The organism is Streptococcus sp. VT 162 (assembly GCA_000688775.2).
GTDB lineage: Bacteria > Bacillota > Bacilli > Lactobacillales > Streptococcaceae > Streptococcus.
Genome location: CP007628.2, coordinates 1,326,446 through 1,384,116 on the forward strand (window position 1 = coordinate 1,326,446; position 57,671 = coordinate 1,384,116).

Consider the following 57,671-nt stretch of genomic DNA (forward strand, 5'->3'; position numbering starts at 1 on the left):
ATATCATCTTCACGAATCTCCACTTCGATGGTATCATCCAACTCAGGCATAACCTCTACGGATGTAAAGGAAGTATGGCGGCGTTTGGCAGAGTCAAATGGCGAAATACGGACTAAACGGTGAACACCCATTTCTGATTTAAGTAGGCCGTATGCATTGGGTCCTTCAAAAGACAAGGTCACAGACTTGATACCTGCTTCATCACCAGCCTGGTAATCCAAGACTTCTACTTTAAAGCCTTTGGCATTTCCATAACGAGTATACATACGAAGCAACATATCGCCCCAGTCCTGTGCCTCAGTACCACCAGATCCTGGATGGATTTCCAAGATTGCATTATTATGGTCATAAGGTTCTGACAAGAGAAGGGTCATCTCGTAGCTGGTCATCATCTTATCCAGTTCTGTCAACTGTTCGACCAGTTCATCATGGACTGACTCGTCTTCTGCTAAAAAGTCCAATAAAATCTCAACTTCATCCTGCAACTCTTCCATTTTACGGAAGGTGTTGTAGGTGTTTTTTAATTCATTTAATTCTTGCGACGTTTTTTGGGCCGCGATATTATCGTTCCAAAAATCAGGTTCTGTCATCTTGTTTTCCAAGATGGCAATCTCTTCCTCTAAACCTTCGAGGTCAAAGAGACCCCCTAAAGGAAGCTAATTTTTCACGATTTGCGTCAATTTTTTGACGAATTTCTGAAATGTCCATAGATACTCCTTTTCATATCGTTTTATTATACCATAATCTCTCATTTCTTTCCATATTTTGCTTTTCACCGCTTTTGATGGCAGAAGAAAAGAGGCTCTAAAGCCTCTTGTTTAAAGGACTTTAGCAGAGGTATGAGTAATCTCCTCCACTTGAATTCCTTCTTTTTCAAACTTTTCCTTTAATGAAGTCAAATCGATTTTTCCATCAATTTGAACTTCGATGACGACCTTGCCATCCTTACGTGGGATGTTAACAGTATGGGAAATATTTAAATCCTCTTCTACAATTAGAGCTACAATTTTTCCCAGTACTCCGACTTCATTTTCTGTAATGAAACGAACGCGAATTCCCTCTTCTCCGTATCCAGCGATTTCTAAGAAAGCCTGAAAAACATCACGATCTGTAATGACACCGTAGACCTGATGATTGTCTACGACTGGTAATATCCCAATTTTATTTTTTAGCATCAGGTAGGTCGCATCTTCTAGACTAGCATAGCCAGAAACCGTCACGACATCTCGAATCATTACATCTTTTACTTTGGTTTTATTCAGAAGATAATTCATCTCATAGATAGAGAGACTGGTTGCTTTAGATGGGCTGGCTTCCGCAATGGTTCCTTCTGTTACCAATCCGACTAATTGATCGTTTTCGATAACAGGTAAACGGTGCAAACCTTGCTCGCGCATCAAATCTGCTGCGTGTGCTACAGTCGTATCTGGACTGATATAAACTACCTTACGGGTCATGAAATCTTTAACTGCCATGAGACTTCTCCTTCTATATTGCTACTTTTATTATACACTTTCTTAGAAAATCTATCAAACGCTTTCATCTCTTTTTCAAGATTTTGAATAATCTGAGAAGTTTGCATAAAATGCCAGTGTAAGTTAAAAGGGAACCGAAGTCCCCTTTCTTCTTAAATCGTAATAGTGTCTCGATCTTTTATCATATAACGTTTCAGAGGGCTAAGACTAGCTAGCCAGTATAGTAAACCACCGAATAGCGCAGTAAATCCGCTACCAGTTGTGATTAAAAAGATTGGACTTTGAATTTGTGCAGTTACAGGATTGTAGACAAAAAGTACCGCTACCAATAAGGAGATAAATACGCAAGACAAGCCAACTAAGTTAAATCCTTTAGTAAATTCGTAGGCGTCATGCCCTTCAAGGAAATAGGCTGAACGCAAGTCGAGTTTTCGTTTTCTTAAGATAAAATAGTCGACAACAATCATACCAATAATTGGCCCCTGAATATAGGCGGCTAGGGAGATGAAGGATCCGAAATACTCTTCTACTCCTCCCCAGATAGTGAGTAGACTCACATAAACCATGGCAATCCAAACCATTAGTTTATAGCTTACTTTTGGCATCCCGCTTTTGACAATCATACAGTTCACGTACGATCCAGTCCCCTGGGTTCCAATATTGGCAAAGGCTACTAGTAGTAGACTTAAGAGAGCAAAGGCTGGGGTGCTTAGAGTTGATAGCATAGTTGTTGGATCACTTTCATAAACACCTGTTTTGACAAACATGGCTAGAGCCATGACTCCACCAGTCGCAACGAAGAATGGAGCCACAACTCCGTATGATAAGGCTGTAGCCCAATAACCACTGCGTTCTGATTTTGCTAAACGTGGTAAAACCAATGCCTGTGTAGACCAAGAGAAAGCAAAGGCAACATTTCCTTCTCCAGAGAGCATGAAGCGTTCTAATGGCGTCAAATCTCCTTGGGTGGCTGGTTGGATGTTCATAATATCCGTTATAGGAACGGCGACAAAGCAGATTCCAACGATGATGAGACCGACAATCAATAAGGCGATAACCAAGAAGCGATTGGTCCATTTAATCACTTCCGGGCCTCCAAGAGCAATGAGAGTCCCAAGAAGAACACAGAGGGTACCAAGAATAGGTGCCCATATTCCCTTGTCCAAACCAAGACCAAAATTATTTGCCAAATGAATCATGGAACTGGCAAAAAGATTGGCCGCAACAGCATACCATCCAAAGTTAGCCAAGCTAATAATGGTTGATAACAAGGCTACACCTCTTTTTCCCAGAACAGCTCTCAACCAAATCCACAAATCAATTCCATACTTAACTGCAAACAAAATAGGGAGACATTCAATAAAGACCCAGATAATGTTAAAGCTAAAAATATTTACCAACATTTGATTAAAGGTCAAATATTGAGCTACATAAGCCCCTTGGGTATAACACCAAGTAGCAATGGCAAAACCACTTGTCGATAGAAAGAGATCCCAGAAAGAATACTGACGATCCTTATTGGTCATGGGAACAATTCCTGTTATGGTTTCTTGTTGGATATAGTCATTCATTTTAGACATGTTATTGAATTCCTCCCGTCATTGCTAAGATAATCAAAACAAGGTTGATTAGGACTATGGAGATGATTAAAATGAAATCACTTTTTAGGAAGGGTTGAACAAACTCGTAGTTTGGTGACTCCATTTCTTCCAATCTTCTCTTTGTTTCAGCTGCTACTAATTCTTCAATTTCGGATGTCGTTTTCATCTTAGTTTTCCTCCAAATACAAGTCAAGGGCCAGTTGTCCATATTGTTTGGTATAGCGATACCAGATGTAAAGAAATTCACCAACTGGTTTTCCGACACTCTCCTGGAACAAAGCCCACAAGAACCAGTAATATGAGGTCACTGCTACATAAGCCAAATAGTGACGTTTGGTTTTCTTATCTGGTACTTCTTGTAGATACAGTTCCAGTACTTTTTCAGCATCCTCTACGGTATAATTGGAACACGCGATAAAGGTGCCCAAATCTCCTGCTGGATCTCCCATTCCAGAATATTCCCAATCAATCAAGCTCATTTCGCCTGCTTCATTTAACAAAAAATTAGGACTATAGGAATCTCCATGACAAAGGACAACCTGTTTCGAATCATTCTGTAAATTGTTTTTGAGAATTGAGACAGTTTTATCCAATTCCTCGAGACCATCAAACTCAAATCGATTTCTAGCCTTCAATTTTTCTCTAAAATCATCAATCCCTTCAAATTGGTCAAAGGAATGTCCCGTTTTTTCTCCAGATTGGTGTAACCGTCTCAAGAGGTCCATTGCTTGTGCCACATCATCCCAATTATCATAATCCAGTTGCTTAGCATTAGGAATAAATTCTGAAATTTTCCAGCCCTCATCCTTGTTCATAGCTACAAAGGTACGGTCAATCTTTAATTTTGCAGCAATTTCCATAGAAGCTGCTTCACTAGCTCGGTCGATATAATTTTCTGTTCCCCTACCCGGATGACGGTAAACATATCTTTTCCCTAGACAGTCAAATGAAAATGATGTGTTGGTTAATCCATCTTTTAGTGGTTTGATATTGACAATATCTGAAGCCACACACTTTAATGTCTTACAGATATTATCAATAATGGCCGAATCTGCATTTACCAAATAACGTTCATCAAATTGACGTAGTTCATCTAGTGAATCAAATTCTTTAACAATATCCGCTGAATAGTGGCGCGCTTCTAAAAGGAGTTCTTTGACATGGCGACCATAGTAATCCTCCCAAAGCTGTTCCCGATAAGGTTCGTGTTTAAACTCGGTTTCTAAAACTTCCTTGAATTTCTCGCTGAATGCGCGGTCGAAATAAACGTGTCCCACCATGGCCCAAGTATTTTCTCCACCAATCTGGATATCAATAATCGTGTGATTCGAATCCTCTATAGCACAATATTCGTCCGTTTGACCTTCTGCAAATATCGTCGAGTAGTAACCTCTATAAATATATTGCTCAAAAGGATTTTCCACAAAATAATTATCTGATGAACAAATATACGTGTTGGAAAGTTGATCTTTAACCAACATAAGAGACGAACAGTTATTGTATTTGTAGTAATCATTATTCACTACAATTTTTACACCAAACTTCTCTGCAAGATAGAACATTTTTTCTTGAAGATAGCCTACAATAACGGTTATATCTTCTATTCCTGCTTCTTGCAGCTGTCTGATTTCCCTCTCTATCAAGCGTTCACCCTTGACTTGAAGTAATCCTTTGGGAATCTCATAAGACAAAGGAGCAAAACGACTACTCATGCCAGCAGCCATTATAATGGCATTTTTTACTCGATAGGGTTCTAAAACTTTCTGGCCTAGTTCAGTTAAGTGAAGTTCCTCATCAACCCACTTCTCTTCTTTCAGTTTTTTCAATAATGTGTTAACTGTCCCTAAAGATAGGTCTAACTCTTCAGCTAACTGTCTCTGAGTAAAGGTCTTTTCTTTATGTATCAACATAAAACGCAAAAGTTTAAATTGTTTTTCTGTTAGCATTCTTAGTCCTCCTGTTCAATTTTTTCTTACTCATATTATAATATGAACAAAAAGGACTGTCAATTCAAATAGGGAAACAATGAGTAAAAATTAAGGCCTTCTTCCCTTTCCTCAAAAACATATAAATAAAAGAGCTCCTTATTCTGGAGCCCTGAAATATTTTATATTTTTGATAAGTAGTCGTATTAGGTGTCGCTTGGCTGCAATCCTTATCCGCCGACTAAAAAGGTCTCCCAGACTATAGAGGGATTACGTGCGCAATCTCCATCCACAACCTAAACTAGTCTCTCAGACTAGAGGAGAATTGCTTATGCAATCCTTATCCTCCGACTAAAAAGGTCCCCCGGACTATAGAGAGATTGCTTGCGCAATCCTTATCTACCGACTAAAAAGGTCCCCGGGACCTTTTTAGCCACCTAGATATGCTTTTCTGACTTCATCTGATGCTGCGAGTTCTTTTCCTGTTCCTGATAGGACGATCTTGCCTGTTTCAAGTACATAACCTCGGTCAGAGATAGCAAGGGCCTTGTTAGCGTTCTGTTCAATTAGGAGAACCGTTGTTCCTTGCTTCTGAATATCTTGAATGATATCGAAAATTTCTTGGATAAAGATCGGGGCAAGTCCCATTGACGGCTCATCCAAGAGAAGGAGCTTAGGTGTAGACATGAGAGCGCGTCCCATAGCCAGCATCTGCTGTTCACCACCTGAAAGAGTTGCCGCATCTTGGTTTTTACGCTCTTCAAGACGTGGGAAGCGTGAGAAAACTTTTTTCAAGTTAGCTTGATTTTCTTCACGATTTTTCTTTAAAAAGGCTCCCATTTCTAAGTTTTCCATAACAGTCAAACCTGGGAAAACATGGCGTCCCTCAGGGACTTGTGAAAGGCCACCTGCCACGATTTTTTGTGCAGGCAACTTTTGAATTTCTTTTCCCAAAAACTCAATTTTACCAGCACTTGGACGAACCAAACCTGAAAGGGTACGAAGAATGGTTGTTTTACCGGCACCATTGGCACCGATAAGGGAAACAACTTCACCTTCATTAACCTCGAAACTTACATCACGAACTGCTTGGATCATACCGTAATGCACAGAGAGGTTTTCAACTTTTAACATAGACATCAGGCTTCACCTCCTAGATAAGCTTCGATAACGCGTTTGTTGTTCTTGATCTCATCCGGAGTCCCATGAGCAATCAAACGACCATATTCAAGAACATAGATACGCTCAGTGACTTCCATAACCAAATTCATGTCATGTTCAATCAGCATGATGGTAATTTTAAATTCATCTTTGATACGACGGATCAATTCTGTCAATTCAGCTGTTTCTTGTGGATTCATACCAGCTGCAGGTTCGTCCAAAAAGAGAATCTTGGGTTCGGTTGCCAGAGCACGAACGATTTCTAATCGACGTTGTTGACCATAGGCCAGATTCTTCGCAAGAGTATCTGCGTCACCATCCAAATCAAAGATCTTCAACAAGTCCAGAGCTTTGCTTTTTAATTCTTCCTCATTCTTATAAAAAGCTGGTAGACGTAGAAAGCTCGCAAGGACATGTTGTTTATGATGATTGCTAAATGCAATCAAAACATTTTCCAAAACTGTCAAGTCCTTGAACAAACGAATATTTTGGAAAGTACGACTGAGACCAAGTGAAGCAATCTTATAGGGAGTTTTCCCATTTAGGAGGTGACCATCTAGTGTCACAGTACCTTCGCTTGGTTCATAAACACCGGTCAAGAGATTGAAAAGGGTCGTTTTACCAGCCCCGTTTGGTCCAATCAGACCAACCAATTCTCCCTCATTCAATTCAAGAGTGACATCTCCAACAGCTGTTAGACCGCCAAAATGTTTGGTTAACTGTTTAACTTCAAGTAGTGCCATTAGTTTTGTCCCTCCCTCTTCGATTTTTTAAAGAAACGTGATAGACTCAATTCCCATGTCCCAAGAAGTCCACCTGGTCTGAAAATCATGACCAATACAAGAGCCAAAGCGTAGATGATCATACGTACGCTTGCTACATCCTGAAGGAGCATATTTAAAATTCCTAAAACAATCGCTGAAACGATGGTACCAGTAATCGATCCAAGTCCACCAAATACAACGATAATCAACACATTGATGGAATTAATAAAGGTGTAATCTTTTGGAACAACAGATCCGATAAAACCAGCCTGAAGTGAACCAGCAATACTTGCTGTAATAGCACCAAAGACAAAAGCGATAATCTTGATCTTTGTAGTGTTTACCCCAACGGATTCTGCAGCAATCTCATCCTCACGAACAGATAGAGTAGAGCGTCCAATTGGACTACGTAAGAAGTTGAGAGTGGCAATAGTTGTGATCACCACAAATAGATAAACCATTTGCCAGTTGGTAAAGTTTGGAATACCCAAGATACCAGCAGCACCGTTGGTCAAACTTCCACCATTAATGATAAAGATACGAATGATTTCTGAAACACCTAGTGTCGCAACAGCCAGGTAGTCACCCTTCAAACGGAGTGTTGGAATCCCAACGAACAAAGCGACTGCACCAGAAATCAAAGCGCCCAAGACCATCGCTCCAAAGAAAGCACCATAGGTTGGTGATTTTGAACCAATAATCGCTGCTGCATAAGCCCCAATCGCCATAAAACCTGCATGACCAAGTGAGAATTGTCCTGAAAAACCAACGATTAAGTTCAAGCCTACTGCAAGGATGATATTAATCCCAATTTGTTCTAAAATTTGGACATGGAATAGATTGAGAACACCAGCAGAAACCAGTACACTAATCAATCCATAACCCGCTAACAGAAGGAATAACCAGAGAATATTTACTTTAAGATTTGTCTTCATTGTTTACACCTTCTCTTTCACATTCTTACCAAGGATACCTGCAGGTCGAACAATCAGAATCAAAAGCAAGATTCCATATACGATAGCATCACGGAAATCAGACATACCGAAGGCAGTAGCAAATGTTTCCAACAAGCCAATCACAAATCCCCCTAGAGCTGCACCAGGAATAATCCCGATACCACCGAGTACGGCCGCAACGAATGATTTTAGACCTGGAGTCACACCCATCAAAGGTTCAAGAGAGTTATAGTAAAGGGCAATGAGGACACCTGCCGCACCAGCAAGGGCTGAACCCAAAGCAAAGGTAAAGCTGATTGTACGATTTACATTAATTCCCATCAATTGAGCTGCGTCGCTATCAACTGATACCGCACGCATAGCTTTCCCCATTTTTGTTTTTTGGACGATCAATTGCAATAAAACCATCAAAAATATAGAAACTGCTAAAATCATCAATTGAACATTTGTCAAGCTAATTGGTCCCAAGTCAAAGCGGACTGTTTCAATTGCTTGAGGAAAGGCACGAGTATTGGCACCTACTAAATAAACCATTCCGTATTCCAGTAGGAAAGAGACTCCGATGGCAGTAATCAATACAGCAATACGTGTAGAGTGTCGCAAAGGACGGTAGGCAAGAAACTCAATCACAACACCAAGTAGTGCAGTTCCAGCCATTGAAATAATTAAAGCTAAAAAGAAATCCATTTGGAAAGAATTAATCAAAAAGTAACCAATAAAGGCACCCATCATGTAAATATCGCCATGGGCGAAGTTGATGAGTTTGATAATTCCATAAACCATGGTATAACCCAGAGCTAAAAGTGCATAAACACTACCCAGAATTAGACCATTCACAAGTTGTTGGAGCATAGCATTCACTCTTTTCTATCGTAATTTTTTAGAAAATTTCATTATTTTCACAAGTTCATAAACACCGAAACAGGGAGTGAGTCAAAGGCTCATTCCCCATTTCAATTACTATTCTAATGTTATGGTTTTACAACTTCTGCTTCTTCAACTTTACCATTGTTCATGGTCATCATGTAAGCAGTTTTCACTGTATTGTGGTCAGCATCAAAGCTTGTTTGACCAGTTACACCATCAAAATCTTTGGTTTTAGCAAGGTTGTCCTTGATCTCACTTGAGTTTTTAGCACCTTTTGCAGCATTTGCTACTAGGTAAACTGAGTCATAGGCCAAAGCTGAGAATGTTGAAGGCTCTTCGTTGTATTTAGCACGGTATGCTTCAAGGAAAGCTTTAGCTTTTGCAGAAACATCAACTGTAGTTGAGAATCCAGAGATGAAGTAAATGTTTGATGCTCTTTCAGCAGTTGCTTGTTGAACAAATTCTTCACCGTTAAATCCATCGCCACCAATGATTGGCTTATCAATTCCCATACCACGAGCTTGGTTTACAATTTTACCAGCTTCTGTGTAGTAACCTGGAACAACGATAGCATCAAACTCTTTGTCTTTCATTTTAGTAAGGGCTGCTTGGAAGTCAGTATCACCTGCTACAAACGTTTCATCTGCTACAATCTCACCCTTGTAGGCTTCGCGGAAAGATTTAGCAATACCTTTAGCATAGTCACTAGCGTTGTCAGTATAAAGAACAACCTTCTTAGCATTCAACTTGTTTGTGACATAGTTAGAGATAATCTTCCCTTGGAAGCTATCTTGGAATGTTCCGATAAATAGGTAATCTTGACCTTTAGTCAAACCGTCTTGAGTAGCACTTGGTGAAATCAATGGCACTCCAGCTTTAGTAGCGTTAGCTACAGCTGCAGCAGTTGCACCAGATGTCGCAGGTCCTACAATAGCTGCTACTTTTGATTGGGTAACAAGGTTTGTTGTAACAGAAGCTGCTTCAGCAGTTTCTGACTTGTTGTCTTTGTCCACAACTTCGATTTGTTTTCCATCAATTCCACCTGCAGCGTTGATTTCGTCTACAGCAAGTTGGGCACCCTTTTGTTCAGCTGTACCATAAGCTGCCACAGCACCTGTCTCTTCAAAGTTAAAACCGATTTTAATTGTTTTTTCGTCTACTGGATTTCCAGTTGTGTTTGACGCTCCTGACTTGACCTCTCCACAGGCAGCAAGAAGAGCCACACTAGCAAGAGCCACAAAAGATAGGGCAAATTTTTTCTTCATTTTTAATCTCCTTATAGTTGTTTCAAAAATTGTATGTTAAGAATATACCGAATTATCAGAAAATTGTCAATGTATTTGTTTAACTTTTTAAATGATAACGTTTTCTTCAGTCCGATAGAGATTCCCAACGAAGGGAGTTTCTAGCTCTTGAATATGGCAACGTCTAATTTTCTTGATATATCTTTCCTTACCTAATCTCTCAACCAAGTCATCTAGCTCCCCAGTTGGAACATAGAGCTGCAAGTAACGATGTTTTTTGGAATGGTAACAGATATCACCGTATTCCTGAAGTTTTTTTGCATCTCGGTTATAGTAGAGATAGATGATTAATCCTGATCGATTTGTTTTTTCAAACATGAGGGATCCTCTTTCTAAGAAATCTTCCCCTATTATACCAAAAAAAGCAAACTCCGTCGAGTTTGCTTTCTAGGTTGCTTAGCTTAAAGAATTATTGGCCATGATTTCATCGATAAAGCCATATTCAAGTGTTTCTTGGGCACTCATCCAGTAATCACGTTCTGCATCTGCATGAATTTGCTCGACTGATTTACCAGAGTTATCTGCAAGGATTTGCTCCAAAGTCTTACGAGTTTTGAGCAAGTGCTCTGCAGCGATTGCCATATCTGTCTGTTGGGTACCACCACCTGTACCACCCATTGGTTGGTGAATCATGTACTCTGCATTTGGAAGCATGAAACGTTTGCCTTTTGCGCCACTTGATGCAATGACAGTCCCCATGGATGCAGCCATCCCCATAACGATTGTTTGGACATCTGCCTTGATAAAGTTCATGGTATCAACGATTGCCAAACCAGCTGAAACAGATCCTCCAGGCGTGTTGACATAAAGGTAAATATCTTTTGTGCTGTCTTGGGCATCCAAGAAAAGTAATTGTGCGATAACGGAGTTGGCCATGTTGTCTTCAACTGGACCTGTTAGCATGATGATGCGGTCTTTCAGAAGGCGAGAGTAAATGTCATAGGAACGTTCTCCACGGCTTGTTTGTTCAATAACTACAGGAATCATTCATTTCTCCTTTTAATGTTGAATTTTCTTAGTCTTACGACTCAATACAGAACTATTATATCTTTTTGGTCAAAAAAGGTCAAATTTTTGCTCTATTCTCTAAACAGAAACAAAAACTCAACCTCCTTTCAAGTCAAAAACGAACTTCTAGTTTCACTATTTACTTTGGTATTTTATTTAGTACCGAACAAGCGGTCTCCAGCATCTCCAAGACCTGGAACGATATAACCGTGTTCGTTCAAGCGTTCATCCAAGGCTGCTGTAAAGATCTCTACATCTGGGTGTGCTTCTTGAAGAGCTTTCACTCCTTCTGGAGCAGATACTAGGCAGACAAACTTGATATTTGAAGCGCCACGTTTTTTAAGGGAGTCAACAGCCAAGATAGCTGAACCACCCGTTGCCAACATTGGATCCACTACAAAGATTTGACGTTGGTCAATATCCTCAGGCAATTTCACCAAATATTCAACTGGTTGAAGGGTTTCTTCATCACGGTACATACCGATATGACCAACTTTAGCTGCTGGAACCAAGCTCAAGAGGCCATCCACCATCCCGATACCTGCACGCAAGATTGGGACAATCGCCAATTTTTTACCAGCCAATTGTTTTTGAACGGTCTTTGTGATAGGTGTTTCGATTTCCACGTCTTCAAGTGGAAGATCACGAAGTACTTCATATCCCATCAACATTGCAATCTCATCTACTAGCTCACGAAAAGCTTTTGTAGAAGTGTCTGTACGTCGCAAGATTGACAATTTGTGTTGAATGAGTGGATGATTAATGACTTCAATTTTTCCCATTTTCTGAGTTCCTTCTTTCAATTTATTCTTCTTATTATATCAAAAAACGGTTTAAAAAGCTTTCTAAACCATTTATTTTTATTAATTTCTAAATCAAATCTGCCTCTTGAAGAGCTGTCTGAACAGTCTCTAATGGTAAATGGGTTAACTCGGTGCCTTTTTCTTGATAAAGGTACTGGGCATAGTCATCCATTCGGTACTGGTTGATATAAACCACGCGCTTGCAACCAACTTGTAGCAGTTGTTTGGTGCAGTTCAGACAAGGGAAATGGGTCACATAGGCTGTAAATCCTCTGGGAACCCCTCGCTCAGCCCCTTGGAGAATAGCATTAACCTCGGCGTGAAGGGTTCGAACACAGTGACCTTCAATGACCAGACATTCGTGGTCAATACAGTGTTCCGTTCCTGATACGGAACCATTGTAGCCTGTTGAAATGACTTTATTGTCCTTAACGAGGACAGCTCCCACCTTGGCACGTTTGCAGGTCGAACGATTGGCAATCAGTAAAGCCTGGGCTGCAAAGTACTCATCCCAAGCCAGTCTTTTTTCTGTCATAAGTCTTCTCCTTTTCCTCTATTTTTTGAAAAATGGCAAGCGTAAATCTGCAATCTTTTCAGCCGGAACCTTCATGCCATCCTTGATCCATTTGAGCAGAACCGATACGATGGCAGAACTCCAAAAGGAATGAAGGTAGCTGCTAACGCCTTTTGACTTTCCGTGGTATTTTTCTAGAAATTCCTGCATGGCTTGGACAAAAATCTTTTCCAAATGGTAGTCCAGAGCAAGTTGGATAACTTTGGCTTCTTTCTTGGCTGCGCGGAAAAGGTGTACCCAGACTAGATAAAGGTCTGTTTTAACATCGTAGTGGCTCAACTGTTCCATAATGTTATGGACACTGCGTTTAAAAACACTTTCCAAAATCTCTTCTTTGGAGTCATAGTTACGATAGAAGGCAGCACGAGAGACGCCCGCCCGTTTGACCAGCTCCGAAATGCTGATCTTGGCCAAGTCTTTTTTCTCTAGAAGTTGCAAAAGAGCCGTCTCGATTGCTTCTCTGGTTAAAAAATTGGATTCTTGATTTGATTTTCTGAGATTTTCAAGAGATTTTTCAGATATTTTACGTTCAGACATAACAATTTCTTTCTACTTGTGACAACAGAGAGGTGGTACTTTTGTTTCAAGGGCTTTCATGATATAATTGTAAAAAAAGACAGAACCTTTGTCAATGTATAAGTGACAAAGATGGAGAATTTCTATGACTTGGAAGATTGTAGCTGACTCTGGTTGTGATTATCGTCAACTGGCAACTCCTGCTATTGATACGGAATTTGTTAGTGTTCCTTTAACAATTCAAGTAGCTGATCAGGTCTTTATCGATGATGCCAATCTTAACATTGACCACATGATGGAAACCATGTATGCGACTTCTGAGGCTTCAAAATCAGCTTGTCCTAGCCCTGATGATTACTTGCGTGCATTTGAAGGTGCTAAGCATATCTTTGTCGTTACCATTACTGGTACTCTTTCAGGTAGCCATAATAGTGCTCAGCTCGCTAAGAATATCTATCTGGAAGAACACCCTGACACTCAGATTCATGTGATCGATACATTGTCTGCAGGTGGTGAGGTTGACTTGATTGTCGAAAAAATCAATAGTTTGATTGATCAAGGACTTTCTTATGAGGAAATTGTTGAAGCGATTACAGCCTACCAAGAAAAAACCAAGTTGCTCTTTGTCCTTGCTAAGGTCGATAACTTGGTCAAAAATGGTCGTTTGAGTAAGCTTATCGGTACAGTCGTTGGCCTTCTCAACATCCGTATGGTTGGGGAAGCAAGTGAAACTGGAACTCTAGAACTACTCCAAAAAGCGCGTGGACCAAAAAAATCCCTTCAAGCAGCCTATGAAGAGCTCATCAAGGCTGGCTATGCTGGTGGTCGAATTGTCATGGCTCATCGTTGCAATGAAAAATTCTGTCAGCAATTGTCAGAACGCTTGCTTGAAACCTTCCCACAAGCGGATATCAAAATCATCCCTACGTCTGGTCTCTGCAGTTTCTATGCAGAAGATGGCGGTTTGTTGATGGGATATGAAATTAACTAAGATTATGAGCAACAAGAGATGCCAAGCATCTCTTATTTTTTGTGGTACAATAGAGCTATGAAACATTTTGATACTATTGTCATTGGTGGAGGACCTGCAGGTATGATGGCTACGATTTCCAGTAGCTTTTATGGTCAGAAAACTCTTCTCATCGAAAAAAATCGCAAACTTGGGAAAAAATTAGCTGGAACGGGCGGTGGTCGTTGTAATGTAACCAACAATGGAACCTTAGATGACCTAATGGCAGGCATCCCGGGAAATGGGCGTTTTCTTTACAGTGTCTTCTCTCAGTTTGATAACCACGATATCATCAACTTTTTTACGGAAAATGGTGTTAAACTCAAGGTCGAGGACCACGGACGCGTCTTTCCTGCTAGTGACAAGTCTCGGACCATTATCGAGGCGCTAGAAAAGAAAATCACTGAACTCGGTGGTCAAGTTGCTACTCAAACAGAAATTGTTTCGGTTAAAAAAATAGACGACCAGTTTGTCCTTAAGTCCGCAGACCAAACCTTCACTTGTAATAAACTGATTGTCACAACTGGCGGAAAATCCTATCCTTCTACAGGTTCGACTGGTTTTGGTCATGAGATTGCCCGTCATTTTAAACATACCATTACTGAACTTGAAGCTGCTGAGAGTCCTTTGTTGACTGATTTTCCACACAAAGCGCTTCAGGGGATTTCACTAGACGATGTGACCTTAAGCTATGGCAAACATGTCATCACTCATGATTTGCTTTTTACCCACTTTGGTTTGTCAGGTCCTGCTGCCCTACGCATGTCTAGCTTTGTCAAGGGAGGTGAAGTCCTTTCTTTGGATGTCTTACCTCAACTTTCTGAAAAGGACTTGGTGGCATTTCTAGAAGAAAACCGTGAAAAATCCTTGAAAAATGCCTTAAAAACTTTGCTTCCAGAACGCTTGGCAGAATTTCTTGTGCAAGGCTATCCTGAAAAAGTCAAACAACTGACTGAAAAGGAACGCGAACAACTTCTCCAGTCCATCAAGGCTCTCAAAATCCCTGTAACTGGAAAAATGTCTCTTGCCAAGTCCTTTGTCACCAAAGGCGGTGTCAGTCTCAAGGAAATCAATCCCAAAACCCTCGAAAGTAAGCTAGTCCCTGGCCTCCACTTTGCTGGCGAGGTACTGGATATCAACGCCCACACGGGTGGCTTTAACATCACTTCTGCCCTCTGCACCGGCTGGGTGGCAGGCTCCAATCCAATAAATACCAAATAAGAAAGGAAGTCCTTTGGAACATATTATTTTACTAAGAGGCGTTACTCCTAATGGAAAAAATGCTATCCCGAAAATGTCTTCTTTGGTAGATATTTTGACAGAAGCTGGTTTTCAACACGTTCGAACCTATATTCAAAGTGGGAATATCATTCTTGAGAGTGACTCAGATTTAGAAGAAATACGAGAACGCGTTCATACTTTGATAAAGGAAAAAATTGGGGCCGACTTAAAAATGGTTATCAAGAATAAGAACGATTTTGAAAAGATTGTTCATGAGAATCCATTTAAAGAAGACTATCTTCATGATCGTGTACATGTGATTCTTTATCAAGGACTTATCCAAAGTCTACCACTAGAAAAATTGAAAGCTGACTACGGCGAGGAAGAAATCTGTGTAGGCGATTACTGTCTCTACCTCTATCTTCCTAGAACTGCAAAACAAAAAAAGCTCAATACCAACTATCTTGAAAAATTATTTGGCGTGGTTCTGACCATGCGAAAGTTAAACGTAGTTGAAAAACTATTAACCAAATAGTACTTGAAACCAGAAAAAATCAGCAGAGGTAACTCCGCTGATTTTTATTTTGTCTGTGTCCGAACGTAAGTTGCAATAACATCTGATGTGTATTGAGCTGTTCCAGGTCCAAACTTGTCAATGTTTTCCTTAAACTCTGGGTTGTAGACGTAGCCTTTACCGATATGGCCGAATACTTCAATAGAGCAGTCAAATCCATAAGTTCTAATGGCTTGCAAGAGCTTGGCTGCTTGCTCTTGGTTTTCGGCTGCTGTTGCAGGTAAACCAGCTTGAAGATTTTGTGCCAAAGTTTGAAAGACTTGGTTAAAGGCAGCCGTAGCCTCATCTTCTCTACCACTTTGGCGCTCGAGAGCCTGATCCATGACTTCTTGTCCATACTCTTCTACCGCCTTTTGATGGTATTTTTGATTGTCTTGATAGCTAAATCCAGTGAATTTTTCCTCAATCGTCATTTTTCTTTCTCCTTTTTGTTCTTGAATGGTTTTTTGCAAGGTGGAAATCAAGGTATCCAGATGTTGCCTTTCTTGGGTCAAATAGTCCAACTGCCTGGTCAAATGAGGCAATAAATCTGTCCTTTCTTCCTTTAACAGCTCTGCTATTTTTTCTAAAGAAAAGCCTAGATATTTGTAGTAAAGAATGACTTGAAGGCGTTCCAAATCCTCTTGACTATAAGTTCGATAGCCGTTTTCCGACTTTAACGGAACCAAGAGTCCTATCTTATCGTAGTGGTGCAGGGTCTTGACAGAGACACCCGAAAGCTGCGCAGCTTCTTTGATATGGTACATGATTTCCTCCTTACAAGAATAGTATAACCCCTTCCCTTAGGTCAGAGTCAAGCGTTTTTGCGAAAAATTTTTAACTTTTTGAGAAAGGTGTGAAAACTTGAAAATGGTTTTCTTGACAGACCTTAGAAAACATGATAGGATAGTCAAGTCTATCAATCAAACAGAAGGCTCATAAAGAGCCATTGAGAGAAGGCTATTTGACAACTCAAGTAGCCTTTTCTTATTTTAAAAAAGAGATTGGAGTTTCAACTATGTCAGAAAAATCGCAATGGGGCTCGAAACTAGGCTTTATCTTAGCATCTGCTGGTTCAGCCATCGGACTTGGAGCCGTTTGGAAGTTTCCCTACATGACTGCCGCAAATGGCGGTGGAGGCTTTTTATTGGTCTTTCTCATTTCTACCATTTTAATCGGTTTCCCGCTCTTGCTTGCTGAGTTTGCCCTTGGTCGTAGTGCTGGCGTTTCCGCTATCAAAACCTTTGGAAAACTTGGCAACAATAGCAAATACAATTTTATCGGTTGGATTGGTGCCTTTGCCCTCTTCATCCTTCTCTCCTTCTATAGTGTTATAGGGGGATGGATTTTAGTCTATCTAGGCATTGAGTTTGGGAAATTGTTCCAACTTGGTGGAACGGGTGATTATGCTCAGTTATTTACTTCAATCATTTCAAATCCAGCCATTGCCCTTGGCGCACAAGCTGCCTTTATCTTGTTGAATATCTTTATTGTATCACGTGGGGTTCAAAAAGGGATTGAAAGAGCCTCGAAAGTCATGATGCCCCTGCTCTTTATAATCTTTGTCGTGATCATTGGGCGCTCGCTCAGCTTACCAAATGCCATGGAAGGCGTTCTTTACTTCCTCAAACCAGACTTTTCAAAACTAACCAGCGCTGGTCTCCTCTATGCTCTAGGCCAATCTTTCTTTGCCCTCTCACTAGGGGTCACAGCCATGCTGACCTATGCTTCTTACTTGGACAAGAAAACCAATCTGGTCCAGTCAGGGATTTCCATCGTAGCCATGAACATCTCGGTCTCCATCATGGCGGGACTAGCCATTTTCCCAGCCATGTGTCCCCATCAGGGGGGGACTAGCCATTTTCCCAGCCATGTCAGCCTTCAATATCCAGTCTGAAGGGGGACCAAGCCTGCTGTTTATCGTCTTACCTCAACTCTTTGACAAGATGCCTTTTGGAACTATTTTCTACATTCTTTTCCTCTTGCTCTTCCTCTTTGCAACGGTTACTTCTTCTGTCGTGATGCTGGAGATCAATGTGGGCAATATCACCAATCAGGACAACAGCAAACGTGCTAAATGGAGTGCTATTTTAGGGATCTTGACCTTTATCTTTGGTATTCCTTCAGCCCTTTCTTACGGTGTTATGGCGGATGTCCACATTTTTGGGAAGACCTTCTTTGATGCTATGGATTTCTTAGTTTCCAATCTCCTCATGCCATTTGGAGCCCTCTGCCTTTCTCTCTTTACAGGCTACATCTTTAAGAAGGCTCTTGCTAAGGAGGAACTCCATCTTGATGAAAGAGCATGGAAACAAGGACTTTTCCAAGTCTGGCTCTTCCTTCTTCGTTTCATCATTCCTATTATCATCATTGTGGTTTTTATCGCCCAATTTATGTAATCAAAAAGGACTTGAGTAGTGAACTCAGGCCCTTTCTTTTTATGGATGACTAACAATCAATTCCAAACCTTGCCCTTCTAGGGTCCAAGCTTCAACATCACTTGGTAGGATAAAGTGGCTACCTTTTTGGATTGGATAGTTTTTCCCGTCAACAGTGAGGTGACCTTGACCAGCTAAGACACTAAACAAACTGTAGTCTGCTGTCTTTTCAAAGTCAACTTTTCCAGTAATTTCCCATTTGTAAACCGCAAAGAAATCATTGGATACAAGGAGAGTGGAACGCAAATCATCAGCTTTGACAGTTACTGGACGGCTATTAGCAGGCTCACCAATGTTCAAAACATCGATGGATTTTTCAAGGTGAAGTTCACGCAAGTTGCCCTTGTCATCCTTACGGTCAAAGTCATAGACACGGTAGGTGGTATCGCTAGACTGCTGGGTTTCAAGAATCAAGATACCCGCCCCAATAGCGTGCATGGTACCACTTGGTACATAGAAGAAATCTCCAGCTTTAACTGGTACTTTTGTCAGCAAGGCATCCCAGTTCTTGTCCTCAATTTGCTGGCGGAGTTCTTCTTTTGATTTGGCATTGTGACCGTAGATAATCTCTGAACCTTCATCCGCAGCGATGATGTACCAGCACTCTGTTTTTCCGAGTTCGCCTTCATGTTCTAGACCATAGGCATCGTCTGGGTGAACTTGGACACTGAGCCAGTCATTGGCATCGAGAATTTTGGTCAAGAGTGGAAATACAGGCTCTGGACGATTGCCAAACAATTCACGGTGTTCCGCATACAAGGTAGCTAGGTCTGTTCCCTCGTAGCGACCATTAGCGACCTTTGAAACACCATTTGGGTGTGCTGAGATAGCCCAGTATTCTCCTATTTTTTCACTTGGGATATCGTAGCCAAACTCATCACGTAGCTTGGTTCCACCCCAGATTTTTTCTTGCATAACTGATTGTAAAAATAATGGTTCTGACATCTTCTTCTCCTGTCTGTTTTTCTCACCTCATTATAGCAAAAAGCCAGGTCTAATTGAACTCTTTTTCACATCTTATAAAGTAGGGAGAAGATTTTATAAAAATAGTGAACAAATGTTCTCTACTTAATACTTGCGCCATTGCTGGCAATGACATCCTTGTACCAGTAGAAGGATTTCTTCTTGCTCCGTTTGAGACTTCCTTGACCTGCATTATCACGATCCACATAGATAAAACCATAGCGCTTGTTCATTTCGCCTGTTCCAGCAGAAACCAGATCTATACAACCCCAAGTCGTATAACCAAGCAATTCAACGCCATCTTGGTAAATAGCATCTCGCATAGCCTTGATGTGGGCTTCTAGATAAGCAATCCGATAGTCATCTGCTACATAGCCATTTTCATCTGGCGTGTCCATAGCACCGAGTCCATTTTCTACGATGAACATAGGCTTTTGATAACGATCCCATATGGCATTGAGGGTGATACGAAGCCCCAGTGGGCCAATCTGCCAACCCCATTCAGAGGATTTCAGATAAGGATTTTTGATAGAGGCAAAGACATTTCCAGCGGTCAGATTCGTCACTTCTGGATCCCCTGAGGCCACTCGACTCGCATAGTAAGAGAAGGAAACAAAGTCAACAGTGTGATTCTTTAACAAGTCCAAATCTTCTGTCGACATTTCAATCTTAATTCCCTCACGCTCCCACTGCTTCTTGGCATGATTTGGGTATTCCCCACGCGCTTGGACGTCAATGAAAAAGTAACTCTTACGGTCTTCCTCCATAGCTGCCCAGTAGTCTCTCGGATGGGCAGTGTTAGGATAATATTGCCCTGCTGCCAACATACATCCCACCTTGTTTTCTGGGTCAATTTCGTGGGCAATTTTAGTCGCCATAGCCGAGGCTACCAGCTCATGGTGGGCTGCTTGGTATTTGACTTGCTCTTGATTTTCCCCCTCTTCAAAACAGATCCCAGCTCCTAAAAAGGGGGCATGCAGAATCATATTGATTTCGTTGAAGGTTAGCCAGTACTTGACCAAGCCCTTGTAACGGGTAAAGAGGGTGCGACAAAGATTTGCGTAAAAGTCCAACATACGACGATTGCGCCAACCACCGTACTCCCTAATTAAGTGCATGGGGCAATCGAAATGCGTGATGGTCACCAGTGGTTCAATTCCATACTTGTGACATTCTTTAAACAAATCCTCATAAAAAGCTAGACCAGCTTCATTTGGCTCTGCTTCGTCACCTTGCGGAAAAATCCGAGTCCAAGCAATGGAAAGTCGATAGGTTTTAAATCCCATTTCTGCAAAAAGCGCAATATCTTCCTTGTAATGATGGTACATATCAATGGCTTCCTTTGCTGGGTAAAAATAGCACTCCTCAAACGAAAACATCTTTTTCTGACCTGTAATAATGGCCTCACGGTCTGGACCGATCGGTACCACATCCACATTAGCAAGACCACGACCGTCCTGATTATAAGCACCCTCACATTGATTAGCCGCCGTTGCACCACCCCAGAGAAATCCTTCTGGAAATTGTAGTATTTCTATCATCACTTTACCTCGATTGATTTATTACTTCTATTATACTAAAAAGGAGGCAAAAAGTTTGGAACCCTCTGGATAATAATAGCACTAAACTTACTTTTATATATACGAAAAAAAGACTGAAACTAGTCTTTTTTTTAAATCAAAGCTGTGATAGCCGTTACTAGGCCAAAAACGATACCCGGTGCATTAGCAGCCGCAAGGGGAATATCTCTTTCTTTCTTGAAAAGACCGTAGTAAACCCAGAGACTACAGTTGATGGCTGCAACCAAGGGCTGGATAAAGTTCCCTTTTTGACCAGCCAGGTTGTTCATAATTTGCGGGAAGTAAGAGACGTACATCATAACAGACATGAAGGTCGCTACCCAACCCAAAACTTTCATTTGTTTTTCAGACATTTTCAAAACCTCTTTCATTTTTATGAATCATATTTTATAATCTTTTTTCAAAACAATCAAGTCTTTAAAACTTTTGTTATAAAGATATAAACTATCACAATCTTGTTATAAGAAAGAGGGAACAGAAAAAAGACCGAATTGCTCCGTTCTGTTTACTCAATCAAATATTAGAAAATGAATACTCCTTTTCAATGAATCGATTGATTGATGGTAAATAAGCCGTTAGAAATTATTGACAGTATCGAAATTTTCTAGTAAAATGAATTTTGTTAATACCTAAATGGTGTGTAGTTTTCTATCAACATAGTCAGGAGAAAAGGAACTTATGCTAAAAAAATTTAATGAATTGTCACTGAAAGATAAGGCTTATCTAATTGGCGGTTTGAGCTTATTAGTCATTGTGATCTCATTTGGTCTACTCAATCGTCAAACAGTAACTGTCAGTCTTGTCTTTACACAACTATCTGCTCCCTTGATTTTGGTGATTTTTACTTGTCTAGTAATCGGGATCATTGCTGGTAGTGCTATTGGTATTAGCTATCACCATAACAAGACTCAAGATCTGAGAAGCCGCATTGCTGAAGCAGAAGCGACTATCAATATAAAAGACAGGGAGCTTGTCCAGTACGAGGAACAGGTGCAACAATTAAAACAGGAAGCCAAACAATAAGTGTAGAAATCATAACCACCCGTGAAAACGGGTGGTTTTTTGTCTCGCACCTAACGGAGCGAGACGGACTGAAAGTCGCATAAATACAAAAAAGATCGAATTGCTCCGATCTTTTTAAGTTTCACTCCAAGAATGTTTAGATAAAAAATTTGATAATAGAATTACCTACTTCATACGATAAAAATCAATCACTAGACCAGCAGGCCCTTTAACTAATAAGGACTCTGTTCCCCAATCGGTTACAGTTGGTCCGTTTAAAACCTGGATACCAAGTTCTTTCAACCGTTGGTAATTCTGGTCTACATCCTCAACCTCGATATGAAGAATGATTCCTGACTGAAAATCTTCCAAAGGAATCAAATGATTTTGGGACAACATCAGACAGTGACTGCCAATCGTAAACTGAGCAAAACTGTCATCAACATAATCGGGCTTTTTATCCAAAATACGCTCCAAGTCAGCACAGACTTGGGGAACATCTGAAACGATAATATCTAATTGATTTAAATTCATTTACTATCCTCCAGAAAAAGACCGGATTGCTCCGATCTTTTTAAGTTCCACGAAGGAATTATTTAATTGCGCGTGATTGCAATCCTTCTTCTTCCAAGAAGAGGCGGAATGGTACGAGTTCTTCTGCTTCGTATTTTTCCTTGAAGTCTTTGATTGCTTCTTCTGAGTGAAGTTTTGGATCCAATTCAAGTACTTCTACTGGAAGTGGACGGTGTGGAGTGATGCGAGCATCGATCACAACAGTTTTACCTTCTTTGTTGAGTTTAACAGCTTCTGCAACAACTGCATCGATGTCTTCGATACGGTCAACTGTAAATCCTACAGCACCTTGAGCTTCAGCGATTTTCGCATAGTCAGCATTAGGGAAGTCACAACCAAACAAGTGTTTGTTTGTGTCTTCGTATTTGTCCTTGATGAAGGCATATTTACCATTTGAGAAGACAACGTTGATAACTGGAAGGTCGTATTGAACGTTTGTGATAACGTCTGGGTAGCACATGTTGAATGCACCGTCACCCATGATGTTCCATACTTGGCGATCTGGATTGTCTTTCTTAGCAGCGATACCACCAGGAAGGGCAATACCCATTGTCGCAAAGAGTGGAGATGTACGCCACATGTTCTTAGGTGTCATGTGAAGGTGACGAGTAGATGTTTGAGTAGTGTCACCTACGTCGATTGAGTAGATAGCGTCTTGATCAGCATGTTTGTTGATTGCATTGTAAACTTGATACAATTGCAATTCACCCTCAGTTTTACCTTCGATTTTGTTCATGTAATCACGCCAGTTTTGGTTGTTCTTAACGTTTGCACGCCACCATGGAGTAGATTCTACTGGGTTTACTTTGTCAAGGATTGCTTTCGCTGCTTGACCTGCATCACCAAGGATAGAAGCGTCAAGGGCGTGACGTTTGCCAAGTTTGTAAGGGTCGATATCAACTTGGATGAATTTTTCAGTGTTCTTGAATGCTTCGTAAACTTCAGCAAATGGGAAGTTTGAACCAAGGAAAAGAACTGTGTCTGCTTCGAAGACCACTTCGTTAGCTGGTTTCCAACCAACACGGTAAGCAGAACCTGTCAAACCTTCGTAGTTCCATTCAAAGGCTTCAAAGTTTTTACCAGTTGTGATGATTGGTGCTTTGATTTTACGTGACAATTCAGTAATGACTTCACCAGCTTTAACACCACCGTAACCAGCATAGATAACTGGGCGTTCAGCATTGTTCAAGATTTCAACTGCTTTGTCAATTTCAACTTCGTTCAAAGCAGGAGCGATGAATGAACGTTCGTATGAACCTGAACCGTAGTAAGAGTTTTCGTCGATTTCTTGGAAACCGAAGTTTACTGGGATTTCAACAACAGCTGGACCTTTTTTAGAAACTGCAGCACGGCAAGCTTCGTCGATTACTTTTGGCAATTGCTCAGCGTAAGCGACACGTTTGTTGTAAACAGCGATACCGTTGTACATTGGGTTTTGGTTCAATTCTTGGAAGGCATCCATGTTGAGTTCGTTAACTGGACGTGATCCAAGGATAGCAAGGAATGGAGTGTTATCCATAGCTGCATCGTAAACACCGTTAATCAAGTGAGTCGCACCTGGACCACCTGAACCAACAGCAACCCCGATTGAGCCGCCAAATTTAGCTTGCATGACCGCTGCAAGAGCACCTGTTTCTTCGTGGCGAACTTGCAAGAAACGGATATCTTTGTCTTCAGCCAAAGCGTCCATCAATGAGCTGAGTGTTCCTGATGGGATACCGTAGATTGTGTCTACGCCCCATGTTTTCAATACGTTGAGCATTGCTGCAGATGCAGTAATTTTCCCTTGAGTCATAATGATAACTCTCCTTCAAATATTTTTAAAACTTGATAAATCCGTTTTCATATACTAATTGGAAACGTTTCAGCAAATTTTTACTCTACTACTTTACCACATTTGTTTTGGGTATCCTAAGAATGTGCTCAGAAGTTTTTATTCTCTATTACAGTACAGTTTGAAAACGTTTTTAATATCTGTTTTATAATAAAAAGCGAGCAAGCTCGCTTTTAGTCTATTTTACTAAAGTTTAGCATGAGTGAACTGATTAAAACAGATACTGAACTAAAGGCCATGGCCAATCCTGCAAGTTCTGGATTGAGTACCAAACCAAGAACAGAAAACACTCCTGCTGCAATCGGAATACCAATGAGGTTATAGATAGAAGCCCAGAAAAGATTGAGTAGAATACGATTAAAGGTCTTCTTACTCATATCAAAAGCACGTGCCAATCCTAGTAAATTGTTGGTTGTAAGGACAAGATCTGCTGATTCAATGGCAATATCTGTCCCAGAGCCCATGGCAATTCCGACATCCGCTACACTGAGGGCCGGCGCATCATTGATACCATCTCCAACAAAGGCCAATTTCCCATTCTTTTGAAGCTTGTGAATTTCATGTGCCTTTTCCTCTGGCAAGACATTTGCGATTACTTCTTCGATACCAATTTGTTCTGCAATCGCATGGGCTACTCCAGCATTATCTCCAGTAAGCATGACCGTTCTAAGACCACGTTTTTTCAATTTAGCAATAGCTTCTTTGGCATTTTCCTTAGGGACATCCTGCAAGGCAATTAAGCCTTTTAACTGACCATCCACGGATAGGAAGACAACTGTTTTTGCTTCTTTCTCAAGCAAATCAAATCGTTCTTGATAATCATGTGGAATAGCAAGGTCAGCTAAGAGCTTAGCATTCCCCAGCAAGACTTGCTTACCATTAATAATCCCAGTCACACCTTTTCCATGCAAGGCTTGGAAGTTTTCCACTGGGTGAAGGCTAATTCCTAGTTCAGATGCACGATTAACAATAGCTTGAGCTAGCGGGTGTTGAGATACATCTTCCAGTGAAGCAGCCAAACTTAGCACTTCTCCTTCATCTCCGATAACATCTGTCACTACTGGCTTCCCTTCGGTCAAGGTTCCTGTCTTATCAAAAACAACCGTTTGAACTTTTTGGATTTCCTGTAGAACTGTACCATTTTTGAGAAGAATCCCCATCTTGGCACTTCGTCCTGTTCCAACCATGAGTGCTGTTGGTGTCGCAAGTCCAAGAGCACAAGGGCAGGCAATAATCAAGACTGCAACACCATAGAGAAGCGACGTTACAAAACTTTCACCAAGAAAAACAAACCAGATCCAAAAAGTAAGGAGTCCTAAAATGACAACTGCTGGTACGAAAATTCCAGAAATCTTGTCTGTCAAATCTTGAATAGGAGCACGACTGGTTTGAGCTTTCTTCACAAAGTCTACAATCTGAGCCAACATGGTTTCAGAACCTACTTTTTCAGCTCTAAAAATGATCGTACCACTATTATTGATGGTTGAACCAATGACAGCATCTCCAACTGATTTATCGACTGGAATACTTTCCCCAGTTACCATTGATTCATCAATACTAGTTTCTCCTTCTATTACAGTCCCATCAACGGCAATTTTTTCACCTGGTCGAACGCGAATGAGATCCCCAACTTTGACTTGTTCTAGAGGTATTTGAACATAAACATCATCACGCAAAACCTCTGCTGTTTTTGCTTGTAGGTCTAATAATTTTTCGACTGCCTGCGAAGTATTTTTTCGCATTTTTTCCTCAAAAACTGCTCCCAAAAGAATGAAGAAGAGGATAAATGCAGCACTTTCAAAGTAAACGGGCAGACCAGTGAAGAGGGCAACTAAGCTATAGAAATAGGCCACTAGGGTTCCCAGAGCAACCAAGGTATCCATGTTGGAATTGTGCTTTTTAAAACTAGCCCAGGCGCTTCTGATATATGGAACTCCAGCTACCAGCATAATGGGGGTTGTGGCTAAAAAGGTGCCCCAACGCATGACTTGGTGACTAATTCCTCCTGTAGACATCCCAATCATAAGAATCACAAGAGGCACAGTAAAGATACTAGTAATCCAAAAACGTTGTAAAAGTGATAGAGATTTTCGAGTCTTCTCAACTACGGTATAACTCCCCTTTTGCATCTTCATGCCACATGAAAATTCATGTTGGCCTAACTCTTGAGGTGTAAAACGAATTGTCTTCTCTTCATCCACACCGATTGGTTCTAGAATTCCTTCTTCTTCGAAGAGAATCTCTTTATAACAGTTTGAAGGTGTCACACGATGAAAGGTAATCTCAGCAGGAATCCCTTTTTGCAGTTGAATGTGGTCTGGATGGTAGCCTTTGTCTGCCGTGATACGGATTTTTTGAACACCATTTTCAAGACTTGCTTTTACGATTTCAGTCATATCATTCTCCTATTCTACAATCATCTTACCGTGCATCATATTCATGCCACAAGAGAAACCATACTCTCCAGCCTGTTCAGGTGTGATTTCCACTACATACTCTTCACCCATAGGAAGATCCGCATGCACACCAAAATCTGGAAAGACGATCTGATCTAGGCAGGGTGAAGGGTCCTTGCGGTCAAAGACGATACGGGCTGGCACTGATTTCTTAAGAATAATCAACTCAGGCGTATAGCCCCCTTTGACTTCCACTCGAATCTCTTGGTAGCCGTTTTTTTGCTGGGCCTTTTGTCCAGATTTTTCAGGCTTTTTGAAAAACCAAAACAAGATAAACGCGATAAGGGTAATACAAATAATGGTTACAATACTATTTAACATGACGTCTCCTTTACATACAATTACATTTTACTTCTGTTACTGCGCTAGCTTTTTTCTCAGAAATCACAGCTTCCAATCCTTCCAAGTCAGACAAAGTAAAATCACATTCAGCAATCAAATCAGCCAACAAGTTCTTAATCCTACGAGAACAAACCTTGTCTTTGATATCTTGGACAAGCAAGTCTCGGCTTTGGTCTAGAGTTAAAAGGGCTGAATAAATAAAGGACTTGCCCTCTTTTTTCCGAGTTAAACACTCTTTCTCAACCAGACGAGCCAAAAGAGTCTGAACCGTGGACTTGGACCAGTCAAACCGTTCCGCCAGAACCCTGATCAAATCCGTACTGGTCTGCTCCCCCTGCATCCAAATAATCTTCATGACCTGCCATTCTGCATCTGAAATCTGCATAATCACACCTCCTAAATCTACATTTGTCAATTACAGTTATTAGTATACCGCGAAAATCTACATTTGTCAACTATAATTTTTATTATTTTTTCGAAAAATAGAATTCCAATCATGTAACGAGAGATTTGCAGTCAAATTTTACTATATAAACTATAAAAATATGCTATACTGAAGAAAAAAGAAAACAACCACTAGGGGTGCGTAAAGCTGAGATTAACGACTGTTAGATCCCTTTGACTCAATCTAGGTAATGCTAGCTGATGGAAGTGGAAATGATAATGAGGACTAGCTGGTCTTCTATTGCTTTCCTGAAACAGACTAGCTTGTTCTTAAGAATACAAACTTCAGTTGGTTGGGAGGTTTTAGATGACTTATTTACCCGTTGCTCTAACCATTGCAGGGACTGACCCTAGTGGCGGTGCTGGCATTATGGCTGATTTAAAGTCATTCCAAGCTAGAGATGTCTATGGAATGGCCGTTGTGACCAGTCTTGTCGCTCAAAATACCAGAGGCGTTCAATTAATCGAGCACGTCTCCAACCAAATGCTGGAAGCTCAATTGGATAGTGTCTTTTCGGATATCAAGCCTCAGGCTGTAAAAACAGGGATGTTGGCAACTACTGAGATCATGGAGATCATCCAACCCTATCTTAAAAAGCTGGACTGTCCCTATGTTCTTGACCCTGTTATGGTCGCTACGAGTGGGGACACCCTGATTGATTCTAGTGCCAGAGACTACCTAAAAACAAATCTGCTTCCCCTTGCTACCATTATCACGCCCAATCTTCCTGAGGCAGAAGAGATTGTTGGTTTTTCAATCCATGACCCCGAAGACATGCAGCGTGCTGGTCGCCTGATTATAAAAGAATTTGGTCCTCAGTCCGTTGTTATCAAAGGTGGCCATCTTGAAGGTGGTGCCAAGGATTTCCTCTTTACCAAGGATGAACAATTTGTCTGGGAAAGTCCACGAATTCAAACTTGTCACACCCATGGTACTGGATGTACCTTTGCTGCTGTGATTACGGCTGAACTAGCCAAGGGCAGAAGTCTTTACCAGGCAGTTGATAAGGCCAAGGCCTTTATCACAAAAGCCATCCAAGACGCTCCTCAACTCGGTCATGGTTCTGGCCCAGTCAACCATACAAGCTTTAAAGATTAAGAAAAAACTCTCTAGTTCCTACTTTAAGGGAATTAGAGAGTTTTTGATTAGGAAATCATGTCATCCAGCTTTGTTAAAAAGGCATGTGCTTTTGCCTCAATATCTTCTGCCTGCATCAAATCACGTACGACTGCTACTCCAGCTATACCAGTTTCAGCAAGTTGGTCAATATTCTCTGACGTCAATCCTCCGATAGCAACTACTGGAATGGCGACCGTTTGGCAAATGGTTTTCAAGGTTGAAATCAGGGTGATAGGTGCATTTTCTTTGGTAATTGTCGGGAAAATAGCTCCTGTCCCCAAGTAATCTGCACCCGATGTTTCTGCTTCAAGAGCTCTTTTTACTGTTTTAGCAGTGACACCGAGGATTTTTTCAGGACCCAATACTTGGCGGGCTACCGAAACTGGTAGTTCATCGTCACCAATATGCAAACCTGCAGCATCAACCGCGAGACAGACATCCAAACGATCATCGATAATCAAGGGTACCTGATAGGCGTCTGTTATTTCCTTGACTTGTTTTGCCAGTTGATAATATTGATTGGTTGTGAGATTTTTTTCTCGTAGTTGGATGATGGTAACACCTGAACGGCAGGCTGTCTCCACTTTTTCAAGAAAGCTTTCCAAGGAATCTTGGTAGCGATTGGTTACTAGATACAGTCTAAGTGCTTCTCTATTCATAAACATCTCCTTTGATGGCTTCTAGCCAATTTTCATCTCTTTTTAGGAGAGAGAGTTGGTTGAGAACTTGGTAACGAAAATCTTCCAATCCCATTCCTTGAACAAGTATTCTCTCAGCAGCGATATTGAGATAAGAAACTGCTAGGCAAGAAGCTTCAAATGCAGTCTTTCCTTGGCTGAGAAAAACGGATGTCAAGGCTCCAACTAAGTCTCCTGTCCCTGTTATCCAGTCTAATTCTGCACAGCCATTTCCCAATATTGCAACCTGATTCTCCGAAACAATGAGGTCCTTGGGTCCAGTGACTAAAAATGACATACCAGGATAAAGCTGACACCAGTCTTTCAAGACTTGGAGCAAATCCTCAGTTTCTTGATCTTTAGCACTAGCATCGACCCCAACTCCGTGGTGCTTTAAACCAACAAGACTCCGTATTTCCGACATATTTCCTTTAAGGACTGTGGGCTTGTATTCTAAAAGTTCTCTGACTAGATTCTTACGAATGGATGATGCTGCTAGGCCAACCGCATCTACTACCATTGGTAGAGAAGCTTGATTTGCATAAGAAGCTGCCATACGGATTGCTTTTTCCTTCTCAGCAGACAAATGCCCCAAATTGATGAAGAGAGCCTGGCTTTGTTTGGTAAAATCAAGAACCTCACGGGGATCATCTTCCATAACAGGTTTGCATCCCAGAGCCAAAATGCCATTGGCCAGCATCTCGCAGGAAATCTCATTGGTGATGCAGTGAATCAAGGAACTTGCTACCAGAGGGAAAGGATTTGTAAACGCCTGCATCAGTCTATCCTTTCTCCAAAGAAATATCCCTGCACTTTTTTAAAAAATTCCTGCTTGATTAAAAATCGAAAGGCGAGGAAAGCTATGGCTGTACCGATCAAGGTTGCTCCGAAAAATCGAGGGGTGTAGATAAACCAGCTAAGCTTGGCCGCAGATCCTGTAAAGAGAACCATAACAGGATAGGAAACAATGGAACCGATTATCCCTGTTCCCAAGATTTCTCCTAGAGCAGAATAGTGAAATTTTCGACCATACTTATAAAAGAGACCTGCAAGGAGGGCTCCGAAAGTAGCTCCTGTTAGGGCCAAAGGGGGAATGCCCTGAGTAGACATACGGATAAAGGCTGTGACTGTAGCCATGACCAAGGCATAAACAGGTCCCATCAAGATCCCTGCAAGGATATTGACTACACTGGACATCGGTGCCATTCCTTCAATTCGAAAGATGGGTGTAAGAACTACGTCAAGAGCAATCATCATGGATAAAACAGTTAATTTGTGAACTTGTAGTTGGTGGTTTCTCATTTTCTATTTCTTCTCTTTTTCTAAAGACTGCAAATCACTCGTCCAGGTTTGATGTTGGTAAGCCATCTCCCAAAACTTGGCTTCCATGTGGACACTTCGGTGGAAGGCCTCTAGCATTTTTTGTTTGTCCGTCTCGTTGCTTTCGCGATAGAGTTGATTGACCAGCTCTTCTTCTTCTTTAATCTGCTGTTCTAACTCATCGGTGATATAGGTCTCAATCCACTGTTGATAAAGAGGATTCGGGGATGGTTTGCGATTAAGTGCCTTGCCCAAATCATGGTATAACCAAGGACATGGGAGCAAACTAGCAAAAGCAATGCCCAAGTTTGGCTCTGCAAACTGACGATAAATATGAGAAATGTAATGATAACAGGTTGGAGCGATTGGATGTTGCTCCATTTCCTGGTCGCTGATTCCTAATTCCTTAAAAAATTGTTGGCGGATAAATAATTCCCCTCCACTAGACCCTGAGCATTTTGTTTCAAGAGTCTTTTCATCTCCTCGTTGGAAGTCTTATCAGCCAAGAGGTGATAGGCTTCTGAAAAAGACTTCAGATAGTAGGCATCCTGAATCAGGTAATAGCGAAAGATGGAAGGTTCTAACGTTCCCTCTTGTAACTGTAGAACAAAAGGATGCTGAAAGGAAGCCTGCCAAGCTTCCTTGGATAATTCCATCGCAATATCTGTGAATTCCATAATAACTCCTTTATAAAAATAGACTGGTTTGAAGTAATAAAAAGAACAGCAGGTAGATTAATTTTGTCCTCTGAGAAATATAAAAAGTCCGATAGCGATTCTCCAACTGTGCATGTTCGTCATATCCGTGCGCAGACAAAGCTCTCAGATAAAGATGGCGCCACCTAAAGACCGTCATCAAAACCTTACTGTAAATCAAGGGCGACCAAACATGCAGTTTTTGACCACGCAGTAAGCACGCTTCCTTGAGAGACTTGATTTCTTGCTGAATGAGGGGAAAGGAATTGAATACCACAATCAAGGCATAGGCCCAAGAACGCGATAGCCCCTTTTGAGCCAAGTGCAAGAGAAGCTCTTTTAGGGAAATACTGGAAACAAAGACAAGGCTGATACAAACGGTCACAAAGGCCCTCGTTCCAAGTATCACTGCCTGCGAAGCATCCCCATGTAACTGTACTGCCCAATAGTTGGCGAAGGATGGCAAAATGGCGAGCACAATCATCCAAGCCAACATTTTAAATCGACGGTGGTAGAGCATAAAGAGAATGCAAAATGCGACTACTGAAAGATTAAGAGCAATCGAAGGAATGAAAGATGTTTCCAAGGATAAAATCAGCAAGAAGAGACTGAGTATCGGTGTCTTGGTTGCGACTTTGATCATACTACTTCACCTCCCCTTGAGTATTGATACTCCGAGATGTGAGAGGTTTGCTGATTGTCACGTCTTTCACATGACTGAGACCCTCACTAGTCATCTCAATCCAATAATCAACCACAGAGATCAAGGGATCTAAACGATGGCTAATGATCAAAAAACTTCTTCCTTGATTGCTCTCCTCCACAATCCACTGACAAAAATAATGGCAAGCTCTATCATCCAAACCAGCAAAAGGTTCATCTAGCAAAATCACAGAAGCCTTGCTGGTCAAGATGGTCAATAGCTGAAGAATCTTTTGCTGTCCACCACTTAATTGATAAGGACTCTTATCGAGCGCCTGCTCCAGATCAAAATATCGTAATGCTTGGAGAATCCGCTGATTTCTCACAGTATCTGGAACATCTAATTGCAGTTCCTCTCGCAGACTGACTCGGATAAACTGCTTCTCAGCTTCCTGAACAACACCCGTCAGATCACGATACAAACTCTTTTTCTTTTTCAGGACTTTCCCCTTCCAACTAATGCACCCCTTATACTTTTGAAATTGAAGAATAGAGCGAAAGAGGGTTGATTTCCCGACACCATTGTCACCTAAGATACAGGAAATTCCTTGGTAAAATGTGAAATCCGCAATCGAAAAGAGGGGGCGATTTCCCAGCTCACAAGTCACACGGTCCATATGGAATAGTTCTGGGTTAGAAGCAACTTCCTTTGAAGAAACCTGTGTCATCTCAGAGGTAGGGATTTTATTTATTTCCCATAGTTGCCCGTCTCTCAGCTCCACCATATGGTCAATGTAGGCTCCATAGTCTGATAAATCATGGTCGCACAGGATGACTGTCTTCCCATTAGAGGACAACTCTTTTAGAATCTCTAGGATCTCTAGCCTACTTTTTCGATCAATGGAAGCAAAGGGTTCATCCAAGAGATAGACCCTAGGGTTCATAGCAAAAAGAACAGCCAGTGCAGCTTTTTGCTTTTCCCCACCTGATAAGTGATGGATGGGACGGTTCAAGATTGCCTTGCAGCGACATTGCCGGACCACCTCAGCTATTTTAGCATCAATTTCCTGAACGGGATGCCCAATATTTTCCAAGGTAAAAATCAGCTCTTCAAACAAGTTCTCCATGGTAAATTGATGATTGGGATTTTGAAAGAGAATGCCAACCGTCTGGACACGTTCGACGATAGAAAGCTGACTGACCTGACTCCCATCTATCAGGACTTGACCACTATAGGGAAGAGAACTGACTTGAGCAATAATTTGAAAGAGACTGGATTTTCCTGAACCACTGCTCCCAACTAACAAGGTAAAAGCTTGCTCATGAAAAGTAAAATCAATCGGTTCCGAAAAGATTGGTGACTGAATTCCTCTTAATTCCAGCCCCATCTACGCCTTTCCTCCAGCTGCAAACTGATGGTAGAGTTTGACAATGGCACGAACCAAGATGGTACAGAAGAAAAAGACTGAAATAAAACGCACCAAAAGCAAGGAAAGGACAAAAGGAAGAGAAAAGGCATAGTAACCTAATTTAATGTATTCATAGACAAAGCTAAAAAGCGTAATCCCAATACTATTAGCAGTTAGAGAGAGCCAACTTTCATAGCGATTCTTGGTCACAAGAAAGCCAAATTCACTTCCCAAGCCTTGAACCAAGCCAGACAATAGGGCGCCTAGGCCGAATTGGCTACCATAAAGAACTTCAGCAAGCGCAGCAAGCACTTCTCCAATCGTTGCACTTCCGACTCTTGGAACAAAGATAGCCGCAATGGGCGCAGCCATACACCAGAGACCAAAGAGGATTTCATTGGCAAAGGCCTGCAAACCAAGAGGGGCCAAGATTAGGGTGAGAATATCAAACAGATAGCCTGAACCCACAAAAACGCCACCAAAAAAGATAGACAAGAAAGCAAGCAAGATAACATCTTTTAACTGCCATTTTTTCAACATAAAAAACTCCTTTTTTAAAGAAAAGTGGGGCATTCAAGGAGAGATACCAAAAAGCTTACCGTCAAACTTATCCTCTTTTGATAAACAAAAAAACTCCAATTACAAACGAGAATTAGAGTTTAGCTTACAAGATTAGACAGTTCTTTTCGACATACGAAAAAAATACTGGACCAGTATAACAGAATTTGAAAGCCCTAGCAAGAACTTTGACTGGAAAATATATTTATATAGTTTGTTTGTTCATTCTTTTGATCTACATAAAAGTATTGAATCTGTCCTATAATTCATAACCAATATCAAAAAAAGCTAATTCCAAAGCAACTGCTTGATTCCAGCGTTCCTGAAGTTCTGTCAAATCTTCTCGATTTTTCCCGACACGATTAAGTTCATCAACTAGAAATTGAACCCACTCTGCAAAGAAAGGACCTCTGTGGAGATTAACCCATTCTAAATGAATATAGGCTTCAGGTAGAACCAAATCTTTAGAACCCCAGTCTAAATAAAGACCTTCTGCAATGACCAGCATGACCAAAAGATGAGCATAGTCTGATGAAGTCACAGCAGAATACATTAGCTCCTGAAACGCTTTTGTTACAGGGTGCAAGTTCACTTCTAGATAGTCATTCTCTGCTACTTTTAACTCTTTGAAAGCCTTTTGGAAATAACCATCCTCATCTGCTTCAAGAAAGCCTAATTGCTTGGCAAAACGAAGTTTGGATTCAAGCTGGTCTGCGTGAGCTACACAGGCACCCAGCATGGATAAGAAGGCATCAAAGAAATGATAATCTTGAATCAGGTAGTCTTTTAAGACCTTATTCTCAATTGTCCCCGCAAAAAGTTCCTTAACAAAACGATGATTGATTGCAGCCTGCCAATCCTTCTGACTGCTTTTTAATAATTCTCCAACGGTCAAACCTGGCTGAAATGCATAGTCTTGTGTTTCCATATTTATTTTTCCTCTCTTTACTCGTTCGTAATCAATAAAACACCAAGAGATACCAAGCAAAATCGTAATTACACTTGATACTTTTAAAGAACATCTAGGGCATTTGCAGAGAGCTACCTAAACAAGCCTATCCTCTTTTGATAAACAAAAAACTCCAATTACAAACGAGAATTAGAGTTTCCCTTACAAGATTAGACAGTTCTTTTCGACATACGAAAAAAATACTGGACCAGTATAACAGAATTTGAAAGCCCTAGCAAGATATTTGACTGAAAAATATATTTATATAGTCTCCTTTCCTCTTTGCTATGATTTGTTAACCTTTCTCAACACGAGAAAAACCTCCACATAAAGTGAAGGCCGTCTTCTTTATCAATACAATTTCAAGTCACGAGGGTCAACTGGGAAGGTTGGATTGTATGGGTTGTGACGGAGTTTGAAGTGTTTGACATCTTCAATAGTCTGAGTTCCAGATAATTGCATGACTGTCTTCAATTCTGCATTCAAGTGCTCAAAGACTTGACGCACACCAACACTACCGCCGAGAGCCAAGCCATAAATAACAGGGCGCCCAATAGCTACCAAGTCTGCTCCTGAAGCCAAGGCTTTAAAGACGTGCTGACCACGACGAACACCAGAGTCAAAGACAATTGGCACACGTTTATCAACTGCTTCAGCCACTTCTTGAAGTGAGTCAAAGGCAGCTGGTCCACCGTCGATTTGGCGGCCACCGTGGTTGGTTACCCAGATACCAGAAGCACCTGCGGCAAGCGAACGTTCAACGTCCTCACGGCATTGAGGCCCTTTCACATAGACAGGAAGACCTGAGTAAGCAGCGATAAATTCTACATCGCGTGGAGACAAGCGTTGTTTAGCTGATTTGTAAACAAAGTCCATTGATTTTCCAGCACCTTCTGGCAGGTATTCCTCAACAATCGGCATGCCAACTGGGAAGACAAAACCATTGCGCTTATCAACCTCACGATTGCCTCCTACAGTTGCATCCGCCGTCAAGACAATCGCTTTGTAGCCTTCAGCCTTCACACGGTCCATGATATGGCGGTTAATTCCATCATCCTTACTAAAGTAAAATTGGAACCAATGAGGTGTTCCTTGAAGAGCTTCCGTAATTTCTGGAAGGTCAACGGTAGAGTAGGAACTAGTTGTATAGAGAGAACCAAATTCATGCACACCACGCGCAGTAGCTACTTCCCCCTGCTCATTTGCTAATTTATGAGCCGCAACAGGCGCCATAATAATTGGTGAAGATAATTTTTCACCTGCAAATTCAATCTCTGTACTTGGATTTTCAACATCACAAAGCGTATGAGGAACAATCAGTTTGTGGTTAAAGGCACGGATGTTCTCGCGTAGAGTGAAAGTATCCTCTGCTCCACTAGCGATATAACCAAAGGCAGCTTTAGGAATGACTTGTTGCGCCATTGGCTCCAAATCATAGGTGTTAATAAAATCTACAGGTCCTTCTGCATTGCTTGTTTTATATGACATAAAGTGTCCTCCTTGTTAAGTAAGCGTTTACTTTTTCTTACATAAACTATCTTACCTCTTTTTCAGAATCCTTTCAAAAATTTTGTCTGGAAATTTCAAATCACAGACATGATAAATATTTTCTATCATTGTGATAAAAAATTCATATTATCCAAACATGTCCTTTAGTGCTACAATAGCTATATTATTCCTAGATGGGAGGTTCTATTTTGGATTGGTCCATTGTTGAACAATATTTACCGCTCTATCAAAAGGCATTCTTTCTGACCTTACATATCGCAGTTTGGGGAATTTTGGGTTCTTTTCTTGTAGGTCTAATTGTTAGTGTCATTCGTCATTATCGCGTTCCTATCTTTTCACAGTTAGCAACAGCCTACATCGAATTGTCACGAAACACGCCCCTTTTGATTCAGCTCTTCTTCCTCTATTTCGGGCTTCCCCGAATAGGAATTGTTCTTTCTTCAGAAGTCTGTGCAACAGTCGGACTCATCTTTTTAGGTGGCTCCTACATGGCTGAATCTTTCAGAAGCGGACTGGAAGCAGTTAGTCAAACCCAGCACGAGATTGGTCTAGCCATCGGTCTAACGCCTTTACAGGTCTTTCGCTATGTGGTTCTTCCGCAAGCGACTGCGGTAGCCCTACCGTCCTTTAGTGCCAATGTCATTTTCCTCATCAAAGAAACCTCCGTTTTCTCTGCGGTAGCCTTAGCCGATCTCATGTACGTAGCCAAGGACTTGATTGGACTCTATTATGAGACAGACATTGCACTGGCCATGTTGGTAGTTGCTTACCTGATCATGCTTCTACCCATCTCTCTAGTCTTTAGCTGGATAGAAAGGAGGCTCCGCCATGCAGGATTCGGGAATGCAAGTACTCTTTCAGGGAAATAATCTCCTGCGAATCTTACAAGGATTGGGTATCACGATTGGAATTTCCATTCTCTCTGTCCTTCTATCAATAATTTTCGGAACAGTCATGGGAATCATCATGACCTCCCATTCTAGAGTTATTCGTTTTTTAACACGCTTTTATCTGGAATTTATCCGTATCATGCCCCAGCTGGTACTACTTTTCATCGTTTATTTCGGCTTGGCTCGAAACTTTAATATCAACATCTCAGGCGAGACTTCTGCTATTATCGTTTTTACACTCTGGGGAACAGCTGAAATGGGGGACTTGGTACGTGGGGCCATTACTTCCCTCCCTATACATCAGTTTGAAAGCGGACAGGCTCTTGGCTTGACCAACTTCCAACTTTACTATCACATTATCATTCCACAGGTCTTGAGAAGACTACTACCACAAGCCATCAATCTTGTCACTCGTATGATCAAAACGACTTCCTTAGTTGTCTTGATTGGGGTTGTGGAAGTTACCAAGGTTGGACAACAAATCATTGACAGCAATCGCTTGACAATCCCAACCGCTTCCTTTTGGATTTATGGAACCATTCTGGTCCTGTATTTCGCAGTCTGTTTTCCTATTTCCAAACTATCCACTCACTTAGAAAAACATTGGAGGAACTAAATGTCTGAAACTATTTTAGAAATCAAGGACCTAAAAAAATCCTTTGGAGACAATCCCATCCTCCAAGGCCTTTCTCTGGATATCAAAAAGGGGGAAGTCGTTGTCATTCTAGGACCATCTGGTTGCGGAAAAAGCACTCTCCTTCGTTGCCTCAATGGCTTAGAAACCATACAAGGTGGAGATATTCTTCTGGATGGCCAGTCTATTGTTGGCAATCAGAAAAACTTTCACCTGGTTCGTCAAAAGATTGGCATGGTCTTTCAAAGTTATGAACTCTTTCCTCACCTAGATGTCCTTCAAAACCTTATCCTAGGCCCTATCAAAGCTCAGGGACGAGATAAGAAAGAAGTAACGGAGGAAGCTTTACAACTACTGGAACGTGTGGGTTTGCTCGATAAAAAAGACAGTTTTGCTCGTCAATTATCTGGTGGACAGAAACAACGTGTGGCGATTGTCCGTGCCCTTCTCATGCATCCAGAAATTATCCTCTTTGACGAAGTGACGGCTTCACTGGATCCCGAAATGGTGCGTGAGGTTCTGGAACTCATCAATGACTTGGCTCAAGAAGGGCGCACCATGATTCTGGTAACCCACGAAATGCAGTTTGCCCAAGCTATTGCAGACCGCATTATCTTTCTCGACCAAGGGAAAATCGCTGAAGAAGGAACGGCTCAGGAATTCTTCACCAATCCACAAACCAAACGAGCACAGGAATTTTTAAACGTATTTGACTTTAGCCAGTTTGGCTCATATCTATAAAGGAGATTTTTATGAAACTACTCAAACCAATTCTAACTGTTTTTGCTCTAGCATTTGCTCTTATATTTGTCACAGCTTGTAGCTCAGGTGGAAGCTCTGATGCTTCATCAGGAAAAACAACCGCCAAGGCCCGCACTATCGACGAAATCAAAAAAAGCGGTGAGTTACGAATCGCCGTATTTGGAGACAAAAAACCGTTTGGTTATGTTGACAACGACGGTTCTTACCAAGGATACGATATTGAACTCGGGAACCAACTGGCACAAGACCTTGGTGTAAAGGTTAAATACGTCTCTGTTGATGCTGCCAACCGTGCGGAATACTTGATTTCAAACAAGGTGGATATCACCCTTGCCAACTTCACAGTTACTGACGAACGTAAGAAACAAGTTGACTTTGCCCTTCCTTACATGAAAGTTTCCCTCGGTGTTGTGTCACCAAAAGATAAAGTCATCAAAGACGTCAAAGAATTAGAAGGCAAAACCTTGATTGTTACGAAAGGAACGACTGCTGAAACTTATTTTGAGAAAAATCACCCAGAAGTAAAACTCCAAAAATACGACCAATATAGCGACGCCTACCAAGCCCTTCTTGACGGACGTGGTGATGCCTTCTCTACTGACAATACGGAAGTCCTAGCGTGGGCTCTCGAAAATAAAGGATTTGAAGTAGGAATTACTTCCCTCGGTGACCCAGATACCATCGCACCAGCAGTTCAAAAGGGGAATCAAGAACTTCTTGACTACATCAACCAAGAAATTGAAAAACTTGGTAAAGAAAACTTCTTCCACAAGGCTTATGAAAAAACACTTCACCCAACCTACGGTGATGCTGCTAATGCAGATGATCTAGTTGTTGAAGGTGGAAAAGTCGACTAATACTTTCCAAAAATCATGACCACCCGTCTAACGGGTGGTTTGTCCCAGGGCCTAGTTTCCTAGTTTGCTCTTTGATTTTCATTGAGTATTAGGCATTTTGCCAATTTTCTTGGTCTTCTTTAAAGCGTTTTAGGAGGTCGAGTCCTTCTGGCGTGATGTAACCTTCTTCTTGGGCTAGGTGGATTAGTTCACTGTAGTTAGAAAGCGTCACCAATTTCACACCAGCATCTGCAAAGTTCTTATCTGCTTTCGGCAATTGATAGCTGAAAATCGCTACGACACCAAGGACATCGGCTCCTTCCCGTTTAGCAGCTGCTACGGCTTCAAGAACAGACCCACCCGTTGAAATGAGGTCTTCAACCACTACCATCTTTTGCCCCTGAGCTACGCGGCCTTCGATTTGGTTACCAGCTCCGTGGTCTTTTGGTTTGCTGCGGATGTAGGCAAAAGGCAAGTTCATCTTGTCAGCGATGATAGCTCCGTGTGGAATTCCTGCTGTCGCAGTTCCTGCAATCACTTCTACTTCTGGAAATTCTGCTTTAATAGCTTCCACAAAACCATTTTCAATCAAGGTACGAGTTTCTGGATAGGCAAGCGTCACACGGTTGTCCGTATAAATCGGCGATTTGATGCCAGATGCCCAAGTAAAAGGCTCCTCTGGTTTGAGGTAAACGGCTTGGATTTTCAAGAGGTGGCTAGCGATATCTTTAGCAAGTGTCATAGTATTCTCCTTTTGTTTTTATAATCTATTTCTTTCATTTCAGTCTTGGTTCCGGTTCCATTCATCCTTGATGGCATGATAAGCTGCAACAGGATCCTCAGCTTGGGTAATGGGACGTCCCACTACGATATAGTCACTACCGATTTGATAAGCATCCGCTGGCGTCATGACGCGTTTTTGGTCTCCAACCGCAGCTCCCACCGGACGAATTCCCGGTGTCAGACAGATGAAATCTGGATTGGTGGCCTGCTTGATGAGTTGCACTTCCTGAGCCGAGCAAACGACACCATTCAAGCCCGCTTCAGCTGTCTTCTTGGCATAGTGAATCACAGACTCTTGCAGGCTGGTTTGGATATTTTGAAAGTCTCTCATTTGTTCTTCAGAAGTTGAAGTCAATTGAGTGACAGCAATCAATTTTGCTTCTTTTCCAAGACCTTCACGCGCAGCCTTCATCATCTCCACACCACCTGCAGCATGAACATTGGTCATGTCCACACCAAGCTGAGACAAGACCTTCATGGCAGATTTGACTGTATTGGGAATGTCATGTAGCTTGAGGTCCAGAAAGATACTATGCCCCAGTGATTTCAAATAACGGACAACTTCCGGACCTTCCGCATAATAAAGCTCCATCCCTACTTTTAGATAAAGACTTTCTTCTGCTGGGAAAAGAGATAAAAATTTCTTGACCGCCTCAAAACTAGGAAAATCAAGAGCAATAACTGGACGATGTTCACGCATACTTTTCTCCTTTTACCTTTACGAACAAGAGAGTATGGTCAAAAATAAACCACGAAAAAAGGAACCTGCCAACAGCAAGGTTCCACGAAAAATGGGTAGACTCCACCCTTTCACCGTCTAACCTTAGCTGCCTCTCTGGACTGCTTTAAAGGTTTTTTTCTATTCTATTATTTATAGTAGGACTTGTCAAGCAAAAACTCGAAACTGGATTTCTATACCATTCAAAACCAAGAGGAAAAGTTAGTCTAACGACTCTGTGATTGCTGGCTCGTTTGGCTTTGATTTCCCTGTTCTTCTTGTTTTTTCTTTTCTTCTTCCTGTTTTTTCTTCTCAGCTTCCTTGGCCTCTTGTTTGGCTTTTTCCTCAGCCTCTTCTATCAGTTTATCCGCTATAGTATAGCTGTATACTCCAGCTTCCATATCGACTACACTTGGTTCTGACAATTGTGGCTTGATTTTGCTGTAATAAGGCAATTTCTTGCTCAATTCTGATAGGGGAACCAAAATCTCATCTGTATCCAGCATGGTAATTTTTAAAAGATCTGCTGTTGCCTTGCTCGGCGCTAATTCGATTTTCTGGATTTGACTCTTGATATCCTCACTGATGGTAGACAATCCTGTTATCAGCTCTTTCACCTGCTGCTCATCGTTAAAGGTAACTGTCAGATAAGTCTCAGGTAAGTTTAAGCGATCAACAGGAGTTGACTCTACTGTACCACTAGACAGAATAGGATAATGTTCTTCACCAGACACATAATAACCAACAATATCGAATTCCTTGACCTCAATCGTAAAGTTAGTCGGAAATTGATAGTTAATCTTCGCTGATTCTATCCAATGATTGGACTTGATTCGCTCAGCGTATGTTTCCTTATCCAACAATAGAGCTAAAGTATAGTCGCTATCTTGAATCCCAGAAGCCTGTTTGATGTCATCCGCCTGGGTGTTACTATTTCCCTTAACCTCGATATTTTTGATGGTCGAAAGTGGAGTCAACAAATAGACTGAAAGAAGGAGGATCAGGAAACTGGGTACCAAGATACTCACAGCTCGCCAAATATGAACAGGCGCAATTTTAGGTTTGGCTGGTTTCTCTGGTTTTTTGGGTTTTTCTTTTTTCTTCTTTTCTTTTTCTTCTTTGACTTTAGGGGCATCCTTTTGAGATTTTTCTTCTTTTTCGGATGGTTCCTTGCTTATACTTGAGACTTCCTCGTCTGACTCACTCGATGATTTCTTGGATTCCTCCAGTAGTTTCGAGTTGGCTTCCTTTCGAGCTTGTTTTTTCTTTTCCTTCTCTTCAGCTAGGGCAGCTTCTTCCTCAGCCTTCTTCTTCAGGTATTCCTGGTTTCGTTTCTGCCATTCAGACAATTCTTGCTTCTGGTTTGATTCTTTTTTCTTATCCTTTGACATTGATATTCCTTATGCTAGGTCTTTTCTTAGTAGATCGTAAAAATCTGCAAGAGATTTCAATTCAGTCGAAGCTTTCATGCTAGCTTGGTACTGATCCTTGTGACTAAGCAAGTGACTGAGTTTTTCCTCCAAACTTTCCAAGGTCAAGTCACTTTCTTGAAGTTCTTCTGCATAGCCTTTCTTAACAAAGTAAGCCGCATTTTCAATCTGGTCTCCTCGACTTGCTTCACGACCCAATGGTACAATGAGATGGAGTTTCGCCATGGCCAAGAGCTCGAAAATCGTATTGGCACCACCACGCGTTACCACCACATCTGCCATCTCCATCAAGGGTTGATAGAGATCTGTCACATAATCAACACGAAAGAGACTTTGACTCAACTCATTGAGGTTTGAATCTCCAGTGAGATTGATAATATTGTAGCGCTCTGTCAGCTCTTGCTTATGATCTGTCACTAATTGATTAAATACACGAGCTCCTGCAGATCCACCGACAAATAATACGGTTGGCAATTTAGGATTAAAGTGAGTTTGGATATCCACCAACTCGTCTGGTTCTGGTGTCTCTTGGCCTGTTACCTTGGTCACTGCCCCCACATGCTCGACTTTAGACAAACTTGAAGCCTGCTCAAAGGTTGAATACATCTTGGTCGCAAATTTATAGGCGATTCTATTGGCCAAGCCCATAGAAAGGTCCGATTCATGAATAAAGACAGGCACTCCTGACACTCGCGCTGCGATAACCGGCGGTACAGAGACAAATCCTCCCTTAGAAAAAAGAGCCTGTGGACGCAGTCGTAACATGATAAAGAGGGATTGGACAATTCCCCAACCAACTTTAAACACGTCCAGCATATTTTGCCAAGAGAAATAGCGACGCAACTTCCCAGTCGCAATGGAATGGAAGGTCACATCCAAGCCTGACTTGAGGATTTCTTGGTGTTCGATTCCGTGTTTATCACCAATATAGTGAACTTCCCAGCCGTCTTCGATGAACTTGGGCATTAACAAAAGGTTGAGGGTGACATGTCCAACCGTCCCCCCACCTGTAAAGACAATTTTTTTCATATTATTCCTTTAAATCCGCTACTGTGTCGATGAAAAGATCTCCACGTACTTCAAAGTTAGCATACATATCCCAGCTAGCATTGGCAGGACTGAGGAGAACCACATCTCCTTGAGTCGCAAGCTCATAAGCCTTGCGGGTCGCATCAGCAATATCTGTCGCATCTACATAAGTCACACCAGCCTTCTCTGCTGCCCGTTTGACACGTTCTGCAGATTGACCGAGGATAACCATCTTCTTGAGCCCAGTAATATCTGGCACCAATTCGTCAAACTCATTGCCGCGGTCCAAACCACCTGCGATTAAGATAACCTTACTATTGTCAAATCCTGACAAGGCTTTTTGAGTAGCCAAGATATTGGTTGACTTGCTATCGTTATAGAATTTGACCCCCTTGATTTCATCCACAAACTGAAGACGGTGCTTGACACCTCCAAAGGCTGAAAGAGTTTCCCTGATGGTTTGGTTGTCTACACCACGAAGCTTGGCTACAGCAATGGTCGCAAGGGCATTTTCTACATTGTGGCTACCTGGAACACCGATTTCATTAGCTGCCATGACCACTTCCCCACGGAAGTAGAGTTGACCATCTTCCAGATAAGCTCCATCAACCTTTTCCAATGTTGAAAATGGAACAACAGTGGCTTGTGTTTTGGTAGCCAATTCTTTTGCCAAGTCTTGGTTAAAGTTCAATACAAGGAAATCAGCTTCTGTCATCTTGTTCTGGATATTCCACTTAGCTGCCACATACTCTTCAAAAGAACCATGATAGTCGATATGAGTCGGCATAAGGTTGGTAATAACCGCAATCTCAGGATGGAATTCTTGAACACCCATCAGTTGGAAAGAAGAAAGTTCCATGACAAGTGTGTCCTTGGCTGTCGCAGTTTGAGCCACTTGACTAGCAGGATAGCCGATATTTCCTGACAAAAGACCATGTTGGCCGGCAGCAGTTAAAACTTCCCCAATCATCGTCGTTGTGGTTGTTTTCCCATTTGAACCTGTGATACCGATAATTGGCGCTTCCGAAATCAAATAAGCCAATTCCACCTCAGTCAAGACTGGAATCCCCTTTGCCAATGCCTTTTCAATCATGGGATTGCTATACGGGATACCTGGATTTTTCACCATCAGAGCGAAATCTTCATCCAAGAGTTCCAAAGGATGCCCACCAGTGACAACCTTGATTCCCTCTTCCAGCAAGCTTTGAGCAGCAGGATTTTCCTCAAAAGGCTTGCCGTCATTTACTGTCACAATGGCACCCAGCTTGTCCAACAAACGGGCCGCAGACTCACCAGACTTAGCCAATCCTAAAACAAGGACTTTCTTATTTTTAAATTTATCGATTACTTTCATGTCTCAAACTCCATTTCTACTCCTACTATTTTACCATTTTTATGGAAATAAAAAAGCCACAAAGTGTATTTGTGACTCTTTCTTCTAACTTAATATTCTTTTATCATCTATGTGATAAATCGGTAACTCGAATAACTTGGTCCACTTGTTCCCAAATCAGAGGATTGTGGGTCGCAATAATAATAGTTCGTTTCGGATTTTTTAAAGATTCTAGGATAGAAAGTAATTCCTCAGAGTTTTTGGGGTCTAGTGAAGCGGTTGGTTCATCTGCGAGAATCAAAGGTGGATCCTTTAAAATTATCTTCGCTAGTGCAACACGTTGTGCTTCTCCTCCTGATAATTCAAAGATAGGTTGCTTTAAATCTAAATAAGAGAGGTTAACACGGTTTAGAGCTTGTTTCATCAAAGAGATTTTCTCTTTTTCTTTCAACTTATTACCAACTAAACCCAGATTGAGATTCTCTTTGACGGTTTGACTTTCAATTAAGCCAAAATCTTGAAATAAGTATCCTAAGTAATCTCTAAAGAAAACAGAAGGCTTGATGTCCTTAAGAGAAGTGCCATCATAGATAATTTCTCCATTGTCATACGGCTCTAATCGTCCAATCATATTCAAGAGGGTTGTCTTACCACAGCCACTTGTACCGATTAAGGCATAAATTTTCCCACCTTCAAATTGAAGATTAGTATCTGAAAATAGCTGACGGCTTCCAAATTTTTTAGATATATTCTTTAGTTCAATCATCCTATTTTCCTTTCATAATGGTCATAGAAACACGAGATTCTTTCTGTGCTTGACGGTATAGAGTCAGTATAGCACTAACGAGGAAGATCGATAAAGTTACCAATCCAATCACCACATCTCGACTACGCCAAATAAAGAGACTCGCACCGAATACAAAACTAGCAAATTGACTAATCATATACTGAGCGTGCGTTTCAAAAAATCGCAAACCAGAAATTCGTTTAATCAAAATCTCACGACGGAATTGTTCAAAATAAAGAAGATTCACAGAATAAAAGAGAAGCAAAGAACTCGCGATTCCAATAATAGCTCCTAAAATAAGGGTTAGAGTTTGTGTTTGAACCTCATAGTAACGTGCGAGGTAAACACTTCGTCCCTCCTTGAGGTAGGATACTTGATCATAAATTTCTGCATTTTTCAAGAGTTTAATCCCATCTTCATATCCTTTGACAAAGATATTCTTACCAGCATTGATAGACCAACTAGATAAGGATGTAAAACTATCACCTGTAGAAGTCGGCGTGAATACCACTAAAATCGGATCCGTCAAATACTGAGTGGATACGGGGTTCTCACCGTTATTATAAACAAATCGCTTTTCTCCCATTGAAAGATAACTAACGTGCGCTTTCATCTCATAATCCAAAGGAGCACTTGCCTCCTCACCAGATTTTCCATAATAACTCATGCTTTCTTCAAAGATTTTTTTTAGTTCTGCTTCTTGAGAGCGCAAATGTTCTGGGAGCAAGAGGACAAACTCACCTTTTTGGAGATGGGCTAACTTCTGTTTGGTCTCAGCATCTACCACGACCTTTTCCTTCTCCAAATAACTAGGACTAACATAGAGCGTATTAGCATCTGGACTATAGGTATCCAGTGTCTCTCCCTGTTCATTTTTTCCTTTTGGATTGGCAAAATGGAGCAGATTATCCTTTACATAAAGAGCTTGTTCTTCTTCGATTGCTTCCTTGGCAAAGGCATACCACTTGCTCTGATTTTCTGTATCTTCTACTCTATCACCTAAGCCAAAAGAAATTTGATAATAATCTGCTCGGTCTTCCCAAGCTTGCTTGGATAGTTGGAGTTCCTGTAAACGCTGGTAAGAAGTCAAGCCAGTCTTGACTGCATAACCTACTGTAAAGACAGCAACCAACTGACATAACAAGGTCAAGGTCATCAAGCGTTTGAGGGGCAAACGTCCTTTTAACACAGGAACTAAAGCCTTGTAGCTCAAGCTCATCAAGTAGAGCAGGCTCAGTACTAGCGAAATTCCCAATAAAAAGAGAAGATAAAGCCCCACTCCGATACTAAAGGCTGCTAAAAGAACGGGATAAAAGAGCCCTTGTCCGAGGAGGACAGCACCTCCCACTATAAGGGATCCCGCCCCAGCTAAGCAAAGCCACTTGACATCATCGTATAAGGCACTTCCTATGATGGACAAGAGGGTCTGTCCTGAAAAGAGCTGGATCCCTGCAGCCCGCATCTCCTTAATCCGAGTGATAATCACCATGGCAAAGAAAGCTAATCCAAATATAGCTAAACTAATCAACAACAACGGATTTAAAGCAATCCAAAAAGCTAGACGATACGGAGGAGTTTTGCGGTCTGCAATCGCTTTATAACCTAAATCATCTAATTTTGCAGCTAATTTTTCCTTGGTCAATGAACCAGATAAGAGAAGGTAACTATTGAGAGGATCGCTCCGTTCTCGGCTTTCTTGGCTAGCCGCTTGAAACTCTTTTGGCAAGCCTCCCTGACCATAAGTCGCATAGGTGAAGTTGGTCCTTCCATCCTTACTCGGCTCTACTATCCGTCTGGCAATCAAACTCTGCTCTGAGTTTACAAAATTCTCCAACTCTCGCTCAAACTCCTCACGAGTCGGCTCTTGTGCCCCCTTTTTAACACTTAGCAGGGTAACGGAGTCATAACTAGTATAGAGATACTGAGGGGCACGTAAGATAATAATCCAAATGAAGAAGCAACTGAGAAAAATAGTAGACAAGCAAATAAATAGTTTCTTCATAGTAGACTCCTTGTGGTGAAAATTGATTTCAGGAGGTAAGATTTCAGAGTATGAAATCGGTTTCTATTTATCGCAAATATATCACCATTATGATAAATTGTCAATAGATTTTAACAAAATATAATTATATTTTTTTGGACTAACTTTTTAAACTTCTATAACAATATAGAGCTCTTAAAATGTGGAAAAAAACTCACTTGAACAAAATATTTTTAGGTTTATTCCTTTTTGCAAGAAACGGAATCTTAGACTTTCCGTTGTGATAAAAATGCCTGAAAACAATAGATTTCAGGCATTCGGAAACTTTGAGACTATAGGCTCAAAGTTTAGGTATGGAATTTCGAAGAAAGTCGCTACCGCCCGTAATCACCTAAGGAAAGTCTTAAAAATCTTATTTTAAATTGAAAAAGAGAGCCGTAGCTCTCTTTTTATTTATCTTCTTCTGCTCTTTTTTACTGGCATGAGCGTAATGTCTCTCAAGCTAAAGTAGGCTAGAGCCAGCATGGCTATTGTGACAAAGAATTCTGTCGGTAATTGGAATATTTGCAAGATGGACAACATCAGCAAAATCAAGAGTGCAACAACTACAAAGACCAAGATAACGATGTTGACTGTTCCTTTGATACTTTGGGGTGTCGCAAATACATAGAGTAGTAATAAGAGTATCCCTATGATTAAATAGACCATCTTTATCTCTTTCTAGCTCTTATTCAGCTGATTTTTTCTTTTTGTTGGCTTTCTCGCGCTCTGCCTTGTTGAGGATTTGTTTACGCAAACGGATTGACTTAGGCGTTACTTCCATGTACTCATCGTCGTTCAGGAACTCAAGAGACTCTTCAAGTGTCAAGATACGAGGTGTCTTGATAACCGCTGTTTGGTCCTTAGTAGCTGAACGGACGTTGGTCATTTGTTTGGCCTTAGTGATGTTAACTGTCAAGTCGTTTTCACGAGAGTTCTCACCAATAATCATTCCTTCGTAAACCTCAGTACCTGGGTTGACAAAGATTGTACCACGTTCTTCGATAGACATGATTGAGTAAGTTGTAGCCTTACCAGCATCGATGGAAACAAGGGCACCACGGTGACGTCCCCCAATTTCCCCTGGGATCAATGGCAAGTATTGGTCGAAGGTATGGTTCATGATACCGTAACCACGAGTCATTGACAAGAACTCAGTTGAGTATCCAATCAAACCACGCGCTGGAACAAGGAAGACCAAACGAGTTTGACCATTACCAGTTGAAATCATATCCAACATTTCACCCTTACGTTCAGAAAGGCTTTGGATAACAGATCCTTGGTATTCTTCTGGAGTATCGATTTGAACACGTTCAAATGGTTCACATTTAACACCGTCAATCTCTTTTACGATAACTTCTGGGCGAGATACTTGAAGCTCATAACCCTCACGACGCATAGTTTCGATAAGGATTGACAAGTGCAATTCTCCGCGTCCTGAAACAGTCCATTTATCTGGTGAGTCCGTTGGGTCAACACGAAGGGAAACGTCTGTTTGCAATTCTGCCTGCAAGCGTTCTTCCACCTTACGAGAAGTCACCCATTTACCTTCCTTACCAGCAAATGGTGAGTTGTTGACCAAGAAAGTCATTTGAAGAGTTGGCTCATCGATGTGTAGGATTGGAAGAGCTTCAACTGCGTCTGTCGGAGTAATGGTTTCACCGACAAAGATGTCTTCCATACCGGAAACGGCAATCAAGTCACCTGCTTTGGCTTCTTGGATTTCACGACGTTCCAAACCAAAGAAACCGAAAAGTTTTGTAACACGGAAGTTCTTCGTTGTACCATCTAGTTTAGAAAGGGTAACTTGGTCTCCAACTTTCACACTACCACGGAAGACACGACCGATACCGATACGACCTACGAAGTCATTGTAGTCCAAAAGTGAGACTTGGAACTGCAAAGGTTCATCTGAGTTGTCCACTGGAGCAGGGATATGGTCGATAATGGTATCAAAGATTGGTGCCATTGTTTTTTCTTGATCAGCTGGATCATCTGACAATGAAGAAGTCCCGTTGATAGCTGAAGCATACACCACTGGGAAATCAAGCTGGTCATCGTCTGCACCAAGCTCAATGAAGAGCTCCAATACTTCGTCTACTACTTCTGCTGGACGAGCTGATGGTTTGTCGATTTTGTTAACAACCACGATTGGGACAAGGTCTTGTTCCAAGGCTTTTTTCAATACGAAACGAGTCTGTGGCATTGTTCCTTCGTAGGCATCTACGACCAAGACAACACCATCAACCATTTTCATGATACGCTCAACTTCTCCACCGAAGTCCGCGTGTCCTGGTGTGTCCATTATATTGATACGAGTTCCGTTGTAGGCTACGGCTGTATTTTTCGCAAGGATAGTAATTCCACGCTCTTTTTCGATATCGTTTGAGTCCATAGCACGCTCTGCCAATTCAGTACGTGCATCAAGAGTTTCAGACTGCTTCAATAATTCATCAACGAGGGTTGTTTTACCGTGGTCAACGTGGGCGATAATCGCAATGTTACGGATATCTTCTCTTAATTTTGTCATGATTTCCTCTAATATTTAAATTTTTATTTCTAACTGAACAATTATACCACAGTCTCATTCAAAAATCACAGTTCAGCTAAGTGTAAATGTTTTCACTCTGCTTTTCTAGTCAAGGCAACTCTTTTCAAAGTCAGAGACTTATGATAAGATAAGCTGGTATGCGTTTAGATAGATTATTAGCCCAAGAAAAGGTCAGTCGCAAGGCTATGAAACAGGCTCTATTAAAAAAAGAAATCTTAGTGGACAATTTTCCAGCTAGCTCCCTCTCTCAAAATGTCGACACTGGGTTGCAGAAATTAGTCTTTCAAGGACGACAAATCCAAGGCTACGAGCACAACTACCTCATGCTTCATAAGCCAAACGGAGTCGTTACAGCTAGCAAGGATAAGAAACTTCCAACCGTCATGGACCTCCTTCCACCTGACATCCAGTCTGACCAGCTCTATGCTATCGGCAGACTAGACCGCGATACCACGGGACTGCTGCTTTTGACAGACAATGGACCTCTTGGCTTCCAACTCCTTCATCCCCAGTACCATGTCGATAAATCCTATCAAGTGGTAGTAAACGGACCGCTCACATCAGACCATATCCAAAAGTTCAAAGATGGGATTGTCTTTTTAGATGGGACCACTTGTAAACCTGCTCAGCTTGAAATTCTGTCCTCAAGCCCATCAGAGAGCCATGCCTCCATCACCATCTCAGAAGGGAAGTTTCATCAAGTTAAAAAAATGTTCCTCTCAGTCGGTGTCAAGGTGGTCTCTCTCAAACGAGTCCGATTCGGTGACTTTACATTAGACCCAGAACTAGCAGAAGGGCAATACCGTCCCTTGAATCCAGAGGAATTGGAAATCATTAAAAACTATTTAGAGATGAGTCGATAAAACAAAAAAGCTTTATATTTAAAGCTTTTTTGTTTTTGATTATCTAAAAAATATTGCGATTGCTAGAATCCAGTTCAGAACAGAAACTACAAGTCCTACGATATTCAGAATTTTTTCTGTTTGATAGTTTAGTCCAGATTCTTTTTGGTATGAAAAAGCCAAGACCAATCCTATGATCCCCAAAATCAGACCCACTATTGGAGATAGCAAACCAAGGACGATAGATAAGATACCTAAAATAAGTGAAGGTTTTTTCTTTTGTTGTGAATTCATATTACAAAATCTCCTTAAATTTAATATAAATGATGATACCATAAAATGCTAGCTTTATCTATCATTCGACAGTTTTTACAGAATGTTAGCTAGTCTTGACCTTTCCAATCCAAGAATCCAATCCATAAGAAAGGATATAAATCTCAGAGAAACCTTGTTTTTTCAGATAAAGTGCTGCATTGGTCACTCGTTGTCCGCGTTGGTTTTCGTAGAGAAGGACAGGTTTATCCTTGCGAAGGGCTGCAAGACTTGACTTCAACTGATTTGAAGGAATATTGCGGGCTCCGAGGATATGTTTCCTGTGAAATTCTGCTGGTTCACGGACATCAATCAATTGCCCTTTTCGAATCAAGGCTTCAAATTCTGCATTATCCACAATCTTAGCCGCACGACGAATACGAAGGTAGTTATACCCCATCCATGCCGCCATCGCCAATACGATTCCCCAAACAATCCAAATTGTCATAAGTTCTTATCTCCATTTTTCTCTATGTAGTCTAATTCTATCTTGTGCTCTCTACGAAGAACAGCTTCCGCCTCTAGATAGTCTAGCTTGTCCATCAGACCTGCATCATAGATCCGAGAGAGTTCGAGCTTCATCAGTTCAATATCATACAAGCGCTTCCCCATGTAAACAATAATGCCAAACTGTTTGAGAAATTGCTGCACATCATAGAATGTTTTCATAGCTTCCATTTTAGCAAATTCTAGACATTTTTTCAATACTGGACCGGCTCTTTCCCCCTATTTTCTTCGTCTTCATTGCCCTTTCTTCCGCAAGTGTGGTACAATAAAAACATGAGAATTCAACAACTACACTATATTATCAAAATCGTCGAAACTGGCTCTATGAATGAGGCAGCCAAGCAACTCTTTATCACCCAACCCAGTCTTTCAAATGCCGTTCGAGACTTGGAAAATGAAATGGGCATTGAAATCTTTATCCGCAATCCCAAGGGCATTACCTTAACCCGTGATGGGATGGAGTTTCTCTCCTATGCCCGTCAGGTCGTTGAGCAAACGCAGCTTCTTGAGGAACGCTATAAAAATCCTATCGCCCACCGCGAACTTTTCAGCGTTTCCTCTCAGCACTATGCCTTTGTGGTCAATGCCTTTGTCTCTCTGCTCAAGAAAAGTGATATGGAGAAATATGAGCTCTTCCTTCGTGAAACTCGGACTTGGGAGATTATCGATGACGTCAAGAACTTCCGTAGCGAGGTCGGTGTCCTCTTTTTAAACAGCTACAATCGCGATGTTTTAACGAAAATGCTAGATGACAATCACCTGCTAGCCCACCACCTCTTTACCGCCCAACCCCATATCTTTGTTAGCAAGACCAACCCTCTAGCTAAAAAAGACAAGGTCAAACTGGCTGATTTGGAAGACTTTCCTTATCTGAGTTACGACCAGGGGACGCACAACTCCTTCTACTTTTCAGAGGAGATTCTTTCACAAGAGCACCACAAGAAATCCATCGTAGTCAGTGACCGCGCCACCCTCTTTAATCTTTTGATTGGTTTGGATGGTTACACCATTGCAACAGGGATTTTGAACAGTAACCTCAACGGAGACAATATCGTTTCCATTCCACTGGACATTGACGACCCGATTGAACTAGTCTATATCCAGCATGAAAAAACCAGCCTATCTAAGATGGGCGAACGCTTTATCGAATACTTACTAGAAGAAGTTCAATTCGATAATTAATAGGAAAAATGAAAAAGAGAAAAAGAAAAAGTTAGGAAATAGAAAGTGAAAAAGATACTACTGACCAGTGCTTTAATCCTTTCAATCGCAGGATTAGCACCAGCTTCCGTCTTAGGAGAAGAAAACACAACTCAATCCACACCTGCTGTCAAGGAAGCAATTGCCAAAGAAGAAAAGAAAGAGTCGAGTGTTGAGGAAAACTCTAAATCAGAAACTCTTCCGAAAGTAGATGTGCAAGAAGACAAGCCCAAAAAAGAAGGGTGGTACCAAGAAAATCACCACTGGCGTTTTTACCAAGATGATAAACCTGCTTTGAACTGGAAACAAATCCAAGGCAAATGGTACTACTTCGATCAAGATGGTAATCGTCTTCATTCTACTGTCTACAAAGGCTACGCCTTTGACCAAGATGGTGTCATGATAGAAAATAGCTGGACCAAATTGGACAACCAATGGTATTATGCTGATTCCTCTGGACGTCTAGCTCAGAACACCTGGAAAAAAATTAACGGTTCTTGGTACTATTTTGACCAAACTGGAAGTATGCTCAGCAACACTGCCGTTGACGGCTATCTTCTCACAAAAAGCGGAGCTATGGCAGAAACGGGTTGGACTAAATTAGACCAAATTTGGTATTATGTAGCTCCTTCTGGAAAAATCTCACAGGATAAATGGGAGAAAATCAACGGTTCTTGGTATTACTTTGACAAAGACGGTGGAATGCTGAGTGCGACAACCTTCAAGGGCTACCTCTTTAACCAGAGTGGAGCTATGGCAGAAAACAACTGGGTCAAAATCAAGGATACTTGGTTCTATGCGAACGGGTCAGGAAGATATGTCCAAGAAAACTGGCAAAAGATTCAAGGTTCATGGTACTCATTTGACCAGAATGGTGGAATGCTAGCAGACAAATGGAAAGGAAGCTACTACCTTAAAACCAGTGGAGCCATGGCGGAGAATGAGTGGATCTTCGATAAAGCCTACAAGAGCTGGTTCTATCTAAAAGCGAATGGCCGTTATGCAAATCAGGAGTGGATTGGAGCATACTACCTCAAGTCAGGTGGTTACATGGCAAAGAGTGAATGGATTTACGATAACTCTGACAAAGCACGCTACTACCTAGATGATAATGGACATTATGTTTCAGGAACTTACAAGATAGACGGTAAGGAACACCTGTTCCAAAAATACGGCCAATGGATTTCTGAAGTTTCAACTGAAGGTGGATTTGTAAAAGGCCAATACAGCAATACCATTTTCCTAGATCCTGGGCATGGTGGTCGAGATTCAGGTGCCTTTTACTACAATGTAGCTGAAAAAGATCTCAACATGCAGATTTACCGTAAGCTTCGTAGTAAGTTGGAAGAACTAGGTTACAAGGTCCTCACTTCTCGTGATAGTGATATTGACGTTGATTTTGTTACCGAACGTTCTCGTATGGTTAATAAAACCAACTCGGATATTTTTATCAGTATTCACTTCAACGCTACTGGTAATACCTACTCAAAAGCGAGCGGTATTCAAACCTACTCCTATAGCGATGAACCTGATTATCCAAGTAAGATTAATAAATACTGGCACAATCACCCAGATCGTATGAGTGAAAGCAAACGCCTCGCCACTGCCATCCACTCCTCTCTCCTAGCAGAAACAGGGGCCAAAGACGCTGGTCTGTTGGAGAGCAGCTATGCCGTACTACGCGAAACAGCCAAACCAGCCGTTCTCCTAGAACTTGGTTATATGGATAATTTCTCCGAAAACCAACAAATTAGAGATAGCCACTACCAAGATAAACTGGTCGCAGGCATCGTAAAAGGGATTCAAAAATATTACGCTGGTCCGTAAAAAAAGTCTCGAGAAATCTCGAGACTTTTTTATTTATCTTCTTTTTTATCCTTATCAGGAAAGAGATAGCCAAGTCCTACACAAGCTAGCACACCGGCACCAATCACCAAACCACTTGAAATGGGTAAGAGATCAAAAATAGCATTTGCAATGATAAAGGCGATGATCAAGCACATCAAGCTAGCCTTGTAGTCTTTTTTCAAAAAGTTTTCTAGCGTGAAATAAAGGAACAATCCTACCGGAATGAGTGACCAGAGGTTGACATCCAAACTTGGCCAGCCAACAGATCCGAAATACAATACTAGCGCTGCTGCTACTAAAAATACAAGTCCCAATACTTTTTTCATTTTTATGTCTCCATTTTCTTTTTAATTGACTTGAGTTGTCTGATACTGACCCCTCACGCCCCTTACATGAACCATTATAGCAGAGGAATTTTTCAAGAACAAGCCCTTTTGCCTATCTGGTCAATATCTCTGTCTAAGTGGTTGAATAGTAGTGATAAAAGAAAAAGAAGCCCAAATGGACTTCTGGATTTTGCTGATTGTAACAGTATTTTTGAACGAATACCATCTAGTTTTTCTTTTCCTTTGACTCTAGAGAAGATTTGATTGATTCACGATCTGCTTGCAATTGAGCTAAGTTCTTTTCTGCTTCCTCAAGTTTACTGGTATCTGGTTTCACACGATAATAAACATTTTCTGGTTTCATTAACATCGCTCCATACTCTTGCCCAGAAAGTAGTCTTTCCTCAGCATGGTTGCTTTTATCCGTAATCTTTCCATCATCAGCAGGTTGCATAACAACTCCACTTGGCACAGCTACTATTACAAATCCTCCAGCAACAGAATCTTTTACCCACGCACTGATAGACGCTGTCTCAGGATTACGACTATCTTGTCCTTTTGAAACCTTTAATCCAACTACAGATTCGTACTTTTGATCATTTGTAAACCAAGTCGCACGTACTTCTCCAGAATCATTAATAATGTATTCATTACCAGATTGACTACGCCAAGTACCTTCTAAACTGGACAAGTCATTGTTCTTAATTGCTTCAATATCTAATTTTGGAACAGCAGTTTCTTTCTTGAACTTGCTAACAAGTGCTTCTGCTTCCGTAATTTTGGTATCTAAAGCAGTCAGTTGATTCTTGAGTTTTTGAATTTCCTCTTGTTTATCCTTATCAGTCTCATCCGTTTTTCCTTGACTTGTTGACGCTTGACTTGTAGACGTTTGACTTGTTGACTCTGTGGTTGAAACAGCAGACGATGCTTGATTTGACTCTTTCTTTCCAATCAAAGAATGCGAGAAAACACTTACTAGGATTAGAGCAATCAAAATACCGAGGACTATCCCAATATAGATTTTGATGTTTCTAGTTCCTCTCGCAAACTTTTTAGTTGGCTGCGCCTCTGCTAATTCTGATGCAGTCGGCTTGCGGCCATTCGCCTCCTCAAATTGTTTTACCCATTCTTTCTTATTCATAATTTTCTCCTTTTTGATTTATATTCAGCCAAGCTTGCGAGACTTCATTCGTTATTATCCATGGATTTTTATAATTTTTAGAAAGCCTATGCAAAAACTTCTAGAATGATTAACAGCCTATAGTCCTCTAAAACGGAACGAAAACAAGTGCTTATTAATATATATTATACCACAAAATATAAATTTTAGTTTTTATTTATAAGCAGGAGTTTCAGACGTTAAATAGAACCTATCTCAAACGTTCTACCTTTCCTATAGTTACAAAAAAAGAAGCCCGTTTGGACTTCTTGATTCTGCCGATTGCAGGGATCGAACCTGTGACCTACGCGTTACGAGTGCGTTGCTCTACCAACTGAGCTAAATCGGCGATTACCCTCTTAGTATAGCACTCTGAGAATAGATGTCAAGAAATTTTTATCTCCATTAGAAAAAGCCTGTCCTGAGACGAGGCTTTGAGTTTCTGTCTTTTACGAACCCGCACTTTCGTAGGCATCTAAGCCCCTGTCCCATAGCTTCAAAGAAATTGCAAAGAAGACAAGGGAAATCAGAACCAAACCTCCGATATTAAAGAGCCCATCCCTATCCTGCAAGAAATAGCTAGCTGGATAGTAGGCCGTAAAGGCAAAAGGTACGATAAAGCTAATCAACCAACGAAGAAGCGAATTGTAAATGGAAATCGGGTACTTAGCAAAGTCATTAAACATATAAAAAATGTAAATCATGGCGCCTGACTGCTTGGTCCAAAAAGCGATACTGGCAGTCGCGATTTTCAAGGAAGTATAGATCAAGGTCGCAAAGGGAATACAGACTAGGAAGAGCAGGAATTTGGGAAGAGTCCAAGCAATGCTTGATACCGTTGTCGCTAGCAAAATACCTCCGACCAATAGTTCGCCCAAGGCATCAATCTGAAAGGTCTCGACTAGGATGTGGAAGAGAGGATTGATAGGACGAGTCAGGTACTTGTCAAACTCTCCCTTTCTCACCAATCGTTGCCCCAGTGCCCAGAGATTGTCAAAAAAGAGATGGTCCAGTCCCTTTGGAATCAAGGAAAAACCATAGATAAAGGCAATCTCTTGAAAGGTCCAGCCTTCAAGCGAGGGGATATGTTGAAAGATGACGTTTAGAAACAAGAGGTTCAAACCTTGAGTCAGAAAAACTCCTAGCACACCAACCACAAAATCCACCTTGTATTCCATGATTTGCTTGATGTATTGTCTGATAAAAATTAGATGCATGCGTTGATATTTTTTCATACTAACCTCCCTGAATGGTGATGAATGACTGGACTCGTTTCCAAATCAACTGAGACAAGCCCACCATCACTAAGAGCCAGAAAAACTGGAGCAAAAGCGCCTGAAGAATCTGGCTGGCATCGTATTTCCCAACAATGATCATGACAGGAGTGTAGATCAAGGATGAAAAAGGCAAGAAGGACAGAATATCTGAAACCACCTTTGGAAAGAAAGCCAAGGGA

At 41.3% G+C, this 57,671-nt stretch carries 61 protein-coding genes, 1 tRNA gene and 3 pseudogenes (2 of these 65 running past the window's edge); 15 read left to right on the forward strand and 50 right to left on the reverse strand.

Translation table 11 applies throughout. The features are described from left to right. The 15 genes from V470_06635 to V470_06715 form a co-directional block, all read right to left on the reverse strand. Positions 1-590, reverse strand: partial view of a peptide chain release factor 2 gene (locus V470_06635; GenBank protein AHZ48095.1) — the 5' portion only. It extends 388 nt beyond the left edge of the window; 590 of the gene's 978 nt are visible here — the first part of the coding sequence; the start codon lies at positions 588-590; its stop codon lies off the left edge, out of view. A 228-nt stretch (positions 591-818) separates the two neighbouring features. After that, a complete protein-coding gene (locus V470_06645) occupies positions 819-1,475 on the reverse strand; it encodes an acetoin utilization protein (GenBank protein ID AHZ48097.1) in 657 nt (218 codons plus the stop codon). A 152-nt stretch (positions 1,476-1,627) separates the two neighbouring features. Beyond that, positions 1,628-3,055 (reverse strand): permease, encoded by a 1,428-nt coding sequence (locus V470_06655; GenBank protein AHZ48098.1) that lies wholly within the window; start codon positions 3,053-3,055, stop codon positions 1,628-1,630. A gap of 1 nt (position 3,056) precedes the next feature. Then, positions 3,057-3,242 (reverse strand): hypothetical protein, encoded by a 186-nt coding sequence (locus V470_06660; protein AHZ48099.1) that lies wholly within the window; start codon positions 3,240-3,242, stop codon positions 3,057-3,059. 1 nt (position 3,243) lies between these two features. Further along, on the reverse strand, positions 3,244-5,022 hold the full coding sequence (locus V470_06665; GenBank protein ID AHZ48100.1) for a choline kinase: 1,779 nt from the start codon (positions 5,020-5,022) through the stop codon (positions 3,244-3,246). A gap of 408 nt (positions 5,023-5,430) precedes the next feature. Continuing rightward, complete coding sequence (locus V470_06670) at positions 5,431-6,141, reverse strand: amino acid ABC transporter ATPase (GenBank protein ID AHZ48101.1); 711 nt, start codon at positions 6,139-6,141, stop codon at positions 5,431-5,433. Then, positions 6,141-6,905, reverse strand: a complete 765-nt coding sequence (locus V470_06675) for a branched-chain amino acid ABC transporter ATP-binding protein (protein ID AHZ48102.1) — start codon at positions 6,903-6,905, stop codon at positions 6,141-6,143. Before V470_06675 ends, V470_06670 begins: the two co-directional genes overlap by 1 nt. Continuing rightward, complete coding sequence (locus tag V470_06680; protein ID AHZ48103.1) at positions 6,905-7,861, reverse strand: branched-chain amino acid ABC transporter permease; 957 nt, start codon at positions 7,859-7,861, stop codon at positions 6,905-6,907. Before V470_06680 ends, V470_06675 begins: the two co-directional genes overlap by 1 nt. Positions 7,862-7,864: 3 nt before the next feature. Further along, on the reverse strand, positions 7,865-8,734 hold the full coding sequence (locus V470_06685) for an ABC transporter permease (GenBank protein AHZ48104.1): 870 nt from the start codon (positions 8,732-8,734) through the stop codon (positions 7,865-7,867). Positions 8,735-8,853: 119 nt separating this feature from the next. Next, the gene (locus tag V470_06690) at positions 8,854-10,014 is read right to left on the reverse strand and encodes a branched-chain amino acid ABC transporter substrate-binding protein (GenBank protein AHZ48105.1); all 1,161 of its coding nucleotides are present in this window, start codon (positions 10,012-10,014) and stop codon (positions 8,854-8,856) included. Between the two features lie 87 nt (positions 10,015-10,101). Beyond that, positions 10,102-10,371, reverse strand: a complete 270-nt coding sequence (locus V470_06695; protein AHZ48106.1) for a hypothetical protein — start codon at positions 10,369-10,371, stop codon at positions 10,102-10,104. A 78-nt stretch (positions 10,372-10,449) separates the two neighbouring features. Next, a complete protein-coding gene (locus V470_06700) occupies positions 10,450-11,040 on the reverse strand; it encodes a Clp protease (protein ID AHZ48107.1) in 591 nt (196 codons plus the stop codon). A 173-nt stretch (positions 11,041-11,213) separates the two neighbouring features. Beyond that, on the reverse strand, positions 11,214-11,843 hold the full coding sequence (locus tag V470_06705; protein AHZ48108.1) for a uracil phosphoribosyltransferase: 630 nt from the start codon (positions 11,841-11,843) through the stop codon (positions 11,214-11,216). 88 nt (positions 11,844-11,931) lie between these two features. Then, positions 11,932-12,399, reverse strand: coding sequence for a deoxycytidylate deaminase (locus tag V470_06710; GenBank protein ID AHZ48109.1), 468 nt, complete (start codon positions 12,397-12,399; stop codon positions 11,932-11,934). 18 nt (positions 12,400-12,417) lie between these two features. Next, complete coding sequence (locus V470_06715; protein AHZ48110.1) at positions 12,418-12,975, reverse strand: TetR family transcriptional regulator; 558 nt, start codon at positions 12,973-12,975, stop codon at positions 12,418-12,420. A 124-nt stretch (positions 12,976-13,099) separates the two neighbouring features. On the opposite strand from V470_06715, the gene V470_06720 reads away from it, so the two are divergent. From V470_06720 to V470_06730, 3 genes are read left to right on the forward strand one after another with little or no spacing between them, the layout of a single operon-like run. Next, complete coding sequence (locus V470_06720) at positions 13,100-13,945, forward strand: DegV domain-containing protein (protein ID AHZ48111.1); 846 nt, start codon at positions 13,100-13,102, stop codon at positions 13,943-13,945. A gap of 18 nt (positions 13,946-13,963) precedes the next feature. Then, entirely contained in the window at positions 13,964-15,184 is a 1,221-nt protein-coding gene (locus V470_06725; protein AHZ48112.1) for a hypothetical protein, read from the forward strand. Positions 15,185-15,197: 13 nt separating this feature from the next. Beyond that, positions 15,198-15,719: a hypothetical protein gene (locus V470_06730; protein AHZ48113.1), complete on the forward strand. Its 522-nt coding sequence runs from the start codon at positions 15,198-15,200 to the stop codon at positions 15,717-15,719. A gap of 44 nt (positions 15,720-15,763) precedes the next feature. On the opposite strand, the gene V470_06735 is transcribed toward V470_06730, so the two are convergent. Further along, positions 15,764-16,504 carry a MerR family transcriptional regulator gene (locus V470_06735; GenBank protein AHZ48114.1) on the reverse strand — a complete coding sequence of 247 codons (741 nt, stop codon included), beginning with the start codon at positions 16,502-16,504 and terminating at the stop codon, positions 15,764-15,766. Between the two features lie 251 nt (positions 16,505-16,755). On the opposite strand from V470_06735, the pseudogene V470_10700 reads away from it, so the two are divergent. Beyond that, a pseudogene (locus V470_10700) lies at positions 16,756-17,457 on the forward strand (sodium-dependent transporter). Positions 17,458-17,647: 190 nt separating this feature from the next. Beyond that, positions 17,648-18,136: pseudogene (locus tag V470_10705) on the forward strand (hypothetical protein). 39 nt (positions 18,137-18,175) lie between these two features. Here the strand turns inward: V470_10705 and V470_06745 are convergent. The 3 genes from V470_06745 to V470_06755 all read right to left on the reverse strand — a co-directional run bounded on the left by V470_06745 (position 18,176) and on the right by V470_06755 (position 21,071). Further along, positions 18,176-19,120, reverse strand: coding sequence for a mannose-6-phosphate isomerase (locus tag V470_06745; protein ID AHZ48115.1), 945 nt, complete (start codon positions 19,118-19,120; stop codon positions 18,176-18,178). A gap of 119 nt (positions 19,121-19,239) precedes the next feature. Beyond that, positions 19,240-20,679 (reverse strand): 6-phospho-beta-glucosidase, encoded by a 1,440-nt coding sequence (locus tag V470_06750; protein AHZ48116.1) that lies wholly within the window; start codon positions 20,677-20,679, stop codon positions 19,240-19,242. 131 nt (positions 20,680-20,810) lie between these two features. Beyond that, a complete protein-coding gene (locus tag V470_06755; GenBank protein ID AHZ48117.1) occupies positions 20,811-21,071 on the reverse strand; it encodes a membrane protein in 261 nt (86 codons plus the stop codon). A gap of 325 nt (positions 21,072-21,396) precedes the next feature. Between V470_06755 and V470_06760 the strand changes: the two genes are divergently transcribed. Beyond that, positions 21,397-21,741 (forward strand): hypothetical protein, encoded by a 345-nt coding sequence (locus V470_06760; GenBank protein ID AHZ48118.1) that lies wholly within the window; start codon positions 21,397-21,399, stop codon positions 21,739-21,741. A gap of 165 nt (positions 21,742-21,906) precedes the next feature. Here the strand turns inward: V470_06760 and V470_06765 are convergent, their stop codons facing one another. The 5 genes from V470_06765 to V470_06785 all read right to left on the reverse strand — a co-directional run bounded on the left by V470_06765 (position 21,907) and on the right by V470_06785 (position 27,310). Further along, the gene (locus V470_06765) at positions 21,907-22,254 is read right to left on the reverse strand and encodes a lactoylglutathione lyase (GenBank protein ID AHZ48119.1); all 348 of its coding nucleotides are present in this window, start codon (positions 22,252-22,254) and stop codon (positions 21,907-21,909) included. A gap of 58 nt (positions 22,255-22,312) precedes the next feature. Next, complete coding sequence (locus tag V470_06770; GenBank protein AHZ48120.1) at positions 22,313-24,088, reverse strand: pyruvate oxidase; 1,776 nt, start codon at positions 24,086-24,088, stop codon at positions 22,313-22,315. Positions 24,089-24,300: 212 nt separating this feature from the next. After that, positions 24,301-26,523, reverse strand: a complete 2,223-nt coding sequence (locus V470_06775) for an ATPase (GenBank protein ID AHZ48121.1) — start codon at positions 26,521-26,523, stop codon at positions 24,301-24,303. Between the two features lie 9 nt (positions 26,524-26,532). Continuing rightward, on the reverse strand, positions 26,533-26,904 hold the full coding sequence (locus V470_06780; protein ID AHZ48122.1) for an ATPase: 372 nt from the start codon (positions 26,902-26,904) through the stop codon (positions 26,533-26,535). Positions 26,905-26,914: 10 nt separating this feature from the next. After that, complete coding sequence (locus tag V470_06785) at positions 26,915-27,310, reverse strand: uracil phosphoribosyltransferase (GenBank protein AHZ48123.1); 396 nt, start codon at positions 27,308-27,310, stop codon at positions 26,915-26,917. Positions 27,311-27,676: 366 nt separating this feature from the next. Between V470_06785 and V470_06790 the strand changes: the two genes are divergently transcribed. Beyond that, positions 27,677-28,468, forward strand: a complete 792-nt coding sequence (locus V470_06790; protein AHZ48124.1) for a phosphomethylpyrimidine kinase — start codon at positions 27,677-27,679, stop codon at positions 28,466-28,468. Positions 28,469-28,515: 47 nt separating this feature from the next. Here the strand turns inward: V470_06790 and V470_06795 are convergent, their stop codons facing one another. From V470_06795 to V470_06835, 9 genes and pseudogenes are all read right to left on the reverse strand, one after another. Then, complete coding sequence (locus V470_06795; GenBank protein AHZ48125.1) at positions 28,516-29,148, reverse strand: thiamine-phosphate pyrophosphorylase; 633 nt, start codon at positions 29,146-29,148, stop codon at positions 28,516-28,518. Further along, entirely contained in the window at positions 29,141-29,944 is an 804-nt protein-coding gene (locus V470_06800; GenBank protein ID AHZ48126.1) for a hydroxyethylthiazole kinase, read from the reverse strand. The genes V470_06795 and V470_06800 overlap by 8 nt, the downstream gene beginning before the upstream one ends. Further along, positions 29,944-30,468 (reverse strand): thiamine transporter, encoded by a 525-nt coding sequence (locus V470_06805; protein ID AHZ48127.1) that lies wholly within the window; start codon positions 30,466-30,468, stop codon positions 29,944-29,946. The genes V470_06800 and V470_06805 overlap by 1 nt, the downstream gene beginning before the upstream one ends. 3 nt (positions 30,469-30,471) lie before the next feature. Continuing rightward, positions 30,472-31,163 (reverse strand): annotated as a pseudogene (locus tag V470_06810) (TenA family transcriptional regulator). Positions 31,164-31,173: 10 nt separating this feature from the next. Continuing rightward, a complete protein-coding gene (locus V470_06815; GenBank protein AHZ48129.1) occupies positions 31,174-31,824 on the reverse strand; it encodes a cobalt ABC transporter permease in 651 nt (216 codons plus the stop codon). 1 nt (position 31,825) lies between these two features. Further along, a complete protein-coding gene (locus V470_06820; GenBank protein ID AHZ48130.1) occupies positions 31,826-33,211 on the reverse strand; it encodes a sugar ABC transporter ATP-binding protein in 1,386 nt (461 codons plus the stop codon). After that, a complete protein-coding gene (locus tag V470_06825) occupies positions 33,212-33,772 on the reverse strand; it encodes a cobalt ABC transporter permease (GenBank protein ID AHZ48131.1) in 561 nt (186 codons plus the stop codon). It lies immediately after the preceding gene. A 277-nt stretch (positions 33,773-34,049) separates the two neighbouring features. Further along, a complete protein-coding gene (locus V470_06830) occupies positions 34,050-34,718 on the reverse strand; it encodes a transcriptional regulator (GenBank protein AHZ48132.1) in 669 nt (222 codons plus the stop codon). 372 nt (positions 34,719-35,090) lie between these two features. After that, positions 35,091-36,227, reverse strand: coding sequence for a lactate oxidase (locus tag V470_06835; GenBank protein AHZ48133.1), 1,137 nt, complete (start codon positions 36,225-36,227; stop codon positions 35,091-35,093). A gap of 209 nt (positions 36,228-36,436) precedes the next feature. Between V470_06835 and V470_06840 the strand changes: the two genes are divergently transcribed. The 4 genes from V470_06840 to V470_06855 are packed head-to-tail and all read left to right on the forward strand — an operon-like array spanning position 36,437 to position 39,391. Continuing rightward, entirely contained in the window at positions 36,437-37,117 is a 681-nt protein-coding gene (locus V470_06840) for a polar amino acid ABC transporter permease (GenBank protein AHZ48134.1), read from the forward strand. Then, complete coding sequence (locus V470_06845; GenBank protein ID AHZ48135.2) at positions 37,077-37,754, forward strand: amino acid ABC transporter permease; 678 nt, start codon at positions 37,077-37,079, stop codon at positions 37,752-37,754. The genes V470_06840 and V470_06845 overlap by 41 nt, the downstream gene beginning before the upstream one ends. Beyond that, positions 37,755-38,513 carry a glutamine ABC transporter ATP-binding protein gene (locus V470_06850; protein AHZ48136.1) on the forward strand — a complete coding sequence of 253 codons (759 nt, stop codon included), beginning with the start codon at positions 37,755-37,757 and terminating at the stop codon, positions 38,511-38,513. Between the two features lie 11 nt (positions 38,514-38,524). After that, positions 38,525-39,391: an amino acid ABC transporter substrate-binding protein gene (locus tag V470_06855; GenBank protein ID AHZ48137.1), complete on the forward strand. Its 867-nt coding sequence runs from the start codon at positions 38,525-38,527 to the stop codon at positions 39,389-39,391. A gap of 88 nt (positions 39,392-39,479) precedes the next feature. Here V470_06855 and V470_06860 read toward each other — a convergent pair whose 3' ends face one another. From V470_06860 to V470_06890, 7 genes are all read right to left on the reverse strand, one after another. Further along, on the reverse strand, positions 39,480-40,112 hold the full coding sequence (locus tag V470_06860) for an orotate phosphoribosyltransferase (GenBank protein ID AHZ48138.1): 633 nt from the start codon (positions 40,110-40,112) through the stop codon (positions 39,480-39,482). A 39-nt stretch (positions 40,113-40,151) separates the two neighbouring features. Further along, positions 40,152-40,853 carry an orotidine 5'-phosphate decarboxylase gene (locus V470_06865; protein AHZ48139.1) on the reverse strand — a complete coding sequence of 234 codons (702 nt, stop codon included), beginning with the start codon at positions 40,851-40,853 and terminating at the stop codon, positions 40,152-40,154. 245 nt (positions 40,854-41,098) lie between these two features. Beyond that, the gene (locus tag V470_06870; GenBank protein ID AHZ48140.1) at positions 41,099-42,262 is read right to left on the reverse strand and encodes a cell division protein DivIB; all 1,164 of its coding nucleotides are present in this window, start codon (positions 42,260-42,262) and stop codon (positions 41,099-41,101) included. Positions 42,263-42,271: 9 nt separating this feature from the next. Beyond that, a complete protein-coding gene (locus tag V470_06875) occupies positions 42,272-43,330 on the reverse strand; it encodes a UDP-diphospho-muramoylpentapeptide beta-N-acetylglucosaminyltransferase (protein AHZ48141.1) in 1,059 nt (352 codons plus the stop codon). A 1-nt stretch (position 43,331) separates the two neighbouring features. Continuing rightward, on the reverse strand, positions 43,332-44,684 hold the full coding sequence (gene murD / locus V470_06880) for a UDP-N-acetylmuramoyl-L-alanyl-D-glutamate synthetase (protein ID AHZ48142.1): 1,353 nt from the start codon (positions 44,682-44,684) through the stop codon (positions 43,332-43,334). A gap of 103 nt (positions 44,685-44,787) precedes the next feature. Further along, positions 44,788-45,429: a peptide ABC transporter ATP-binding protein gene (locus V470_06885; protein AHZ48143.1), complete on the reverse strand. Its 642-nt coding sequence runs from the start codon at positions 45,427-45,429 to the stop codon at positions 44,788-44,790. 1 nt (position 45,430) lies between these two features. Continuing rightward, complete coding sequence (locus V470_06890; GenBank protein ID AHZ48144.1) at positions 45,431-47,452, reverse strand: bacteriocin-associated integral membrane family protein; 2,022 nt, start codon at positions 47,450-47,452, stop codon at positions 45,431-45,433. Positions 47,453-47,633: 181 nt separating this feature from the next. On the opposite strand from V470_06890, the gene V470_06895 reads away from it, so the two are divergent. Then, positions 47,634-47,852: a hypothetical protein gene (locus V470_06895; protein AHZ48145.1), complete on the forward strand. Its 219-nt coding sequence runs from the start codon at positions 47,634-47,636 to the stop codon at positions 47,850-47,852. A gap of 32 nt (positions 47,853-47,884) precedes the next feature. Here the strand turns inward: V470_06895 and V470_06900 are convergent, their stop codons facing one another. Both V470_06900 and V470_06905 read right to left on the reverse strand, forming a co-directional pair. After that, complete coding sequence (locus V470_06900; protein ID AHZ48146.1) at positions 47,885-48,139, reverse strand: membrane protein; 255 nt, start codon at positions 48,137-48,139, stop codon at positions 47,885-47,887. Between the two features lie 19 nt (positions 48,140-48,158). Then, positions 48,159-50,000 (reverse strand): GTP-binding protein TypA, encoded by a 1,842-nt coding sequence (locus tag V470_06905; GenBank protein ID AHZ48147.1) that lies wholly within the window; start codon positions 49,998-50,000, stop codon positions 48,159-48,161. Positions 50,001-50,158: 158 nt separating this feature from the next. Between V470_06905 and V470_06910 the strand changes: the two genes are divergently transcribed. After that, positions 50,159-50,884 carry a pseudouridine synthase gene (locus tag V470_06910; GenBank protein ID AHZ48148.1) on the forward strand — a complete coding sequence of 242 codons (726 nt, stop codon included), beginning with the start codon at positions 50,159-50,161 and terminating at the stop codon, positions 50,882-50,884. 39 nt (positions 50,885-50,923) lie between these two features. On the opposite strand, the gene V470_06915 is transcribed toward V470_06910, so the two are convergent. The 3 genes from V470_06915 to V470_06925 form a co-directional block, all read right to left on the reverse strand. Continuing rightward, the gene (locus tag V470_06915) at positions 50,924-51,157 is read right to left on the reverse strand and encodes a hypothetical protein (GenBank protein ID AHZ48149.1); all 234 of its coding nucleotides are present in this window, start codon (positions 51,155-51,157) and stop codon (positions 50,924-50,926) included. An 85-nt stretch (positions 51,158-51,242) separates the two neighbouring features. Continuing rightward, on the reverse strand, positions 51,243-51,623 hold the full coding sequence (locus V470_06920) for an NADH dehydrogenase (GenBank protein AHZ48150.1): 381 nt from the start codon (positions 51,621-51,623) through the stop codon (positions 51,243-51,245). Continuing rightward, positions 51,620-51,853 (reverse strand): hypothetical protein, encoded by a 234-nt coding sequence (locus V470_06925; GenBank protein ID AHZ48151.2) that lies wholly within the window; start codon positions 51,851-51,853, stop codon positions 51,620-51,622. Before V470_06925 ends, V470_06920 begins: the two co-directional genes overlap by 4 nt. A gap of 102 nt (positions 51,854-51,955) precedes the next feature. On the opposite strand from V470_06925, the gene V470_06930 reads away from it, so the two are divergent. After that, on the forward strand, positions 51,956-52,864 hold the full coding sequence (locus tag V470_06930) for a LysR family transcriptional regulator (GenBank protein AHZ48152.1): 909 nt from the start codon (positions 51,956-51,958) through the stop codon (positions 52,862-52,864). A 45-nt stretch (positions 52,865-52,909) separates the two neighbouring features. Beyond that, positions 52,910-54,709, forward strand: coding sequence for an N-acetylmuramoyl-L-alanine amidase (locus V470_06935; protein AHZ48153.1), 1,800 nt, complete (start codon positions 52,910-52,912; stop codon positions 54,707-54,709). A 29-nt stretch (positions 54,710-54,738) separates the two neighbouring features. On the opposite strand, the gene V470_06940 is transcribed toward V470_06935, so the two are convergent. From V470_06940 to V470_06965, 5 genes are all read right to left on the reverse strand, one after another. Continuing rightward, a complete protein-coding gene (locus V470_06940) occupies positions 54,739-55,056 on the reverse strand; it encodes a hypothetical protein (protein ID AHZ48154.1) in 318 nt (105 codons plus the stop codon). Positions 55,057-55,282: 226 nt separating this feature from the next. Then, complete coding sequence (locus V470_06950; protein ID AHZ48155.1) at positions 55,283-56,197, reverse strand: hypothetical protein; 915 nt, start codon at positions 56,195-56,197, stop codon at positions 55,283-55,285. Between the two features lie 294 nt (positions 56,198-56,491). Beyond that, a tRNA-Thr gene (locus tag V470_06955) sits at positions 56,492-56,564 on the reverse strand. Positions 56,565-56,664: 100 nt separating this feature from the next. Further along, a complete protein-coding gene (locus V470_06960; protein ID AHZ48156.1) occupies positions 56,665-57,450 on the reverse strand; it encodes a multidrug ABC transporter permease in 786 nt (261 codons plus the stop codon). Position 57,451: 1 nt separating this feature from the next. Continuing rightward, positions 57,452-57,671: the final stretch of an antibiotic ABC transporter permease gene (locus V470_06965; GenBank protein ID AHZ48157.1), read on the reverse strand. 599 nt of this gene lie beyond the right edge of the window; 220 of the gene's 819 nt are visible here — the last part of the coding sequence; the start codon falls outside the window, past its right edge — the gene reads right to left on this strand; its stop codon occupies positions 57,452-57,454.

Bases quoted from the DNA above. Each gene is read 5' to 3' on its own strand.
- V470_06950 (AHZ48155.1), bottom strand. From the start codon at position 56,197: ATGAATAAGAAAGAATGGGTAAAACAATTTGAGGAGGCGAATGGCCGC.
- V470_06785 (AHZ48123.1), bottom strand. From the start codon at position 27,310: ATGCAGATTTCAGATGCAGAATGGCAGGTCATGAAGATTATTTGGATG.
- V470_06745 (AHZ48115.1), bottom strand. From the start codon at position 19,120: ATGTCAGAACCATTATTTTTACAATCAGTTATGCAAGAAAAAATCTGG.
- V470_06775 (AHZ48121.1), bottom strand. From the start codon at position 26,523: ATGACTGAAATCGTAAAAGCAAGTCTTGAAAATGGTGTTCAAAAAATC.
- V470_06690 (AHZ48105.1), bottom strand. From the start codon at position 10,014: ATGAAGAAAAAATTTGCCCTATCTTTTGTGGCTCTTGCTAGTGTGGCT.
- V470_06870 (AHZ48140.1), bottom strand. From the start codon at position 42,262: ATGTCAAAGGATAAGAAAAAAGAATCAAACCAGAAGCAAGAATTGTCT.
- V470_06900 (AHZ48146.1), bottom strand. From the start codon at position 48,139: ATGGTCTATTTAATCATAGGGATACTCTTATTACTACTCTATGTATTT.
- V470_06855 (AHZ48137.1), top strand. From the start codon at position 38,525: ATGAAACTACTCAAACCAATTCTAACTGTTTTTGCTCTAGCATTTGCT.
- V470_06665 (AHZ48100.1), bottom strand. From the start codon at position 5,022: ATGCTAACAGAAAAACAATTTAAACTTTTGCGTTTTATGTTGATACAT.
- V470_06800 (AHZ48126.1), bottom strand. From the start codon at position 29,944: ATGCAGGCGTTTACAAATCCTTTCCCTCTGGTAGCAAGTTCCTTGATT.
- V470_06715 (AHZ48110.1), bottom strand. From the start codon at position 12,975: ATGTCTGAACGTAAAATATCTGAAAAATCTCTTGAAAATCTCAGAAAA.
- murD (AHZ48142.1), bottom strand. From the start codon at position 44,684: ATGAAAGTAATCGATAAATTTAAAAATAAGAAAGTCCTTGTTTTAGGA.
- V470_06655 (AHZ48098.1), bottom strand. From the start codon at position 3,055: ATGTCTAAAATGAATGACTATATCCAACAAGAAACCATAACAGGAATT.
- V470_06750 (AHZ48116.1), bottom strand. From the start codon at position 20,679: ATGATAGAAATACTACAATTTCCAGAAGGATTTCTCTGGGGTGGTGCA.
- V470_06675 (AHZ48102.1), bottom strand. From the start codon at position 6,905: ATGGCACTACTTGAAGTTAAACAGTTAACCAAACATTTTGGCGGTCTA.
- V470_06685 (AHZ48104.1), bottom strand. From the start codon at position 8,734: ATGCTCCAACAACTTGTGAATGGTCTAATTCTGGGTAGTGTTTATGCA.
- V470_06885 (AHZ48143.1), bottom strand. From the start codon at position 45,429: ATGATTGAACTAAAGAATATATCTAAAAAATTTGGAAGCCGTCAGCTA.
- V470_06645 (AHZ48097.1), bottom strand. From the start codon at position 1,475: ATGGCAGTTAAAGATTTCATGACCCGTAAGGTAGTTTATATCAGTCCA.
- V470_06790 (AHZ48124.1), top strand. From the start codon at position 27,677: ATGACTTATTTACCCGTTGCTCTAACCATTGCAGGGACTGACCCTAGT.
- V470_06815 (AHZ48129.1), bottom strand. From the start codon at position 31,824: ATGATCAAAGTCGCAACCAAGACACCGATACTCAGTCTCTTCTTGCTG.
- V470_06875 (AHZ48141.1), bottom strand. From the start codon at position 43,330: ATGAAAAAAATTGTCTTTACAGGTGGGGGGACGGTTGGACATGTCACC.
- V470_06825 (AHZ48131.1), bottom strand. From the start codon at position 33,772: ATGTTGAAAAAATGGCAGTTAAAAGATGTTATCTTGCTTGCTTTCTTG.
- V470_06660 (AHZ48099.1), bottom strand. From the start codon at position 3,242: ATGAAAACGACATCCGAAATTGAAGAATTAGTAGCAGCTGAAACAAAG.
- V470_06915 (AHZ48149.1), bottom strand. From the start codon at position 51,157: ATGAATTCACAACAAAAGAAAAAACCTTCACTTATTTTAGGTATCTTA.
- V470_06845 (AHZ48135.2), top strand. From the start codon at position 37,077: ATGCAGGATTCGGGAATGCAAGTACTCTTTCAGGGAAATAATCTCCTG.
- V470_06865 (AHZ48139.1), bottom strand. From the start codon at position 40,853: ATGCGTGAACATCGTCCAGTTATTGCTCTTGATTTTCCTAGTTTTGAG.
- V470_06910 (AHZ48148.1), top strand. From the start codon at position 50,159: ATGCGTTTAGATAGATTATTAGCCCAAGAAAAGGTCAGTCGCAAGGCT.
- V470_06770 (AHZ48120.1), bottom strand. From the start codon at position 24,088: ATGACTCAAGGGAAAATTACTGCATCTGCAGCAATGCTCAACGTATTG.
- V470_06905 (AHZ48147.1), bottom strand. From the start codon at position 50,000: ATGACAAAATTAAGAGAAGATATCCGTAACATTGCGATTATCGCCCAC.
- V470_06735 (AHZ48114.1), bottom strand. From the start codon at position 16,504: ATGTACCATATCAAAGAAGCTGCGCAGCTTTCGGGTGTCTCTGTCAAG.
- V470_06670 (AHZ48101.1), bottom strand. From the start codon at position 6,141: ATGTCTATGTTAAAAGTTGAAAACCTCTCTGTGCATTACGGTATGATC.
- V470_06850 (AHZ48136.1), top strand. From the start codon at position 37,755: ATGTCTGAAACTATTTTAGAAATCAAGGACCTAAAAAAATCCTTTGGA.
- V470_06695 (AHZ48106.1), bottom strand. From the start codon at position 10,371: ATGTTTGAAAAAACAAATCGATCAGGATTAATCATCTATCTCTACTAT.
- V470_06795 (AHZ48125.1), bottom strand. From the start codon at position 29,148: ATGAATAGAGAAGCACTTAGACTGTATCTAGTAACCAATCGCTACCAA.
- V470_06805 (AHZ48127.1), bottom strand. From the start codon at position 30,468: ATGAGAAACCACCAACTACAAGTTCACAAATTAACTGTTTTATCCATG.
- V470_06710 (AHZ48109.1), bottom strand. From the start codon at position 12,399: ATGACAGAAAAAAGACTGGCTTGGGATGAGTACTTTGCAGCCCAGGCT.
- V470_06780 (AHZ48122.1), bottom strand. From the start codon at position 26,904: ATGTTAAATAGTATTGTAACCATTATTTGTATTACCCTTATCGCGTTT.
- V470_06925 (AHZ48151.2), bottom strand. From the start codon at position 51,853: ATGGAAGCTATGAAAACATTCTATGATGTGCAGCAATTTCTCAAACAG.
- V470_06680 (AHZ48103.1), bottom strand. From the start codon at position 7,861: ATGAAGACAAATCTTAAAGTAAATATTCTCTGGTTATTCCTTCTGTTA.
- V470_06830 (AHZ48132.1), bottom strand. From the start codon at position 34,718: ATGGAAACACAAGACTATGCATTTCAGCCAGGTTTGACCGTTGGAGAA.
- V470_06820 (AHZ48130.1), bottom strand. From the start codon at position 33,211: ATGGGGCTGGAATTAAGAGGAATTCAGTCACCAATCTTTTCGGAACCG.
- V470_06835 (AHZ48133.1), bottom strand. From the start codon at position 36,227: ATGTCATATAAAACAAGCAATGCAGAAGGACCTGTAGATTTTATTAAC.
- V470_06920 (AHZ48150.1), bottom strand. From the start codon at position 51,623: ATGACAATTTGGATTGTTTGGGGAATCGTATTGGCGATGGCGGCATGG.
- V470_06960 (AHZ48156.1), bottom strand. From the start codon at position 57,450: ATGAAAAAATATCAACGCATGCATCTAATTTTTATCAGACAATACATC.
- V470_06890 (AHZ48144.1), bottom strand. From the start codon at position 47,452: ATGAAGAAACTATTTATTTGCTTGTCTACTATTTTTCTCAGTTGCTTC.
- V470_06700 (AHZ48107.1), bottom strand. From the start codon at position 11,040: ATGATTCCTGTAGTTATTGAACAAACAAGCCGTGGAGAACGTTCCTAT.
- V470_06860 (AHZ48138.1), bottom strand. From the start codon at position 40,112: ATGACACTTGCTAAAGATATCGCTAGCCACCTCTTGAAAATCCAAGCC.
- V470_06930 (AHZ48152.1), top strand. From the start codon at position 51,956: ATGAGAATTCAACAACTACACTATATTATCAAAATCGTCGAAACTGGC.
- V470_06940 (AHZ48154.1), bottom strand. From the start codon at position 55,056: ATGAAAAAAGTATTGGGACTTGTATTTTTAGTAGCAGCAGCGCTAGTA.
- V470_06765 (AHZ48119.1), bottom strand. From the start codon at position 22,254: ATGAATTTAAATCAATTAGATATTATCGTTTCAGATGTTCCCCAAGTC.
- V470_06720 (AHZ48111.1), top strand. From the start codon at position 13,100: ATGACTTGGAAGATTGTAGCTGACTCTGGTTGTGATTATCGTCAACTG.
- V470_06755 (AHZ48117.1), bottom strand. From the start codon at position 21,071: ATGTCTGAAAAACAAATGAAAGTTTTGGGTTGGGTAGCGACCTTCATG.
- V470_06725 (AHZ48112.1), top strand. From the start codon at position 13,964: ATGCCAAGCATCTCTTATTTTTTGTGGTACAATAGAGCTATGAAACAT.
- V470_06760 (AHZ48118.1), top strand. From the start codon at position 21,397: ATGCTAAAAAAATTTAATGAATTGTCACTGAAAGATAAGGCTTATCTA.
- V470_06705 (AHZ48108.1), bottom strand. From the start codon at position 11,843: ATGGGAAAAATTGAAGTCATTAATCATCCACTCATTCAACACAAATTG.